Raw genomic sequence first — 41,535 nt, 5'->3', positions numbered from 1 at the left:
CCCGAAGCCGACGACGACGCCGTCGCGCTCTTCCGCAAGAAGAAGAACGTGCGCCTGCTGGTCACCGGCGGCCTGCCCGATCCGCGGGCCTTCGGGAAGACGTTCAAGTCGGTGACCGGCGGCTTCCTGGTGCAGAGCAAGGACACGGCGCACCTGACGCCGGCCGACCTGAGAGTGGTGACGAGGCGCGCGCCGACCGACGAGGAAGTCCGCGACATGCTCTTCGCCTTCACCGTCGCCAAGCATGTGAAGTCGAACGCGATCGTCTACGCCAGGGCCGGCCAGACGCTGGGGATCGGGGCGGGGCAGATGAACCGCAAGGACTCGGCGCGGATCGCCGCGCTCCGCGCCGCCGACTTCGGCCTGGACCTCAGGGGCTCGGCCTGCGCGTCGGAGGCGTTCTTCCCGTTCCCGGACGGCCTGCTCCAGGCGGCCGACGCAGGCTGCACGGCGGTGATCCAGCCCGGCGGCTCCATCGGCGACCAGGCGGTGATCGACGCCGCGGACGAGCGCGGCGTGGCGATGGTGTTCACCGGCGTGCGCGTGTTCCGGCACTAGGACCGGCGCGCGGGATCAGCCGCGGACGGCGAGCCGCCGCGGCGTTTCCGGGCGGTCCAGGTCGATGATGACCTCGTCGAGGGCGGCCATCTCGGCCGCCAGCTTCGCGCGCCGGGCCGTCAGCGTTTCGGCGGCCAGGGCGCGCGCCTCGGACTCGACCTCCGCTTCCAGCACGGCCTCGATCTCGGGCAGGCCGACGCCGGCGCGGCGCAGGCGCGAGATCCACTCCAGCCGACGCCGCGCCGCGGGGTCGTAGAAGCGCGCGTTCTGGCGGTCTCGGCGGGCCTCGATCAGGCCGCGCTCCTCGTAGAAGCGGAGCGCGCGGGCGGTCATGCCGTAGAGCCGCATGGCGCCGGCGATGCCCAGGCGCGGCAGGTGGCGGAGGTTGTCGTCCATCATGTCTCGCATCCCATGGCCACACCATTCCACAAGATCGGGGTAGTGGGCCGATACCCGTTGCGGGCTGTGCGGGCGCGAAGGTGCCGCTACGGACCGTTGGGTTTCAACCGAGATCGTGCGAAGAATTGGCCGTCCGCGCCACTCGATTTGTGAAATTGCGAAATGCGCTACAAGCTGTTCGTCGGTCCCAAGGTCCGTGCGCTGCGCGCCCAGCGCGGCTGGCGGCTCGAGGCCTGCGCCCAGCGGCTGGGCATCTCGGTCAGCTATCTCTCGCAGATCGAGGCGAACCAGCGGCCGGTGACAGACCGCGTGCTGGCCGGCCTGATGGAGACCTTCCGCGCGCCGGCCGAACTGTTCGAGGCCGACAACGACCAGCGGCTGATCGCCGACCTGCGCGAAGCGGTGGCCGAGAGCGGCGGCCTGGGCGACCCGATCCCGCTCAGCGAGCTGCGCCAGGTCGCGTTGCAGTCGCCGGGCCTGGCGCGGCGCTTTCTCGACCTGCACCGCGCCAACCATCGGCTGTCGGAGCGGCTGAAGCTGACGGAAGAGGCCGTGGCGCTGGACGAGGCGACGGCGGCCAGCTCGCTGCTCCCCTACGAGGAGGTGCGCGACTTCTTCCACTTCCGGGACAACTACGTCGACAGCCTCGACCGCGCCGCCGAGGACCTGGCGCGGGAAATCGGCCTCGACCAACCGGGGCCGGCCGACATGCTGCTCGAGATGTACGTGCGCGAGCGGATGGGCGTGGACGTGCGCTATGCGGCGATGGACGACGTGATGCGCCGCTACGACCCCACGGCGAACGTGCTGTGGCTGAACGTGGCCCAGCCGCTGGCGACGCGGGTGTTCCAGCTCGCCTATCACGTGGCCGTGGCGAACCTCGCGGGCGAGGTCGACGCCGAGCTGGCCGGGGCGCGGTTCCGCAGCCGCGAGGCCGTCGACGTCTGCCGGGTCGGCCTGGGCAACTACGCGGCCGGCGCGCTGATCATGCCCTACGGCCGCTTTGCGACCTTCGCCCGCGCGCGGCGCTACGACGTCGAGCAACTGGCCCTGCACTTCGGCGCCAGCCTGGAGCAGGTCTGCCACCGGCTCTCGACCCTGCAGCGCCCGGGACAGCGCGGGACGCCGATCTACTTCGTGCGGCTCGACTACGCCGGCAACATCACCAAGCGTCACAGCGCCACGCGGTTCCAGTTCGCGCGGTTCGGCGGCGCGTGTCCGCTGTGGAACGTCCACGACGCGGCGGCGGCGTCCGACCGCTTCCTGGTGCAGGTGGCCGCGATGCCGGACGGCACACGCTATCTCTGCGTGGCGCGGGCGGTCGTGAAGCGCTCTGAAGCCTACCTGAGGCCGGACCGTCGCTACGTCCTGGGCTTCGGCTGCGAGATCGACCACGCGCACGAGCTGGTCTACTCCGAGGGCGTGGACCTGAAGGGGCCGGTCGCGCCCATCGGCGTCAGTTGCCGGATCTGCGAGCGCGACGACTGCGCCCAGCGCGCCTTCCCGCCGGTGGACCGGCGGCTGAACGTGCCCGAGCACGAGCGCCGCACGGTCCCGTTCCGGCTGACCTAGCCTTTCCGACGCCGGCCCGCCGCCGCTTCCGCCGCCAGTTCGCGCAGGGCGGCGTTGGCGATGGTGAGCTTGGCGAAGGTCCAGGCCGAGCCGCCGGCCTCGATCTCCTCGACCGTGCGCGTCGCGGTGCTGGCGAGATCGCGGCGCAGGGCCGCCCAGGCGCGGACCGCGTCGCGGGCCGAGCCCTTGTCCTCGCCGGCCTGGGCGCTGCCGGTGAAGGCCATGATCGCGCGGGTGAGCTGCGCCTGTTCGCTCAGCAGGTCCTCGATCAGGCGGCGAAGCGCCGTCCGCTCGAAGATGTCGCCGGCCCGGAACGCGCCCGCCGCCGCGCGCACGCGGTCGAAGGCGAAGACCTCGTCCACGGCGTAGTAGAGCCGCGCGACGCTGGCGATCGGCCAGCTCGACGCCTCGGCCAGGTCGACGAGGTCGGCGGCGTTGGTGAGCGGGCCCAGGACGGCGGCCGCCATGGCCTGGTCGGCCGGCGCGCCCGCGTCGACGAGCTGGCGCTTGCGGGCCATCACGCCCTCGTGCTCCGCCGGCGACAGGATCTCGGGCATCAGGCCGTGCAGGCTCTTGAAGCCCGGCGCGTAGCGGCCCGTCAGCTCCGCCACGTTCAGGTCCTCGCGCCCCGCCCGGCGGGCCAGCCAGAAGGTCGCGCCGCGCAGGGCCGCGGTCAGGCGGCGGAACAGCGCCATCTGCCCGGACGACGGGATCTTCAGGTCCAGCGCCTCGACGTCCTGCCAGAGCGTCTCGAAGCCGAGGGCCTGCTTGGCCGCGGCGTAGGCGGCGGTGAACGCCGTCACGTCCACGCCTGCCGAGGTCATGATCCGCGACGGGAACGAGGGCCCGCAGCGATTGACCATGTCGTTGGCGATGACGGTCGCGATGATGTCGGGCCGCAGGCGGTGCTGCAGGATCGCGTCCTTGTACTTGCGCAGCAGCCTCGGGAAGTAGTCGATCAGGAGCCGCTCGAAGAACGGGTCGGCGGTCGCGTCGCCGGCGACCATCTCGCGCTTGAGCTCCAGCTTGCCGTAGGCCAGCAGCACGGCGAGCTCGGGCCGCGTGAGCCCCCTGCCGGCCTTCTTGCGTTCGGAGACCGCCAGGGCGTCGGGCAGGCCCTCGACCGTGCGGTCCAGGCGGCCCGCCTGCTCCAGTTCGGTCATGAACCGCGCGTGCGGCTCCAGCTCGCCGACGGTGTCCATCTCCAGCAGCGAGAGCGCCAGCGTCTGGTCGTAGTTGTGGACCAGGACGTGGGTCGCCACGTCGTCGGTCATCTTGGGCAGCAGCGTGTTGCGCGCCTTGCGCGTGAGCTTGCCCTGCCGCTCGAGGATGCCGGTGGTGATCTTGATGTTCACCTCGTGGTCGGACGAATCGACGCCGGCGGAGTTGTCGATGGCGTCGGTGTCCACGCGACCGCCGGCTTCCGCGAACTCGATGCGGCCGGCCTGGGTCAGGCCCAGGTTCGCGCCTTCGCCGACGACCTTCACCCTGAGGTCCGCGCCGTTGACGCGCACCGCGTCGTTGGCCTTGTCGCCGACCTCGGCGTTCGACTCGCCCTTGGCCTTCACGTAGGTCCCGATGCCGCCCAGGTAGAGCAGCTCGGCCGGCGCCTTCAGGATCAGGTTGATCACCTCGGCGGGCGACAGCGCCTCGGCCGTCGTCCCCAGGAGCGCGCGGATCTCGTTCGACAGCGGGATCGACTTCAGCGCGCGCGAGAAGACGCCGCCGCCCCGGCTGATCTTCTTCTTGTCGTAGTCCTGCCAGGACGAGCGCGGCAGCGCGAACATCCGCTCCCGCTCGGCATAGCTCCGGGCCGGGTCGGGGTCGGGGTCGAGGAAGATGTCGCGGTGGTCGAACGCCGCCTGCAGGCGGATCTGCGTGGAGAGCAGCATGCCGTTGCCGAACACGTCGCCCGACATGTCGCCGCAGCCGACCACGGTGAACGGCTCGGACTGGATGTCCTTGCCCATCTCGCGGAAGTGGCGCTTGACCGCCTCCCACGCGCCGCGGGCGGTGATGCCCATGGCCTTGTGGTCGTAGCCCACCGAGCCGCCGCTCGCGAAGGCGTCGCCCAGCCAGAAGCCGTAGTCCTCGGCCACGCCGTTGGCGATGTCGGAGAAGGTGGCCGTGCCCTTGTCGGCGGCCACGACGAGGTAGGGATCGTCGCCGTCGTGGACGACCACGCCCTGCGGCGGGATCACCCTGCCCCTGGCGTCGAGGTTGTCGGTGAGGTCCAGCAGGCCCGAGAGGAAGGTCTTGTAGGCCGCGATCGCCTCGGCGCGCACGGCGTCGGGCGGACCCTTCGGCAACTGCTTCGGATAGAAGCCGCCCTTGGAGCCCACGGGCACGATCACCGCGTTCTTCACCTGCTGGGCCTTCACCAGGCCGAGCACCTCGGTGCGGAAGTCGTCGCGGCGGTCCGACCAGCGCAGGCCGCCGCGGGCCACCGGGCCGAAGCGGCAGTGGACGCCCTCGACCTGCGTCGAGGACACGAAGATCTCGCGATAGGGCTTCGGCGCCGGCAGGTCGGCCAGCGCCCCCGAGGCGACCTTGAACGAGATGTAGGGCTTCACGGACCCGTCGCCCGCGGCCTGATAGAAGTTGGTCCGCTGGATCGCGCCGACCAGCAGCGCCAGGCGGCGCAGCACGCGGTCGTCGTCCAGGCTCTCGACGAGTTGCAGCGCCTCGACGATCTCGTCCATGACGGCGCCGGCCTGGTCCTTGCGGGCCTCGACGTCGGCGGCGATCGCCGGGTCGAACTTGATCCGCCAGAGGTCGAGGATCAGCCGCGCGACGCCCGGGTGGTTCGACAGCGCCTGCTCCTGCACCCGCTGCGAGGGGTCGAGCCCCGACTGCTGGCGGTAGCGCGCCAGCGCGCGGACCAGGGCCGCGTCGCGCCACGGGATCGAGAGCTCCATGACGAGGCGGTTGAAGCCGTCGTTCTCGGTCCTGCCGGTCCAGACGGCGACCACGGCGTCCTCGAAGGCGTCCTTGATCTCGGAGAAGATCAGGTTCGCCCCGCGCGGGTCCTCGATCTCGAAGTCATGCACCCAGACGGCGTCCTGGCCCTCGGGGGTGAGCGCGAAGCCGGCCTCGGCCAGGGCCTTCAGGCCCATGTTCTCCAGGATCGGCAGCACGTCGGCGAGCGCCGCGGGGACGATCCGGCGGTAGAGCTTGAAGCGGAAGTGCAGCGGGCCGTCGCCGGGCGCGCGATAGGCGCGCGCGCAGACCGCCTGGTCGGCGGCCATGCCGTCGATGACGGCCATGTCCTCCAGCGCCTCGGCGGCGTCGAAGCGGTCGCGGTAGCCGGCGGGGAAGGCGGTGCGGTAGCGCGCCATGCGGCCCGTCGCGTCCTCGGGATCGCCGCCGACGCCGCGGATCGCGGCGTCCAGGCGATCCTCCCAGGTGCGCGCCGCCTCCGTGATCGCCGCCTCGAGGGCGCGCAGGTCCGGCTCGTGATGCTGGCCCGGGGTGAACCCGATGATGAAGTGGACGCGCGCCAGCGGGCTGTCGTTGAAGCTGGGATAGTAGGCCGAGAGGCGGCCGCCATAGGCTTCGGTGAGCAGTTCCCCGGCCTTGCGGCGCAGGTCGGAGTCGTAGCGCTCGCGCGGCACGAACAGCAGCACGGAGGCGAAGCGGTCGAAGGGATCGCGCCGCTCGAACAGCCGCACGCGCGGCCGGTCCGCCAGGTGCAGGATGCCCTGCGCCATCTCCAGCAGTTCGTCTTCGCCGATCTGGAAGAGTTCGTCGCGCGGGTGGTTCTCGACGATGTTGCGCAGGCGCTTTTCGTTGTAGCTGCCGGGCGCGGCGCCGGCGCGCCGCAGGACGCGCGCGGCCTTTTCGCGGATCAGGGGCACGGTGGTCGCGGGCTGGTCGTAGGCCTCTGCCGTGAACAGCCCCACGAAGCGGACCTCGCCGGACGGGCGGCCATCGTCGCCGTAGCGCTTGATGCCGACGTAATCCATGTAGCCGCGGCGGTGGACGCGGCTTCTCACGTTCGACTTGGCGATGGTCAGCGCCGGGTCGCGGACGATGCGGTCCTTCATCGCCGCCATCAGCACGGCGGGCTCGTTCGCGCGGCGCAGCACGGTGCGCCCGGGATCGCGCAGCACCCCCAGGCCGTCCTTCGGCTGGTACAGCGGCTCTTCCGCGGCGTAGTCCCCGTTCTTCAGCCTCGGGTACTCGTAGATGCGGGCGCCCAGGAACACGAAGTGCTGCTCGTGCAGCCAGTTCAGGAAGTCGATCTCCTCGGGCCGCGCCTTGCCCGACGCCTGCAGCTCGGCCGTGGTCTGGGAGATCATCGCCAGCATCGCCGGGAAGTCCTCGACCGCGGCGCGGACGTCGGCGAGCGTCGCCTTCACGCCGTCGAGCAGGGCCCTCTCGCGGTCCTTGGCCACGTCCTCGATCATCACCTGGATCATCGACTCGCGCCGCGCGGTCCCGGTGTCGCCGCGCACGCCGGCCCGGTCGCGCTGGATCTCGACGATCGGGTGGACCATGGCGCGCACCGACAGGCCCTGGTCGGCGATCTCGCCCATGATGCTGTCGACCAGGAACGGTGCGTCGTCCTGCACGATGTCGAGGCGGTCGAAGCTGGCGCCCACCGCGTCGGTGATGCGCAGTTGCGGGCCGCGCCCGCGGCGGCTTTCGCCATAGCGCCAGAGGTCGGCGAGGTTCTTCGCGAGGTCCGCGGTCGAGAGCTCCGGGGTTTCGTCGGCGTGCGCGTCCTCCGCGGCCTGGGCCACGAACGACTTCACGGCCCTGGAGGCGTCGTCTCCCAGGTCCTCGGCGAGCGCCCTGGCGAGGGCGCGGGCGGTGCGGGGAGCGCGGCTCATCGGGCGCCTCCTTCGATGAGGGGGACGCCGGACGCGAGAACGCCGCCGGAGGAGAGAGTCCGGCGGCGCGTGGCTCCGCCGGGGGGGACAGGCGGAGCTCCGGGTGCTCGCTGCGTCCGCGGGGTTGGGGAGCGGACGCATCTGCTGGAGGAAAGTGCCGTCCAGCCAACAGTATCTAGGGAGGCAAGGGTCACGTTTTAAGTCCCGGGTCCGTCTTTTTTGGGGGGCGTCTTCGAACGGCGTCCGGCGTCCCGCCGCGACGGCGGGGTGTCGGGCGTGGCGTGGGTCGGGCGGTGGCGGAGCTCGCCCGGCTCGCCGTCCGCCGAGAGCAGCACGGCGATCCAGCGCGTGCCCTGGAACTGCACGAGGATGACCATCACCACCGTGGTCAGGGGGGTCGACAGGAACGCGCCGGGCAGGCCCCAGACCACGCTCCAGAAGGCCAGCGCCATCAGGAGCACGATGGGGTCCATGTTGAGGCTGCGGCCCTGCATCCGGGGCTGCACCACGTTGCCGACGAACATGCCGATGGCCTGCAGGACCACGAACAGCAGGACCGCCTGCCAGAGCGTGTCGAACTGCACCAGGGCGAACACCGGCGGCAGGACCACGGCGATGATCCCGCCGACCACCGGGATGTACGACGCGATGAAGATCAGGATCGACCAGAAGAGCGCGTTGTCGAGGCCGACCGAGACCATCGCGATCCACGACGCGACCGCGATCATCAGGCCGGTGACCGTCTGCACCCAGAGGTACTGCTCGACGCCGTTGCGGATGCGCAGGAAGGCGGCGACGGCTTCCTGCCGACGCTCGCGGTTCTCGAACAGGCCGACCGCCTTGCGCTCCCAGCCGCGGCGGCTGGCCAGGATGAAGCCCAGGTAGACCAGCACGAAGGCGGCGGTGGAGACGAAGGTCTGAAGCCCGCGCGCCACCTCGCCCAGGTGGCTGGCCGGATCGGCGCGCTGGATGAGCTGGGTGATCGTCGGCGGCACGTCCACGCCCACCATGCCGGCGACCCGCGCGATCAGGCCGTTGAGCTTCGGCGCGTAGCCGACGAGCTGGCCGGCGAACGAGGCGGCGTTGTCGGCGATGAAGAAGGCCGCGCCCCCGAAGATCACGATCGAGAGCACGACGGCGAGCGGCACCGCCACCCGGCCCGACACGCCCGGCAGCCGGTTCTGCAGCACCCGCGCGAACCCGTCGATCATCAGCGCCAGGAAGAGGGCCAGCGCCAGCGGCGTCAGGATGTCGGAGAGCGCGTACAGCACCAGGCCGCCGGCGATCGTCGCCAGGATGACCAGGGCGTTTCGCGAGACGGGGTCGGCGGCCGGGGGTTTCGGGGCGGGCATGCGCGCTTTCGGCAAGGCTCGGAGGACTGTCGGCGCGAAGGGCCTGCAACGTCAAATCGGGCGTTCTCTACCCCTCTTCGCGCTCAAGGGGGAGGCGATTTGCCCTGCCGGGCGCAATTTCCGGCACGGTTCGTCGCGATTCCGGCGCAAATCAGGCCACGAAGCGGCTCTTGCGCGAAGTCCGAAAAAGACGAAAGGACACGAAAAGGCCGTGGAAGCCGGGCCCGGCTCGGGTCTTTGGTGATGGCTGTGGTTTTGACGGTTCTGCGGGGGTCCTGGAAATGAGTGATGGCGTCCTGATCGGGTTCTCGGGCCAGCCCGAGCAATTGCTGCTGAGCCGCGCCAACCGGCACGGCCTGGTGGCCGGGGCGACGGGCACGGGCAAGACGGTGACGCTGCAGGTGCTGGCGCAGGGGCTGTCCGACGCCGGCGTGCCCGTCTTCGCCGCGGACGTGAAGGGCGACCTCTGCGGCGTGGGCGCGCCGGGGACGCCCAATGAGAAGATGCTGACGCGGGCCAGGGACATGGGCCTCACGCTGGAGTCGCGCGCCGCGCCGGTCGTGTTCTGGGACCTGTTCGGACAGTCCGGCCACCCGGTCCGCGCGACGGTGTCGGAGATGGGCCCGCTGCTGATCTCGCGGATGCTGGAGCTGAACGACGTGCAGGAAGGCGTCCTGATGGTCGTCTTCCGCGCGGCCGACGAGGCGGGCCTAGCGCTGCTGGACCTGAAGGACCTGCAGGCGATGCTCACCCACGCGTCCGAGAACGCCAAGGAGCTCAGCGCCAGGTACGGCAACATCTCGCCGGCCACCATCGCCACGATCCAGCGCAGCCTGCTCAGCCTGGAGACCCAGGGCGGGACCAACCTGTTCGGCGAACCGGCGCTGCGGCTCTCGGACCTGATGCGCACCGACGGGGCGGGCCGCGGCTACATCAACATCCTGGCGGCCGACAGGCTGATCGCCACGCCCCGGCTCTACGCCACCTTCCTCCTCTGGCTGCTGTCGGAGCTGTTCGAGGAGCTTCCCGAGGTCGGCGATCCGGAGAAGCCGAAGCTCGCGTTCTTCTTCGACGAGGCGCACCTGCTGTTCCGCGACGCGCCGAAGCCGCTGCTGGAGAAGGTCGAGCAGGTGGTGCGGCTGATCCGCTCCAAGGGCGTCGGCATCTACTTCGTCACCCAGAACCCGGCCGACATCCCCGAGACCGTGCTGGGCCAGTTGGGCAACCGCGTGCAGCATGCCCTGCGCGCCTACACGCCCGCCGAACAGAAGGGGCTTCGCGCCGCCGCCGAGAGCTTCCGGCCCAACCCCGCCTTCGACACCGCCACCACGATCCAGGCCCTGGGCGTCGGCGAGGCGCTGGTCTCGGTGCTGGACGAGAAGGGGGTGCCCACGGTGGTGCAGAAGACCATGATCCGGCCGCCGGTCTCGCGGCTGGGGCCGCTGACGCCGGCCGAGCGCGCGGCGCTGATCGGCCAGAGCCCGGTGCGCGGGGTCTACGACCAGGCGCTGGACCGCGAGAGCGCCTACGAGATGCTGCAGCAGAAGCGGGCCGAGCCCGAGCCGGACGCCGAGCCGCCGCAGCGCCGCGGCCGCGCGGGCGACGACGGCGACGAGGCCGCGCCGCGTCCGCGCGCCTCGAACCGCCAGGGCATGGGCGAAGCTTTCGCCAAGTCGATGCTGCGCACCCTCGGCAGCCAGTTGGGCCGCGAGCTGATCCGCGGCGTGCTGGGCGGGCTGGCCGCCTCCAGCCGGCCCACGCGCCGCCGTCGCTGACCGCGCTTTTGCGATTGACTCGCAACTAGCGCCCGCGCACTCCTGTTGCGAACCATTCGCAACAATGGAGCGCGGCGATGTCGATGCAGGGCGTGGCGAGGACCGGGCGCGAGCCGCAGGCGTGCGAGGCGCGGCTGTTCCCGGCGGAACGCCTGCTGTTCTACGCGCTCAAGGCCTGGTCTGCGGCGCGGCTGATGGGCGAGCGCCCGCACGGCCACGTCGGCGAGGTGCTGGCCGCCAGGGCCTCGCCCCGCGCGTCGAGCCTCTTCCTGGCCTGGATCCAGGCGGTGGAGGCCGCGAGCGCCCGGCCGCTGCGCCTCACCTGCAGCCACTGCGGCGGCATGTCGACCGACGCCCAGCGCCTGATCTTCGCCTGTGGCCTGGCCCCTGTCGACCGCCCGCTGGCCGAGGCGCTGCTGGAGCCGATCGTGCGCGAGCCCGGGATGGTGATCATGCTCAGCCGCCAGCTCAACAGCGCGCTCTGCGCCGCCGGCTGGCCGCTCCCCGCCCGCGGCCTCGAACCCGACGCGCGCACGACGCGGCACTAGAGCATCGTGCCCGAAGGTCGATGAACCGCGGAAGGCCGCGGAAGGCCGCGGAAGAAGCGGAAGAAGCGGAAGAAGCGGAAGAAGCGGAAGAAGCGGCGGGCGCTCTTGCGCGTCCTTCCGCGCTTTCCGCGGTTCCAAAAACGAAAAGAGCCCCCGCTTGCGCGAGGGCTCGATCCGTTCCGCGGTGACGCGATCGCTTACCGCGGCGCCATGCGGATGGCGCCGTCGAGGCGGACGTCTTCGCCGTTGAAGTAGCCGTTGGTGATCATCTCCAGCGCCAGCGAAGCGTAGTCCTCGGCGTTGCCCAGGCGCTTCGGGAACGGCACCGAGGCGGCCAGCGCCTCCTTCACCTGCGGCGGGGCGGCGTTCATCAGCGGGGTGTTGAAGATGCCCGGCAGGATGGTGTTCACGCGGATGCCGTCGCCGGCCAGGTCGCGCGCGATGGGCAGCGTCATGCCGACCACGCCGCCCTTGGACGCGGAGTAGGCCGCCTGGCCCATCTGGCCGTCCTCGGCCGCCACCGAGGCGGTGTTGACGATCGCGCCGCGCTCGCCGTCGACCGGCTCCAGGTCCAGCATGCCCTTCGCCGACTTGGCGATGCAGCGGAACGTGCCGACGAGGTTGATCTGGATGATCCAGTTGAAGGCGTCGAGCGGGAAGTGCTTCGTCTCGCCGGTCTGCTTGTCGCGGCCGGCGGTCTTGATGGCGTTGCCCGTGCCGGCGCAGTTCACCAGGATGCGCTCCTGGCCGTGCGCCGCGCGCGCCTTGGCGAAGGCCGCGTCGACCTCTTCCTCGGACGTCACGTTGCACTTGCAGAAGACGCCGCCGATCTCGCCGGCCACGGCCTCGCCCTTCTGCTCGTTCATGTCGAAGATCGCGACCTTCACGCCCTTGGCGGCCAGACGGCGCGCCGTCGCCTCGCCGAGGCCCGACGCGCCGCCGGTGACGACCGCCGCGACGGATGAATTGAGTTCCATGGAACGCCCGCTCCCATATGATGGCGTGAGTAAAACCGGCGAACCCTTACCCCCATGAGCCCCGGCAAAAAAGTCTCACCCGACGTCACCTTCGATGCGGCGGAAGTCATCGCGAAGGACCATGCCCTGGTCCCGTCGGTGATGAAGCTGAACGAACAGCGCGTCGAGCGCGGCTTCTGGCCGAAGATCGCCCGCGTCGTGGCGCGTATCCCGTTCGCCAAGGACGCGCTCAGCGTCTGGTATTGCGCCCGCGACGACGACACGCCGATCGCGGCCAAGGGCATGATGCTGGCGGCGCTCGCCTACTTCGTGCTTCCGGTCGACGCGATCCCCGACTTCATCGCCGGCCTGGGCTACACCGACGACGCGGCGGTGTTCGCCGCCCTGATGGCGGTGATCGGCCGCAACCTGAAGTCCAGCCACAAGGACGCCGCCCGGCGCGACATCGCCCGCCTGCGGGGCGAGTAGCGACACCCCCGATCGGGGGAGGGAGTCGTCCGCGCCGCGCCGCATGGTGCGGCTCCGGCCGTGCGGGCCGGATGTCGCGGGGATGACGCCATGTATCGCAAGCTGTTCTGGGCGACCGCGCTGTCGGCCGCGGCCTTGAGCGCCCAGGCGCAGGCCGCCACCGTCGTCTTCTCCGACGACTTCGACGCCGGGGTGGGGCCCGAGTGGGTCTTCAGCACCAACTACGGCGGCGCCGCGGGCATCGACGAGGGCGGCATCCTGGGCCCCTACATCAACGCCCCGCCCGGCGGCGGCCAGCTCACCGCGCGGGCCACCCGCACGCTGACCTTGCTCGCGGGCGACTACACGCTCGACCTCGACGCGTGGGCGCTGGTCTGCCAGGGCTGCACGATCAGCTACGACGTGCTGTTCGACGGGGTTTCGCTGACGCGGACGGCGGGCACGAACACGTTCCAGGCGCGCAGCTTCAATCTCGGCGCCCTCGGCGCCGGCGACCACACCATCACCCTGGGCATGCACACCACCAACGCCTCCAGCGGCCATTTCCTCGCCAAGTTCGACAACGTGGTCCTGAGCGGGGACAACCTCGTCAGCGGCGGCGTGCCCGAGCCGGCCGCCTGGGGCCTGATGATCCTGGGCTTCGCGGGCGCGGGCGCGGCGATCCGCCGGCGCCGGGCGGCGCTGGCCTAGGGTCTTTGCCCCCGCGACAACGGGGCGACAGCGAAAACCTGGAGCGCGCGGCCCGGGTCCCGGATCGCGCGGCGCGCTCTAGCGTTCGCCCTCGGGCTCGGCGCTCAGCCGCGCCGAGCGCGCGAGCTGCTGCTCGCGCAGCGTGATGAAGAGCGTGGCGGCCACCACGATGGCGGCGCCGGCGACGGTCCAGACGGTCGGGATCTCGTTGAACGCCAGGAAGCCGATGCCCGCGGCGAAGACGAGCCGCGTGTAGTCGATGGGCGCCATGGCGGCCGCGTCGCCCAGTTGCATGCCCTTGATGTAGCAGGCCTGGTTGACGGTCGCGATCACGCCCATGGCGCAGAGCAGCGCGAAGTCGACCGGCGTCGGCCAGCGCCAGGCCACGATGCCACCGGGGATCGCCAGCAAGAGGCCCAGCGCCGCCGACCAGCACAGGATCACCATCGGCGAGTGGTCGCGGGTCAGCACCTTCATGCCGGTGACGGTGAAGGCGAACAGGAACGACGACGCCAGCATGGCCAGGGCCGGCAGCCCGACCGCGAAGTGCCCGTCGGCGCCCGGCCGGATCATCACCAGCACCCCGGCGAACCCAACGAGCGCCGCGACGACCCGCAGCGGGCCCACCTGTTCCTTCACGACGAAGGCGGCCAGCGGCACGAGCCACAGCGTGCGGGTGAACGAGAGCGCGTTGGCGTCGGCCAGCGGCATCTCCTGGAAGGCCCAGAACGACAGGATCAGGCCAAGGGTGCCGGCGAGCGAGCGGAAGACCATGATCCCGGGCCGGCTGCTGGCGAACGCCGCCCCGCGGTGGCGCAGGATGAAGGGCAGCAGGACCACGAAGCCCGCGGCCTGGCGGTAGAAGGTCTGCAGCGCGGCGGGGTAGTCGTCGCCCAGGAACTTCACGAGCGTGGTCATCGCCGAGAAGGTGACCGCCGAGAGCAGCATCCAGAGCGCGCCCTGCAGGTTCGAGCTCTCGGATCTCTCGCTCACGCCGCAGCCGTCCCCCAGGTCGCGCGATCCCTACGGAGGCGCGCCGCGCGGCGCAACCTCGGCCGGCGGCCGGCCGCGCCCCCGCGCCGGCCGGCGTTCGTCAGTCGACGGTGACGACGACCTTGCCCAGCGCCTTGCGGCTCGCGAGGTGGGTGATCGCCTCGGCGGCGCGCTCCAGCGGGAAGCGTTGCGAAACGAACGGCTTGATCTTGCCCCTGGCGTACATCTCCAGGAGGTCGGCCACGTTCTTCTGGTGCTTCTCGGGGTTCTTGGCGACCCAGCCGCCCCAGAAGACGCCGACGATCTGGCAGCCCTTCAGCAGCGCGAGGTTGAGCGGGACCTTGGGGATCTCGCCGGCGGCGAAGCCCACGACCAGATAGGTGCCTTCCCAGGCGATGGAGCGCAGAGCCGGCTCGGCATAGGCGTCGCCGATCGGGTCGTAGATCACGTCGGCGCCGTTCGGGCCGCAGGCGTCCTTGAAGAGGGCCGCCAGCGCCTTCTGGCCTTCGCGGTCGAACGGCCCCTTCGGATAGACCACGCCCGCGGCGGCCCCGTGCTTCAGGCAGAGGTCGACCTTCTCCTGGCTCGAGCACGCGGCGATCACGCGTGCGCCCATCGCGGCGCCCAGCTCCACGGCCGCCAGGCCCACGCCGCCGGCCGCGCCGAGGACCAGCAGGGTCTGGCCCGGCTGGAGGTTCGCGCGGGCCTCCAGGGCGTGCCAGCTCGTGCCGTAGGTCATGATGAAGGCGGCGGCCTCGTCGAAGGGCATGGCGTCGGGGATCTTCACCAGCCGGTGCGCTTCCAGCGCCAGTTCCTCGGCCATGCCGCCCCAGCCGGTGTTGCCCAGCACCCGGTCGCCCGGCTTGATGTGGGTCACGCCCTCGCCCACCGCCTTCACGATGCCGCTGACCTCGCCGCCGGGCGCGAACGGGCGGGCCGGCTTGAACTGGTACTTGTCCTCGATGATCAGCACGTCGGGGAAGTTGACGCCCACGGCCTTGACGCTGACCACGGCCTGGCCCGGCTTGGCCTCGGGCGAGGGCATCTCGTCGAGCACCAGGGTCTCGGGCCCGCCGACGGCCTTGCTGAGCAGCGCTTTCATGGACGTTCTCCCGGTTCTCGATTGCGTGGGCGGACCCTAGCGGTCTCGAACGGATGTTTGAAGTCCTCCCCTGGGGCAGGCCGCGGCGCGGGCGCGCGGGCGTGCGGCGGCGTCGGGATTTGGCGACCGAGGCGCGCTCCCCTATATTCGCCGCGCTCCAGAAGGACCCAGCCTTGGGCGTGACCCTCGATCTCAGCCGCGCGCCGGCGACCCCGCTCGCGCCGAAGGCGCCGAACCTGACGGGCCTCAGCCGCCAGGAACTGGCGGCTGCGCTGGTCGACGCCGGGGCGGTCCCGCCCGAGAAGGCCAAGATGCGCGCCGCGCAGGTCTGGCGCTGGCTGCACCACTACGGCGTCACCGACTTCGACCGGATGACCGACATCGCCAAGGAGCAGCGCGCGAAGCTCGCCCCGGCCTTCAGCCTGGAGCGCCCCGAGGTGGTCGAGCGCCAGGTCTCCAGGGACGGCACGCGCAAGTGGCTGATCCGGATGGGCCCGGGCATCGAGGTCGAGACCGTCTACATCCCCGACGTCGGCCGCGCCGGCGCGCTCTGCGTCAGTTCGCAGGTGGGCTGTACCCTGAACTGTACCTTTTGCCATACAGGTACACAGTCTCTGGTGCGCAACCTGACCGCCGCCGAGATCGTGGCCCAGGTGCAGGTGGCCCGCGACGACCTCGGCGAATGGCCCTCGCCCAAGGAGGACCGCCGCCTCTCGAACATCGTGTTCATGGGCATGGGCGAGCCGCTCTATAATCTCGACAACGTGGCCCAGGCGATCGACATCATCGCCGACCACGAAGGCATCGCGATCTCGCGCCGCCGGATCACCGTCTCGACGTCGGGCGTGGTCCCGCAACTTCAGGCGCTGGGCGAGAAGACCCAGGCGATGCTGGCCATCTCGCTGCACGCCACCAACGACGAGCTCCGCGAGAAGCTCGTGCCGCTGAACAAGAAGTATCCGCTGAAGGAGTTGATGGCCGGCATCCGCGCCTATCCGGGCCTGGGCAACGCCAGGCGCGTGACCTTCGAGTACGTGATGCTGAAGGGCGTCAACGACAGCCCGGCAGAGGCCAAGGCGCTGGTGCAGTTGCTGAAGGGCATCCCGGCCAAGATCAACCTGATCCCGTTCAACCCGTGGCCGGGGACCGAGTACGAGTGCTCGTCCTGGTCCACGATCGAGCGGTTCGCCGCGATCCTGAACCGCGGCGGCTACGCCTCGCCGATCCGCACGCCCCGCGGCCGCGACATCCTCGCCGCCTGCGGCCAGCTCAAGAGCGAAAGCGAGAAGCTGCGGGCCAGCGCGCGGCGAAAGATCGAGCAGGCCGATTAGAGCCCGAACGTCACGTGGCCCTCGGCGTCGATGGGCCAGGCGGGGTTGAAGGCGATCTCCCAGGCGTGGTCGTCGGGGTCGGCGACATAGCCCCGGAAGCCGCCGTGCGGCGGGGCGTCGCCCGGACGCAGCACCTTGCCGCCGAAGCCGGCGAGGCGGTTGATCACCGACCGCACTTCCGCCTCGGAGCCGACGTTGTGGGCGAGCGCGAACGCGCCGCCCCGCGCGAGCCCGCTGCGCTGCATGTCGGCCTCGAGGCCGGCCTGGAGCCATGTGCCCAGCACGAAGCCGTTCATCTGGTAGAACACGATCTCCTCGTTCTCGAACACCGGCGTCCAGCCGAAGCCCTCGACATAAAAGCGCTTCGAGCGCACCAGGCCGGCGACGCCCAGGGTGATGACCGCGACCTGTTGCTGCATGGCGCGTCCTCCGTTCGAGCACCCTAACGCACGCATGGGCGATGGCGTTCTGATTGGGCAGGCGGCGTGGTAACGGTTCGACCGCCTGCTTCGGGGACGCTTTTCGATGCCTACGCCTTCGCCTGAGATCCAGGCCTTTGCCGCCGGGTTCCCGGTCTTCCTGCTGCACGTCTCCGTCACGATGACGATCCTGATCGCGGCGGCGGCGGCCTACGTGCTGCTGACGCCGCACAAGGAGATCACCCTCATCCGCGACGGCAACACCGCCGCGGCGCTGTCGCTGGGCGGCGTGCTGGTGGGGCTCGCCATCCCGCTCTCGGCGTCGCTGAAGGCGTCGACCAACGTCATCGAGATCGGCCTGTGGGGCGCGGTCACCGTGGTGGTGCAACTGCTGATCTTCCGGCTGGTCGACATGATCCTGCGCGGCCTGCCCAAGCGCATCCAGGAGGGCGAGCTCTCCGCCGCGGCGCTGCTGGTCGGCGCCAAGCTCGCCACCGCCGTCATTCTCGCGGCGGCCCGCTCGTAGTCATGAAGTTCCCGCGGCTGCCGGACTGGGTGGTCTACGCCGCGATCCTCGTGGTGCTGCTGTTCGCTGCGCTGGGACGGGACGAGCGCACCGACGCGCCGCCGCCGCCGCCGAAGAGCGCCGACCCGCTGGGCGAGGCGCTGGGCCCGGCCTCGCCGTTCGATCCGTCGATCGTCGTGGACGTGCCGGACAAGCCCGGCCCGGCCGCCGGCACCGCTTTCTCCATTGCCCGCTCGGGCGTGTGGCTGACCGCGCGCCACGTCGTCGACGGCTGCGCGCGGGCGGCCATCGTGGTCGGTCCCGGCGCCGGCGTGGCCGTGAGCGTGAAGATCGACCCGAAGGGCGAGGCGGCGCTGCTCTACACCGAGGGCGGCGCCGCGCCGCTCCCGCTCGCGCTGGCCGAACCGCTGCACAGGGGCCAGCGGGCCTTCCATCCCGGCTTCCCGCAGGGGCAGCCCGGCGAGGCGTCGTCGCGCCTGCTGGGCCGCGAGAACCTGGTCGTGCGCGGCCACGGCGCGCGGACCGAGCCGGTCCTGGTCTGGGCCGAGACCGGCCGGACCGAGGGTCTGAACGGCACGCTGGGGGGCCTCTCCGGCGCGCCGGCGCTGGACGCCCAGGGCCGCGTGCTGGGCGTGACCATCGCCGAGAGCCCGCGGCGGGGCCGCATCTACACGACCGCGCCCGAGGTGGTGCGCGCGACCCTGATCGCCAGCGGCCGCCGCGCGGACGCCACCGCGACCGGCGAGCAGATCACGCCGCAGAACTACTTCTACGTCGCCGACGACCTGCGCCGGGAGCTGCAGGTGGCGCAGGTGGTCTGCCTGGGCGGCTAGGCGGCCTTCGTCTGCCGGGCGTGGATGCGCGCCAGCCACAGGAACAGCAGGATCGGCGGGATGGCCGTCAGCCCCGTGCCGATGAAGGCGGTGGCGTAGGCGCCGAGCAGGCCGTGGGTCGGCGTCATGCCCTCCACGACCGCGCCTGAGAAGCCCTTCAGGAACTTGCCCAGGAAGGCGTAGGTCGAGGACAGCAGCGCGTATTGCGTGGCGGTGTAGCCGAGGCCCGTCAGGCTCGACATGTAGGCCACCAGCGCCACGCCGGCGAACGCCTGGGCGAAATTGTCGAGCGCCATGACGGCGGTGAAGAGCGCAGGGTCGTTGTCGTAGGCCAACAGCGCGAAGGCGGCCGTGCCGAAGCCCTGCAGGACCGAGCCGACCAGCAGCGTCGGGAACAGGCCGAACCGCACCGCGAAGAGCCCCGCCACGGCGATGCCGGCGAAGGCCCCGGGCAGGCCTGTGGCCGCGCGCACGACCGCCACCGTGTCCTTCGTGATCCCGAGGTCGTGGTAGTAGGGGTTGTACATCGGCCCCATGAGGAAGTCGGGGAGCCGGTAGGCGGCGATGGCCGCCAGCATCAGCAGGCCGACGGCCTTGTGCTTGCCGAAGAAGTCGATGAAGGGCCCGACGACGGCGTCGAAGAAGCCGCGCGGCGTCCACAGCGGCGCCTTGGCGTGCATCACCTCGTCGGCGCGCGCGGGCTCGAACGCGAAGAGGCTTGCCGCGACCCCGACGCCCATCAGGATCGCCATCCAGACGTAGCTGATCGGCCAGCCGAAGTGCTCGGCCGCCGCGATGATCGCCGCATCGGCGACCAGCAGGGCGACGCGGTAGCCGAGCTGGGCCGCCGACGAGAGCAGGCCCATCTCGTCGGAGTCGGACGAGGCCTCGATGCGCCAGGCGTCGATGACGATGTCCTGCGTCGCCGAGGCGAACGCGACCAGGAGCGCGCAGGCGCCGATGGCCGTGAGGCCCCCTTCGGGCCCGGTGATCACCATGCCGATCAGGCCCAGGGCGATCAGGACCTGCGACAGCAGCATCCAGCCGCGGCGGCGGCCCAGGCGGCCCAGCAGGGGTACGTCGACGCGGTCGACGATCGGCGCCCAGAACGGCTTCAGCACATAGGCCATGCCGACCCAGGAGATGAACCCGATGGCCTTCAGGCTGGTGCCTTCGTCGCGCAGCCAGTAGCCGAAGGTGTTGCCGGTGAGCAGGAACGGCAGGCCCGAGGAGAAGCCCAGCGCGAGCGTGACCGCGACCTTCGGCTGGCGCAGGGACCGGACCACCTCCATGGCGGTGCGCTTGCGCCGCGGGGTTTGCGCCCCTTCAGCCTTGTCGGTCATGCCGGCCTCTCAGCGGCGCTCCTCAGGACGCTTCCTGGGCCGCCCGCAACTAGCCGACCTTGAAGCGCTTGGCGGGCTTCGTCCAGTTGGCCCGGCTCGTGGGCGCGGCCCAGCGCGTCAGCGCGGTGCGCAGGGCGTCGGGCGACAGCGGCTTCACCAGGAAGTCGTCCATCCCGGCGGCGAGGCAGGCCCGGCGGTCGTCCTCGAAGGCGTTGGCGGTCAGCGCCACGATCGGCGTCGCGATGCCGGCCTCGCGCAGGCGGCCCGCGGTCTCCTCGCCCGACAGGCCGGGCATCCGCATGTCCATCAGGATCACGTCGAAGGCGCCCATGTCGGCGGCCTTCAGCGCCTCGGCGCCGCTGGTCACATGCTCGACCTCGCAGCCCTCGCGGGTCAGCAGGGTGCGCGCCAGGAGCGCGTTGATCGGGTTGTCCTCCACGAGCAGGATGCGCGCGCCCGGCGCCGCGGCCGTCACGATGCGCTCGTCCTCGCGCGGCGGCGCGGCGGTGGGCGCCTCGCCCGCGGCGATCAGCACGCGCTCGGCCAGCGATGCGCGGCGGAGCGGCTTGATGAGGTAGCCCGTGAAGCCCGCCCGGCGATAGCGCGCCACGCGGTCGCGCTCGTCGGGCGCCAGCAGCACGATGCCCTTGCGCTGGGCCGGCGGCCTGAGCGCGCCCGTCGGTCCGGCCAGGCCGGCGTCGACCAGGATGACGTCGCCGGTCCGCGTGGCGGCGACGACCTCGGCGACGGTCTCGCCGCAGACCGCGGTCCCGCCGCAGGCTTCGACCTGCGCGGCCGCCGCGGCGCGCACGATGCGGCTCGGCGAGGCGACGCCCACGCGCCGGCGCGAGAGGGGCAGGCCGCGCGGCGCCGCGGGAACGATCGGAAGTTCGGCCTCGAACCAGAACGCGGCGCCGCCTTCGCGGGCCGTCTCGACGCCCACCTCGCCGCCCATGGCGCGGGCGATGCGCCGGGCGATGGCGAGGCCGAGGCCCGAGCCGCCGAGGTCGGCGTGCGCGGTCTCGGCCTGGGCGAAGGCCTCGAAGATGCGGTCGCGGTCGGAGTCCGACACGCCGGGCCCGGTGTCCTCGACCGTGAAGCGCAGCACGCCGGGTTCCGGCGCCGCCGCGGTGATCAGGACGCCGCCGGTCTCGGTGAACTTCACGGCGTTGCCGGCGAAGTTGAGCAGGATCTGGCGCAGGCGGCTTTCGTCGGCGTGGATCGTGAGCGGCGCGGCCCGCGCGGCCCAGGCGATCTCCAGGTCCTTCTCGCGGGCCCGCGGCGACAGCAGCTCGGCCACGCTCTGCAGCAGCGCCTCGATGTCGGTGCGCGCCGGATGCAGCTCCAGGCGCCCGGCGCCCAGCTTGGCGAAATCGAGGACGTCGTTGACCAGGGTGAGCAGGTGCTGGCCCGAGTCGCGGAGCGCCGCGACATAGGTCTTCTGCTCTTCCGTGAGCTTGGTGCCCTCGAGGAGTCGGGCCATGCCCAGCACGCCGTTCAGGGGCGTGCGGAACTCGTGGCTGAGCGACGCGAGTTGTTCGGCGCTGATCTGCACTCGGGCCGGGCGCCGTTCGGAGAGGGACCGTGTCGGTTTACGCATGCGGCGGTCGAATTAGCCGCAGAGGGCTTAACGGGCCGTCAAGCGCGACGAATGACTTGCTGCAAAACAACGCGAGCCCCTGTAAACCACGCGGCAAAGTAGACGCGGGGCAAAACCCGTCGTTTACTGCGCAAGACGGAGTGCGCTTTGGGGGGCGTCATGAACCCTGTCGAGATCCTGACCCAGCGCGAGAGGGATTGTCTGCGGCTGGTCGATCAGCATCTCAGCTCCAAGCAGATCGCCCGCGAACTCGGGATGTCCAAGACGTCCGTCGACACCTACTGCGACCGCGCGCGCCGGAAGCTGGGCGTGGACGACCGCTTCCAGGCGGCCAGGCTGCTGCGCGAACTCGACCGCGGCGCTGTCCTGATCGCGTCAGGACACGACACGATCAGGACAGACACGGTTAACCGAAGCTGGCCGGATGCCCTCGCAACCGAGGAGACATCCGATGGGCGAGTGGCCGAGCTTCGAGAACAGGGCGGTGATTGGCAGGGCGCTCCGCCTTCGCCGGGAGATCGACGACTTCGAGGAGCGTTGGCCGGCCTTGGCGAGGCGGGAGGAGCTTCTTCCCGGCTTCTCATGGACGCAGCTCGAGCGGCAGCTCGTCGATCTCTCGGCGACGCCGGCGCAGGCGGACATGGCGCGGCATCTGGTTTCCGCGACCCGGAAGCTGGCGCCGTTCAAGCCGCCGGAAATGGTGCTGCGGGAAATCCTCTGCCTCACCTGGGTTCTCCTGGACGAGAACTTCAAGGGCGAAGCGGAGACTGGACCCGCCGAAATGAACTGAGCCCCGCCGTCCGGGTCGTCGCGATCGTCGGGATCGCCGTCGTCACCGTCCTCGCCTTCGGGGGGATGCTGGCGGGCCTCCACGCCCTCAACGATCTGGCGGCGAATTTACTAAAAGCCTGAACGGCTACGAAACCCTGATCGCTGAATGTAACGGCGCGCCGTGTTGACGGACGCGCATGGAGAGAACTCATGCTCAAAGAACGCCGCATGGCCGCCCAAGAGGTCGCCGCCGCCCTGTTCGACGCTGAAGCCGCCATCGACGCGGCGCTCAGCAAGACTGCCGCCCTGACGGGCGCGATGCCTGCCCTCCGCAAGGTCGCCGGCGCCTCGGCGCTGATCGGGCAGGACGCGGTCGAGCGCGCCAGCCAGGCCATCATGGCCCTGGCCGAAGCCCGCCGCGCCATCGTCGAGACCCACAGGGAGCTCAGTGTCGTCCAGGGCCAGATCGGCCTCGGCGCCGTGACGCTCAGCGGCGACCCCGGTGAGAAGCCGCCGCCGGAAGGCCTGGAAGTCGAGCGGGTCCGCATGCGCACCCTGCGGGTCGCCTCGTAGTCGGCGGTTCAAACCGCTCACACCATCTGGCAGAGTGCGGCCCTCGGGTTCAACCGAGGGCCGTTCTTTGTCCGCCTTCCAGCTTCCTCTGTGGACCTATCCGACCGTCGTGATCGGCGCCGGCCTCGCCGCGCTGTGGCGCGGTCGCGAGGAAGAGCGCCTCGGCGCCTTCACGATGCTGGCCGCCTGGGCGGTCACCATGGTCGTCTATCGGACCGGGAGCCGCGACACACAGTGGGGCATCTTCGCGGTCGATACGGTGCAGTTCGTCGTCTTCGTCTGGCTGTCGATGAAGACGCGACGCTACTGGCCCCTGTTCGCGGCCGGATTCGGTCTCCTCCAGGTCGTCACCCACGGCGCCAAGACGCTCGACACGGGCATCAGCGCCTGGGCCTACATCACCGCCCAGATCATCTGGAGCTACCTGATCCTTTTCACGATCATCTACGCCTCGCTGTCGGCGCCGCGGCGCTACGCCGAGATCGAGGCGATGCCGGCCATCGATCCGCCCGGCGCAACGCGACGGTAGATCAGCGCCTCGGCGACGTGAACGCGGCGCACCGGGCCCGCGCCTTCCAGGTCGGCGATGGTGCGCGCGAGCCGCAGCGTCCGGGTCCAGCCGCGGGCCGACAGACCGCCGGCCTCGGCGGCGCGGGCCAGCAGCGCACGGGCCGGCGGGTCGAGGTCGCAGATGGTCTCCAGGAAGTCGCCCTCGGCCTGTGCGTTCAGGCGTGGCGTGTCGGACGTCGTGCCGGCCCGGTCGGCCATCTGCGCCCGTGCGGCCAGCACGCGGGCCGCCGCCTCGGCCGTCCCCTCGGCCGGCGCGGGCAGCGCCAGGTCAGCGGCGGTGACCGGCGGGACCTCCACCTGCAGATCGATGCGGTCCATCAGTGGGCCCGAGATGCGGCCCTGATAGTCGCTCTGGCAGCGCGGCGCGCGCCCGCAGGCGCCGCGGCCGGCGCCGCCCAGACCGCAGCGGCAGGGGTTCATCGCCGCCACCAACTGGAAGCGCGCCGGATAGCGGACGTGGGCGTTGGCGCGCGCCACGACGACTTCGCCGGTCTCCAGCGGCTGGCGCAGCGAATCCAGCGCCTGCGCGCTGAACTCCGGCAGTTCGTCGAGGAAGAGCACGCCGTTGTGCGCCAGGCTCACCTCGCCCGGCTTGGCCTTCAGCCCGCCGCCGGTCAGCGCCGCCATGCTGGCGGAGTGGTGCGGATTGCGGAACGGGCGGTTGCGCGACAGTTGCCCTCGCGCGATCAGCCCCGCGATCGAGTGGATCATCGAGGTCTCGAGCAGTTCGCCGGGCGTCAGCGGCGGGAGCAGACCCGGCAGGCGCGCGGCCATCATCGACTTGCCGGACCCGGGCGGGCCGATGAAGCTGAGATTGTGGCCGCCGGCCGCGGCGATCTCCAGCGCGCGCTTGGCGTTCTCCTGGCCCTTCACGTCGCGCAGGTCGGGCGCGCGCTCCGCGTCCAGCATGTCGCCGGGTTTTGGCGGCGACAGCACCTGCGTGCCGCGGAAGTGGTTCACGAGCGCGATCAGCGACGGCGCCGCCACGATCCGCGTCCCGCCCGCCCAGGCCGCCTCGGGCCCGCACGCGTCGGGGCAGATCAGACCCAGCCCCAGGCTGCCGGCCGCGACCGCCGCCGGCAGGGCGCCGGCCACAGGCAGGATCCGGCCGTCGAGCGCCAGTTCGCCGATGGCCGCCCAGCCCTCCAGCGTGTCGGGCGGGATGATCCCCATGCCCGCCATGATCGCCAGCGCGATCGGCAGGTCGTAGTGGCTGCCCACCTTGGGCAGGTCGGCGGGCGCGAGGTTGGCGATGATCCGCCGCGACGGCAGGGCCAGGCCCATGCCGATGAAGGCGCCGCGAACACGCTCGCGGCTCTCCTGCACGGCCTTGTCGCCCATCCCGACGATGAAGAACTTGGCCTCGCCGCCGGTGAACTGGACCTGGACGTCCACGCGCACCGCATCCACGCCGTTGAACGCCAACGTCACGACGCTTGCGGCCATCGTGCTCACCCCCCGATCAACCCATTGTGGTCGGCCAAAAGTTATCCACAACCAAGCATGTCGCCTGGCTCAGATCAAGAACAAATTGGGAACTTAGAGGGAAAGTGAGACGATTCCGTAACTTCCGGACGTCTCCTGTGAGACGGAACTAAGACACCGCCCGTATCGCCTCGACACGCTCCCACATCGCCTCGGTCGCGTCGATTCCGCTGAACTGCTTCAGCGCCACGGCGCCGGTCGGCGAGGTCACGTTGATCTCGGTCAGGTGGTCGCCGATCACGTCGATGCCGACGAAGATGAGGCCGCGCGCCCTCAGCTCGGGCCCGATGGCGGCGCAGATCTCCTTGTCGCGCGCGGACAGCTCGACCGGCTCGGCCTTGCCGCCGACCGCGAGGTTCGAGCGGATCTGCCCCTTGGCCGGCACGCGGTTGATCGCGCCCACGGGCTCACCGTCGACCAGCAGGATGCGCTTGTCGCCCTTGGTCACCGAGGGCAGGAACTTCTGCACGATCACCGGCTCGCGACCGAGCTCCGCGTGGATCTCCAGCAGCGCCGACAGGTTCGGGTCGTCCTTGAGGTGCCGCGTCACGCCCGAGCCGCCCTTGCCGTTCAGCGGCTTCAGGACGATGTCGCCGTGCTTCTCGCGGAACGCGCGGATCGCCTCGCGGTCGTTGGTGATCAGCGTCGGCGGCTGCAACTGCGGGAACTTGGTGACGAACAGCTTCTCGGGCGCGCTGCGCACCTCGCGCGGGTTGTTGACCACCAGCACCCTGGGATGCACCGCCTCCAGGAAGAAGGTCGCGTCGATGTAGTGCATGTCGAACGGCGGATCCTGGCGCATCAGCGCGACGTCGAACTCGGTCAGCTCCACGCGCCGCACCGGCCCGGCCCTGAAGTGGTCGCCTTTCACCCGGTCGACGCTGACGTCGCGCCCGCGGGCGAAGACGCGACCCTCCTCCAGCGCGAGGGAGTCGGTGAGGTAGACGAACAGCGAGTGCCCCCGCGCCTGCGCCGTCTCCATCATCAGGAAGGTGGTGTCGCCCTCGATGTTGATCCCCTCGATGGGGTCCATCTGCACGGCGACCTTGAGCGGCATACGGGCGTCCTTCCGACCTGAAGCTCAGCCGATGTAGGGCCTCGCCGCCGCTACCGCCAGCGTTCACGCGCGGCGTTGAGGCGGTCCCTCACGCTCACGATGCTTCCGACCCACTGGTTCGGCAGCGTCTGGCGCCCGGCGCTGCTCCAGCCGAAGACCGTGGTCCATCCGACCGGCGGGGCGTCGAAGAAGATCATCCGCATGACCTCGTTGGTGGAGGCCTCGCTCAATTGAGCCGCAGCCTCACCCGCTCGCGCGCCGCCCGGGCCGCAAGCGCCGCGCCGCCGTCCAGCGCGGTGGCCTTCTGCAACGCCTCAAGGGCTCCGGCCAGCGCGCCCTGCCCTTCGCGGGCCGCCGCGACGTCGAGCCAGGGGCGGTGGTCCGGTGGGTCGAGGAGCGCACGCCGGAGCGCGGCGCGCTCGGCGCGCGCGTAGTCGCCGGCGTTGCTGGCGGTGGCGTAGCAGACGTTCTGCAGGCGCAGCAGCACGGCGCGGTCGCTGACCGGCGCCATCAGGCGGTCGAGCCGGTCGGCGACGTTGGGCGTGAGGCCCGCGTGCAGCGCGCGGCGCGTCAGTTCGGACGGCAGCACGACGCGCCCCTCGGAGAAGGGATCCAGGGCCAGCGGTCCTTCCTCCGTCTCGATCCGCAGCAGGAAGTGGCCCGGGAAGTCGACGCCCTGCACCGTCAGGCCGCACTTCCTCGCCGCGTGCAGGTAGAAGAGCCCGATGGTCACCGCCAGGCCGCGCCGCCGGGTCGCCACCGACAGGATGTCGGCGTTGTCGGGGTCGTCCAGGGTGAACAGGTCGCCGCCGAGGCCCAGGTCGCCGGCCATGGTCTCGGCGATGGCCTCCTCCGGACTCTCGCGCTTCAGCCGCTCGCTCAGGCGCTCCACGCCGCGGCGGGCGAGTTCGCGCGCGGCGGCGGGATCGCGCGCGGGGTCCTCGTGGACCGCGCACGCGATCGCCGCCTCCAGCAGCGGAAACTCCGTGTCCGCGGCGCCCCCCGCCTCGGACAGGATGGTCTCGGCCTCTTCGCGGTCCATCTCCCGTAGCGGCTGCGACGTCAGCCGCCCTTCCACGCGTCGGGTATATGCCTAGGAAGTCGCCCGGGCGCCAAGGCCACGAGGTCCAGGCGCACGCCGCACCCCTTCAGGCCCGGCCGGTTCGCGGCCAGGTGGCTCCCGGCGCGCCGCAGCCGGTCGCGCTGGTCGAAGGTCACCGTCTCGAGCGCAGCCTCGAGACTGGTGCGGCTCTTGACCTCGACGACGGCCAGCGTGTCGCCGCGGTGCGCCAGGAGGTCGATCTCGGCGATCGGGGTCTTCAGGCGGAAACCCAGGATGCGATACCCCTTCGCCATCAGCCACGCCGCCGCCCAGACCTCGGCGCGCCGTCCCGAAAGCCGGGCCGCCGCCCCGCGCGCGGCGCGGTCGTTCACCGCTTCAGCTCCATGGCCCGGCGGTAGAGTTCGCGGCGAGGGAGGCCGAGCGCCTTGGCCACCTCGGCGGCGGCATCGGCAGGCTTGAGGCGGGTAAGCGCGTCGGCCAGGGCGGCGTCCGCATCGGCGGCGGTGGCCTCCACCTCGCGGCCCGGCGCCACCAGGATCACGATCTCGCCCCTGGGGGCGTCCAGCTTCGGGTCGGCCGCCAGTTCGGGCAGCGGGCCGCGGTAGAAGGTCTCGTAGAGCTTGGTGATCTCGCGCGCGACGACGGCCTCGCGGTCGCCGAGGACCGCGGCCATGTCGGCCAGGCTCTCCGCCAGCCGCGAACCGCCCTCGAAGAACACGAGCGTGGCGCGCACGCCGGCGAACTCCGCCAGGAAGGTGCGGCGGGCCGCCGATTTCGGCGGCGGAAAGCCCACGAACAGGAAGCGGTCGGTCGGTAGCCCAGCCGCCGACAGGCCCGCCAGCAGCGCCGAGGCGCCGGGGATCGGGTGGACCGCATGGCCGGCGGCGGCGGCCTCGCGCACCAGCCGGTAGCCGGGATCCGAGATCAGCGGCGTGCCCGCGTCGCTCACGAGCGCCACCCGGCCGCCGTCGGCCAGCAGCGCCATGGCCTTGGGCCGCGCCCGTTCGGCGGCGTGCTCGTCGTGGCGCTCGAGCTTCGCCGAAAGGCCGAACGCCTGCAGCAGCCTGGCCGTCACCCGCGTGTCCTCGGCCAGCACCAGGTCGGCCTGGCCGAGCACGTCGAGCGCGCGCAGCGTGATGTCGCGCAGGTTCCCGATCGGCGTCGCCACGACGTAGAGCCCCGGCGCCAGCGGCGCATCGTCGAGCTGCGGAGGCGGAAGGGCGCGGGCCATGGCCGAGGGTTCGCCGCTCCGGCCCACAAAGGCAAGAGAGCCCAGGGTGGAAGAGCGCCGGACTCCTTCCGCGTCCTTCCGCCTCCTTCATGGCCCACCCAAAGGATGGCGCCGCTGCGCGGGCGCCGGCCGTGACGCTCAGCCGTTCGCCAGCGCCAGTTCCGCCGTCACGCGGTCGAGGACGCGCCGCCCGTCCGGCGTCGCCTGCAGGCGCCCGGCGTCGGCGGTGACGAGGCCTAGTTCGACGAGATGCTGCACAGTGGCATGGCCGGGCTCCAGCCCGAGCGCGGCGAGGTCGGCGAACGGCACGCCGTCGGCGATGCGCAGGCCGCTCAGCAGGCGCTCCGCCGCGGCCTCGGCGGGCGTGAGGGTCTCGCGGCTGGCGAAGCCCACGCCGGTCTCGCCGACCCGGCGGATATAGTCTGCCGGCCGGTCCGCCGCTTCCGTCGCCTCGCGGGCGCCGCCGAGAGTGACGCGGCCGTGCGCGCCGGGGCCGACACCGACGTAGTCCCAGCCCCGCCAGTAGACGAGGTTGTGCCGCGACCGCGCCCCCTCGCCCCTCGCATGGTTCGAGACCTCGTAGGCGTGGAAGCCGTGCTGCTCCAGCACGGCCTGGGTGGTGTCGTACAGGTCGGCGCCCGCCTCGTCGTCCGGCGGCGCGAAGCGGCCCCGGCGCACCGCGCGGGCGAACGCGGTGCCCTCCTCGATGGTGAGCTGATAGGGCGAGACGTGCTCCGCGCCGAGCGCGACGGCGGCCTCCAGCTCGGCGCGCCAAGCGCCCGGCGTCTGGTCGGGCAGGGCGTAGATCAGGTCGACCGACAGGCGCGGGAACGCTTTCGCCGCCGCCTCTGCCGCGCGCAGACCCTCGGCCGCGTCGTGATTACGGCCCAGGAACCGCAGCGCCGCGTCGTCCAGCGACTGGAGGCCCAGCGACAGGCGGTTCACGCCCGCGTCGGCCAGCGCCGCGAACCGGTCGGCTTCGGCGTCGGTCGGGTTGGCCTCCAGGCTGACCTCCAGGTCGTCGCGCGGGGTCCACAGGCGCCGCGCCGCGGCGACGATCTCGCCGACCGCCGCCGGCTCCATCAGCGAGGGCGTGCCGCCGCCGAAGAACACCGAGACCAGTTCGCGCGCCCCGCTGAGTTCACGCTGCGCCGAGAGGTCGGCGACGATGGCGCGCGCCAGCCCGGTTGCCTCGCCTTCGCGGCCCTTCGCCCTGAAGACGTTGAAGTCGCAGTAGGGACAGATGCGCGCGCAATAGGGCCAGTGGACGTAGACCCCCAGCGGCGAGGGTTCGGTCAAAGCAGCGCGGCTTTCAGCTTCCCGAAGGCCCGCGCCCGGTGGCTCATGGCGTCCTTCGCCGCGGGCTCCATCTCGCCGAAGGTCAGGTCGAAGCCCTGGGGAATGAAGATGGGGTCGTAGCCGAAGCCCTTGTCGCCGCGCGGCGGGAAGGTGAGCGTCCCGTCGACGCGGCCCTCCACGACCACCGCCGGACCGTTCGGCCAGGCCACTGCCAGCGCCGAGGTGAACCACGCCGAGGCGTCGTCGCCGCCCACTTCCTCCAGCCGCTCCTCGACCTTCCGCATCGCCAGGGCGAAGTCCTTCGAAGGCCCCGCCCAGCGCGCCGAATAGATGCCCGGCGCGCCGTCCAGCGCCCTCACCGACAGCCCCGAGTCGTCGGCGAGCGCGATCAGGCCCGACGCGTCGGCCGCGGCGCGCGCCTTCAGCAGCGCGTTGCCCACGAAGGTCTGCTCGGTCTCGTCGGGTTCGGGGAGGCCCAGCTCGCCCGCAGCCACCAGCTCGAAGCGGTCCTCCAGGATCTCAGCCAGCTCGCGCGCCTTGCCCGGATTATGCGTGGCGACGACCAGCCGCGTCCCGGGCTCCAGCTTCAGCGGCATGGCGAACTCCCTATTCGATCTCGTCTTACTCGATCTCGGGCGGCCGGACGCCCACGACCTTGCGCTCCGCGATCCGCACCTCGGGCACGGCCTCGCGCGTGAAGGGGAGATACCACGTGGCCCCGCCCTCGGGCGGGACGATCTCCAGCAGGTCGCCGGCGCCGAAGTCCTGCACCGCTTTCACGGTCCCGAGCGCTGCGCCGTCGGCGGTCTCGACCGAAAGGCCGATCAGGTCGGTGACGTAGAATTCGTCCTCGTCGGGCTCGGGCAACGCCGCGCGGTCGATGAAGAGCTTGAGGCCGCGGAGCGCCTCGGCCTGCTCGCGCGTCTCGATCTCGCGGGCGCGCGCGACGACGCCGCCCTTGGCGGGGCGGCCGGACAGGAGCGTGAGGCCGACCGAGCCGTCCTCACGCTTCAGATCCTTGTACTCCAGCAGGGCCGCAGGCTCGGCCGTGAAGCTGGTGATGCGGACCTCGCCGCGGACCCCGAAGGCGCCCGCGACGCGACCCACCTGGATGAGATCAGATCCCATCCGGCAGGCTTAGGCCTGCTCTTCGCCTTCGGCGGCCGGAGCTTCCTCAGCAGCCGGGGCCTCTTCAGCAGCAGCTTCGGCGGCCGGGGCTTCCTCGGCCGCGGCTTCAACGGCCGGGGCTTCTTCGGCAGCGGCTTCGACCGGAGCGGCTTCTTCAGCGGCGGGCTCTTCCACCGGCGGCGGGTTGTTCTTGGCTTCCTCGGCGGCCGCGGCGCGGTCGGCTTCGCGCTGGGCGCGCTCTTCCGCACGTTCCTTGGCCTTCGTGCCCGGCTGGCCCTTGTTCGGGTTGTTGCCGGCTTCCCACTTCACGACGCCGAGCTTGCCCAGTTCACGGGCCACGCGGTCGGTCGGCTGGGCGCCCTTCGCGAGCCATTCGCCGATGCGCTCCTGGTTCAGGACGACGCGGTTCGGGTCGTCCTTCTTCAGCAGCGGGTTGTAGCTGCCCACCTTCTCGATGAAACGGCCGTCGCGGGGCGAGTGGCTGTCGGCGACGACGATCGAGTAGTAGGGGCGCTTCTTGGCGCCGCCACGGGCGAGACGGATCTTCAGCATTGGTCTTAGTCCTTGGTCTGAAAGCTATTTCTTGAAGGGGTTGAAACCGGGAGGGAGGCCGCCGCCGCCCAATCCGGGAAGTTTCGGCAGGCCGCCCGGCATGTTCTTGAGCTGGGCCTGCATCTGTTCGAGCTGTTCGGGGGTGGGCGCGGGCTGCCCCGTCATCTGGGCGATCTTGCCCATGTCGAGATTCCCGCCGCCCAGCATCCTGGCCATCTGGCCGAAGCCCTTGCCGCCGTTCTTGCTCAGCGCCTTGAAGGCGTCGGCCATCTGGCGGTGCTGCTTCAGGAGCCGGTTCACCTCGGCCACGTCGACGCCCGAGCCCGCGGCGATGCGGCGCTTGCGCGAGGCGGCCAGGATGTCGGGCTTCTTCCGTTCCTGCTTCGTCATCGACGAGATGATCGCCATCTGGCGGTCGAAGCTCTTGTCGTTCAGGCCGCTCTCGGCGATCTGCTTCTTCATCTTCGCCACGCCGGGCAGCAGGCCCATCATGCCCTCCATGCCGCCCATGCGCTTCATCTGGGCGAGCTGGTCGGCCATCATGTCGAGGTCGAACTGGCCCTTGGCGAGCTTCTTGGCCGTGGCTTCCGCCTTGGCGATGTCGAGCTCCTGGGCGGCCTTCTCGACAAGCGCCACGACGTCGCCGCGTCCCAGAATGCGGCCGGCCACGCGGTCGGCGTCGAAGGCGTCCAGGCCGTCGATCTTCTCCGAAACGCCGAGGAACTTGATCGGCAGGCCGGTGACGGCGCGCATCGAGAGCGCCGCGCCCCCGCGGCCGTCGCCGTCGGCGCGGGTCAGCACCAGTCCGGTCAGCGGCAGGCGCTCGTGGAAGGCCTTGGCGGTGCGCACGGCGTCCTGGCCGGTCAGCGCATCGGCGACCAGCAGGGTCTCGGACGGCGTCGAGATCTTCGCGATCTCGGCCGCCTCGGCCATCATCGCCTCGTCGATCGTCGTGCGGCCGGCGGTGTCGAGGATCAGGATGTCGAAGCCCTGCAGCTTCGCCGCCTGCATGGCGCGGCGCGCGATGTCGGCGGCGGCCTGGCCCTGGACGATCGGCAGGAAGTTGGCGCCCGCCTGCTCGGCCAGCATGCCGAGCTGCTCCATGGCGGCCGGGCGGCGGGTGTCGAGCGAGGCCAGCAGGACCTTCTTGCGCTCCTTGACGAGGCGCAGCGCCAGCTTGCCGGCAGTGGTGGTCTTACCCGAGCCCTGGAGGCCCGCCATCATGATGACCGTCGGCGGGTTCAGCGAGATGTTCAGGCTCTGCGGCTCGCCCGAGCCGCCCAGCATCTCGACCAGGCCGTCGTAGGTGATCTTCACCACCTGGTCGGCGGGCCGCACCGAGCGGATCACCGCCTCGCCCGTGGCGGCCTCGGTCGCCTTGGCGATGAAGTCGCGGACGACCGGCAGCGCGACGTCGGCCTCGAGCAGGGCGACGCGGATTTCGCGCATCACCTCGGTGACGTCCTTCTCGGACAGCACGCCCTTGCCGGAAAGCCGGTCGAAGACCCCTGTCAGCCGATCTGTCAGCGCGTCGAACAAATGCCGCTCCTAAGGCCCAAACGCAGTCGACCCCCGTGCACGATTGCGTGGACGGGGGGCCTCGCCGCTCTCGTCCCAGAGGACCCTTTGAATTGGGGCCATGGGGGTCGTAGCGGTAGAGGGCGCTGACCGAGGTTGGCGCCGGAAGGGCGCGCTTATGGGCGAAAGACGCTGTCAGGTCAAGAAAAGGCCCTGCCAACGCGATCCATGTCCGAAAGCCGCCAGCGACTTTCGGCGAACGGCCTTATCTTGGCGTTATGACCCAATACGCCTTGTTCGAGACCGCAATCGGGTTCGCCGGCATCGCCTGGAACGACGCGGGCCTCGTCGCCTGCCATCTGCCCGAGCGCGATACCGACAACTCGCGCCGCAGTTTCCTGCGCCGGTTCCCCGACGCGACCGAGGCCGCGATCCCCGATCGTCTGGCGTCCACCGTCGAGGGCATCCGCGCGCTGATGCGCGGCGAGAAGGTCGATCTCAGTGACGCGCCGCTCGACCTGTCGCAGACGCCGGAGTTCCACGCGCGCGTCTACGAGATCGCCCGCGCCATCCCGCCCGGCGAGACGCTGACCTACGGCGAGATCGCGGTGAAGCTGGGCGACCGGCTGCTGGCGCGCGACGTCGGTCAGGCGCTGGGCAAGAACCCGTGGCCCATCGTGGTGCCGTGCCACCGTGTCACCGCGGCCGGCGGCAAGCCGGGCGGCTTCTCGGCCCGCGGCGGCGTGAACACCAAGCTGAAGCTGCTCGGCATCGAGGGCGCGAGGGCCGCGGCGCAGGCGGACCTCTTCGCTTCCTGAGCCCTGCGGTTCTGCGCGCGCGAATTGGGCGCCGGTTCGCCTAGGGATCGGGCGGTCCGGCGCCGTCTGCGCAATTGTGTTCGGGATGGCCCGGAAGTTGCGAACGAACCGGCCAGACCCGCGTTGAGACCCGAGATGATCCTGCGATCCATCACCACCGCGACCCTCCTGTCCCTCGCCCTCGCTTTTGGCGTCGGGGGCGGCGTGGCCCAGGCGGCGACGTGCGGCGGCGCACCGCCTGCCGACGCGGACGAGTTCCGCGGCCCCGTCCTCGAGGTGCTCGACGGCGAGCGACTGTGCGTGGCGCTGGGCGCCGATCCGTCGGCCTGGGTGCCGGTGCGTCTCGCGGATGCGCCGATGAAGGTCTCGACCGCGCCCGCCTCCCGCGGCGCGCTGATGGCCGCCAGCTTCGGCCAGGACGTCACCTGTCGCATCACCGGCCAGGACGAGCAGGGCCTGGTCGCCCAGTGCATCAGCGACCGCGGCTCGGTGGGCCGCCTCTCGCAGGGCCGCGACATCATCAAGGCCGGCCAGGCCTGGCGCTGAGCTACCCGCCCGCGGGGCGGCCCGGTGTCGGCGGCTGAGGGTTCGCCGGATCGATAGGCTCCAGGTCGGTGTGCGTGCCGCGCTCGTGGGGAATGCAGAGCATGTTCGTGGACACGTAGTTCCGGTCGAAGATCGCCCGCTGCACGCCGTTGAAGTTCTGCGGGCTGGCCAGCGCCGGCCTGTGCCAGAAGAGCCGGTAGCCGAGCGAATGGATCAGCCGGATCAGCGTGTCGCGATGCTCGCGCCGGTCGTTCTCGACGTAGAGCAGCGGCCGGCAGCGGGCGATGGTCTCGCGGGCCCCCTCGATCACCTCGACCTCGAATCCCTCGACGTCCGCCTTGACGAGGCCGCAGGCCGGCAGGGCAAGCTCGTCGAGAGGCGTGATGCGGACGCTTTGTCCCGGGCGATCCGCCGCCGACAGCGAGACGCCGCCGAAGTTGTTCTGCGCCGCGTAGTCCAGCGGCGGGATCGTCGCGCGGCCGGGCGCGCGGCCGCAGGCGTCGGGCGAAGCGACCACGTTCTCGATCCCGTTCATCGCCAGGTTGGCGCAGAGGATCTGGAACACGCGCTGCTGCGGCTCGAAGGCGTAGAGCGGGCCCGGGTGGCAGGCCCGCGCCATCGCCAGGGTGAAGGCGCCGACGTTGGCGCCCGCCTCGACCACCGTCATGCCGGGCCTGATCATCTGCACCAGGATGGCGCGCTCGGCCGGGCTGAGCTCGCCGTAGGTCTCCAGGCAGGGGGTGATGAAGCGGTCGCCGGCCAGCGCCAGCATCCGGCCGTCGCGGGTGGTCAGGAGCTTGGTGGCCGCGGTCATCGCGGCGCATACGTGCTGAAACGCAGGCGCGAGGCAAGGTCGCGGGCCGGCGCGCGTCTTAACCCATTCGCCCAACGCGACCTTAAGGCCCCGGCGCGAGCCTGTGGGCGACGTCAGCCGGGGGACTGCGCCATGTTCGCGGCCTACAGCAACTACTGGGACTTCCGGGGCCGGGCGTCGCGGGCCGAGTACTGGCTGTTCTTCCTCTTCAACGTCCTGGTCGGCGTGGCGGCGGGGCTGGTCGACGCCTTCGCCTTTCCCGGCGAGGGCGTGCCGGGGCTGCTCGGCCCGACGTCGCTGCTCTTCGTCTTCGCCAACCTGATCCCGAACCTGTCGCTGACGTTCCGGCGGCTGCACGACACCGACCGGACGGCCTGGTGGATCCTGATCGGGGCGATCCCGCTGATCGGCGGCCTCGTGCTCTTCGTCTTCAGCATGCTCCCCGGCACGCGCGGCGAGAACCGCTTCGGCCCGGCGCCGGGCGACCGATCGTATGCGGAGCTCGCGACCACCTTCGCCTAGGCTGGCCGCCCCGTTGCCGTCGGGCCCGGCGTCGACACGCCCCGCGACCCTCGCTAACACCGGCGCATGAGCATCGGCGTGTTCGATTCCGGCGTCGGCGGGCTGACCGTGCATCACCGGCTGGTGGAGCGGTTTCCGCAGGCCGACTTCATCTACCTGGCCGACCAGGCCAACGCGCCCTACGGCGGCCGCTCGGGCGAGGAGATCGTCGAGCTGACCAGGGCCGGGGCCAGGCGCCTGTTCGACGAGGGCTGCGATCTGGTGGTGCTGGCCTGCAACACCGCCGCCAGCGTGGCCCTGCGCCGCCTGCAGCAGACGTGGCTGCCCGGCTATCGCAAGGAGCTGGGCCGGCCGATCAACGTGCTGGGCATCGTGGTGCCGACCATCGAGGCGGCGACCGGCCTGCCCTGGGAGCACGAGGCGCAGTGGCGCGAGGAGAAGGCCGAGAAGCTGGAGATCCTGGGCGTCTTCTCGACCCCGGCGACCGCGAAGAGCCGCGTCTACGAGATCGAGATCGACAAGCGCCGGCAGGACGTCGCCGTCTTCTCCGAACCCTGCCCCGAGCTGGCGCGGATGATCGAGGCCAACGCGCCGCGCGACGAGCTGGCCAGGGTCGTCGAGGGCCACGTCAAGGCGCTCACCACCCGCATCGGCCGCGCACCCGACCGCGCGATCCTGGGCTGCACGCACTATGAGATCGTCGCGGATCTCTTCCAGGCGGCCCTGCCGCCCGGCACACCGCTGATCCGCCAGCCCGACGCCACCGCGGACGCGCTCGCACGCTATTTCGAGCGGCACCCGGAGTTCGCGACCGGAACCGGCGCCGTTCGTCGCTTCCTGACGACCGGTGAGCCCGGCGCCCAGAACAGCCTGGTTGCGACGTTCTGGGGCGCGCCGCTAAGCTTCGAGCCGGCCTGAACGGGGGTTTGGCATGAAGGCTTGGATCGCGGGCGCGCTGAGCGCCCTGTCGCTCGCGGGCGCGGCGCGCGCCGAGGTCGTCGGCGCCAACGCCAATGGCTTCCGGCTGAAATCGGTCGTGCAGATCAGCGCCTCGCCCGAGCGGGTCTACCGGGCCATCGGCGAGATCGGCCGGTGGTGGGATCCGGCGCACACCTATTCTGGCGATGCCAGGAACCTTTCGATCGCGCTGCAAGCCGGCGGCTGCTGGTGCGAAACCGTGCCGCCGAACGGCAGCGTGCAACACGGCGTCGTCGTGCTGGCGTCACCGGGCCTGGGGATGATCCGCGCCAGCGCGCCGCTCGGGCCGCTGCAGGACGAAGGCGTCTCGACGGCGCTGCTCTTCCAGACGAAGCCGAAGGACGGCGGGACGGAGCTCACCGTCACCTACAACGTCGGCGGCGCCCGCGACGCCATCCTGAAGGCCGCACCGGGCGTCGACGGCGTGCTGACGGGCGCCTGGGCGCGCCTCAAGCGCTACGTCGAGACCGGCAAGCCGTAGACCAAAGCTCGTCGTACCCGGCTTATCCGGGCCATGGCGTCCGGACATCAGGGTGTGACGGACGCCGCCCGCGCAGCCGCCGCGAGCGCCTCGTCCAGCGGCGCGCCCTAGGCGTAGGGCGCGAGGTCGGCGGTCGGCGGCCCGCCCGCGCCCATCCCGGGCTCGGGCAAGGGCGCGCCGATACGGGTCTCGACCGGCAAGACGCCCGCCCAGGCCGTCCAGCCGGCGTCGGCGGGCAGGTCGGCGACGCCGGTCGCCCGCACCTTCGCCGAGGCCTCTTCGATCTCCATCTCGACCATGGCGGTGGCGGCCACCTCCTCGTCGGTGGTCGGCCGCAGCTTCACGGGCCGGCCCGCGTAGAGGCGGTCGATGAAGTTGTCGAGCGCGGCCCGCCGCGCCGCGATCCCCTCCACCGGCTTCGCGCGGCCGAAGGCCATCACCGAGCGGTAGTTGAGCGAATGCACCATGCCCGAGCGCCCGACGATGAAGCCGTCGAGGAAGCTGACCGTCACGCAGACGGGCACGCCTTCGCCCACCGCGCCCAGCATCCGGTTCATCGCCGAGCCGTGCCAGTAGAGCCTCCGGCCCTCGCGCCAGTAGGCGGTGGGCGTGACGTAGGGCCGGCCGTTGATCGTGTAGCCGACGTGGGCCATCACGCCGGCGTCGAGGATCCGGTAGACGGCGGCCTCGTCGTAGGCGGCCCGCTGCGGTCTGCGCCGCACCCGCGACCGGTCGGTGGGGCGGAACGCGGGGGCCCCGTTCGTCACGTCGTGCGCTGTGCTCATGCGGCCGTCCTTCTTCCGGCTTGGCGGACTAAGCCGCATGTGGTCTGCTAAACAGGTCCAGTTGCTGCAGTTGCGGCAGACCATTGGGGGGCGGATGAGCTGGGCGGACATCTACCCCTGGCGGGCGCCCGAGGCCGGCGGGCCGGTGATCCGGCAGGTCTACGACCAGGTCCGAGAGGCGATCCACCAGGGCGCGCTGAAGCCCGGCGGCCGCCTGCCGTCTAGCCGCGACCTCGCCGCGCGCCTGGGTGTCGCCCGCGCCTCGGTGGTGGCGGCCTACGACCGGCTGCTGGCGGAAGGCTACGCCGAAGGCCGCCAGGGTTCGGGAACCTATGTCTCGGGCGACCTTTCCGGCGTGGTCGACCTGAAGCCTGCGCGCGCCGGCGAGGGCGGGGCGATCGCGGCCGAGGCCGAGCAGGCGGCCATGGGCTTCGCGCCGCTGGCGATGGCGTCGCAGACCTTCTCGAACGGTCGCACCCTGATGGACGCCCGCGCGCTGGACGAATGGTCGAAGTCCACGCGTCGGGCCCTGCGCGTCCTGGACCCGATCCACTTCGGCTATTCCGGGCCGGCCGGCGATCTGAAGCTGCGCGCCGCCGTCGCCGACTACCTTCGCGCCGCCCGCGGCGTGGTCTGCACGCCCGACCAGATCCTGATGACCTCCGGCGCGCAACATGCCACCGACCTGTCGCTGCGCGTGCTGCTCCCACCGGGAGACGAGGTCTGGCTGGAGGATCCCGGCTACCAGCCCACCTGGCACGCAGCCCGCGCCGCCGGCGCGAGGGGCGTGGCCGTGCCGGTCGACCGGCATGGGCTGATCGTGCAGGCCGGCGTCGCCCGGGCGGCGCGGGCCAGGGCCGCGTTCGTCACGCCCTCGCACCAGTTCCCGCTCGGCGTGGCGATGTCGATGGCGCGGCGGCTGGAGCTGGTCGCCTGGGCGCGAGAGGCGAAGGCCTGGATCGTCGAGGACGACTACGCCGCCGAGTTCCGCTACGAGGGCGCGCCCTTGCCGGCGCTGCAGGGTCTCGATGGCGGCGAGCGCGTCGTCTACGTCGGGACCTTCAACAAGTCGCTCTTCCCGGGGATCCGGCTGGGCTACCTCGTGGCGCCGCGCGAGCTGGCGGCGAAGTTCTCGGCCCTGCGGCGCCTCACCGACCGCCAGCCGCCGACGCTGACCCAGGCGGTCACGCTCGACTTCATGGAAAGCGGCCAGTTCGCCGCCCATATCCGCCGCCGCCGCCTCGCCTACAGGGCCCAGCGCGACGCCCTGGCCGAGGCGCTGGACCGGCGGCTGGGCCACGTCCTGGACGTCGACGTCCCCGACCAGGGCATGCACCTGATCGCCTACCTGAAGGACGGCCGCCCGGACGTCGACGTCGAGGCGAAGGCCGCGGCCCGCGGCATTACCGCCCGAGGCATCAGCGCCCTCTTCCATGACGAAAAGCCGAGGAGCGGGCTGCTCCTCGGCTTCACGGGCTTTCCGGCCCAGGCGATGGCCGGCGGCGTGGCGAAGCTCGCGGCCGCGCTGGAGGGATGACGCCTCTGGGGCCGCGGCCCGCTACGCCGCCAGGGCGGTCTCGGCCGCGATGACGCGGCTGGCGGCGTTGACCACGGCAGCGATGCGGAGCGCCGCCTGGATCTGCTGCGCGGGAACGCCGTGCTTCTTGAGTTCGGCCTCGTGGGCGTCGAGGCACATGCCGCATCCGTTCACCGCCGAGACCGCCGTCGACCACAGCTCGAAGTCGGCCTTCTCGACGCCCGGATTCGCCAGCACGTTCATGCGCAGGCGGGCCGGCAGCGTCCTGTACTCGCCGTTCGAGAGCAGGTGGAGCGAGCGGTAGTAGACGTTGTTCATGCCCATGATGGCCGCGGCCGACCTGGCGGCGGTCCGGGCTTCGGGCGACAGGCCGGCGTCGCTGGCGGCCGCTTCGACCGCGCGGATCACCGAGGGTTCGCCCACCGCGTGGCCCGAGGCGACGAACGCGCCCCACTTCTGCTGGTCGCTGAGCACGGTCTCGGCGGCCAGGCTGCCCAGGTTCAGGCTGATGTCCTTGGCGTAGGCGGGCAGCGCGTCGCGCAGAGTTTCGAGCGACATCGGGTCGTCTCCAGCAAGATCGAAGGGGAAAGATCCGGAGGCGCTCCTGGGAGAGAAGGAGCGAGCGCCCCCGGACAGTCTCTGAAGGTGGCGGGTGTGTGCTACGCCGCCTTCAGGGTCTCGCCGCCAACCGAACGGTTGCACGGGCAGAGTTCGTCGGTCTGGAGCGCGTCCAGAACCCGCAGGGTGTCCTGCGGATTGCGCCCCACGTTGAGGTTTGTGACGTAGACGTGCTGCACCACGTTGTCGGGGTCGACGATGAAGGTGGCGCGCTGGGCGACGCCCTCTTCGACGTTCAGGACGCCGAGGTCGCGGGCGAAGCGGCCGCCGTTGTCGGCGAAGTTCCAGATCGCCAGTTCGTTCAGGTCCGGATGCTCGCGGCGCCAGCCGAGCTTGGCGTGCTCGTTGTCGGTCGAACCGCCCAGGACGACGGCGTCACGGTCGGCGAATTCGCGGTTCAGGCGGGCGAACTCGGCGATCTCCGTGGGGCAGACGAAGGTGAAGTCCTTCGGATAGAAGAAGATGACCTTCCACTGGCCCGGGAAGCTGTCCTTGGTCAGGATCTCGAAGGCGCTTTCGCCCTTCTCTTCGTGGCGCATGAACTTCGGCTTCACGCCGACGAGCTTGAAGTCGGGAAGGGTCTGGCCAACGCTCAGCAAGTGACAACTCCTTGAAATCATTTCCGACGCCGGGGAGGAGCGTCGCGCTGACCGGGAGATAGGGAGGCCGGCTCCACAGCGCCAATCGATAGTTTTTGAGATTGATATAGGGCCGGTCTATGGTGTCCGGATGCTGCTGCCCACCATCCGCCAACTCCAGTACCTGAAGCTGCTCGCCGAGAACGGCGCGTTCGGTCGGGCGGCCGAGGCGGCCCACGTCACCCAGCCCACGCTGTCGGCCGGCATCCAGGAACTGGAACGCACGCTGGGCGCGCCGGTGGTCGACCGGGCGCGGACGGGGGTGATCCTGACGCCGGTAGGCGAGGAGGCGCTGCGCCGCGCCACCGTCATCCTCAACGAGGCGGAGGAGCTGGTGGAGGCGGCGAAGAACGCCGGCCAGCCGCTGACGGGGCGCTTCCGCCTGGGTGTCATCCCCACGATCGCGCCGTTCCTGCTGCCCGGCGCGCTGCCCCTGCTGCGCCAGCGCTTCCCGAAGCTGCGGCTCTTCCTGCGCGAGGACCTGACCCAGCGGCTGATCGCCCAGTTGAAGGCGGGTCGCCTCGACGCCGCCCTGATCGCGCTGCCGTTCGACACGGCCGGGCTGGAGTGGGCCCACGTCAGCGACGACGAGCTCCTGGCCGCTGTGCCCGCCGACCACCCGCTGGCGCGCGAGGCCACGGCCAGCCCGGAGGCGCTGGAGCGCGAGAACCTGATCCTGCTCGAGGACGGCCACTGCCTGCGTGAGCATGCGCTCTCGGCCTGCAAGCTCGGGCCGCCGCGCGCCGGCGCCGGCGAGGAGCCGTTCGCCGCCACCTCGCTGCCGACGCTGGTCCAGATGGTGGGTTCGGGCCTGGGCGTCACCTTCCTGCCGCAGATGGCCGTGAGCGCCGGCCTGGCCGATGCCGCTCATGTCGCGGTGAAGCCGCTCGCCGCCGACCACGCCGCCCGCGAAATCGTCGTCGCCTGGCGCGCGGGCTCCAACCGCCGCGCCGAGGGCCGCCTTCTCGCCGAGGTGCTGAAGGACGCATAGCGCCCCCGCGCTTTTAGATCGTATTTCGACTGTATCGAAAAAGCGCTTGCAGCCCGATGCGATTTCGATGTATCTGAATTTCAGACATATCGAAACTAGGTCTAAATCAAATGCACAGACACTTTCACGAACACCGTTTCCACCGCAGCCGCCATGGCTGGGGCGGCCACATGGGCTCCGCCGGCGGCCGGCACGACCGTCATGAGCGTGGCGAGCGCCGCGGCCGCCGGTCCGGCCGC

General features: G+C 71.2%; 42 protein-coding genes and 2 pseudogenes. 20 read left to right on the top strand and 24 right to left on the bottom strand.

Annotation, left to right across the window (positions count from 1 at the left end; all coding sequences use genetic code 11):
* Window positions 1-558, top strand: a pseudogene (gene purH / locus JNL41_RS02700) (bifunctional phosphoribosylaminoimidazolecarboxamide formyltransferase/IMP cyclohydrolase); the annotation flags it as partial.
* Between the two features lie 15 nt (window positions 559-573).
* Here purH and JNL41_RS02695 read toward each other — a convergent pair.
* Complete coding sequence (locus tag JNL41_RS02695) at window positions 574-957, bottom strand: MerR family transcriptional regulator (protein ID WP_293472730.1); 384 nt, start codon at window positions 955-957, stop codon at window positions 574-576.
* Window positions 958-1,119: 162 nt separating this feature from the next.
* Here JNL41_RS02695 and JNL41_RS02690 point away from each other — a divergent pair, with 162 nt between their 5' ends.
* Window positions 1,120-2,529: a helix-turn-helix domain-containing protein gene (locus tag JNL41_RS02690; RefSeq protein ID WP_293472729.1), complete on the top strand. Its 1,410-nt coding sequence runs from the start codon at window positions 1,120-1,122 to the stop codon at window positions 2,527-2,529.
* Here the strand turns inward: JNL41_RS02690 and JNL41_RS02685 are convergent.
* Both JNL41_RS02685 and JNL41_RS02680 read right to left on the bottom strand, forming a co-directional pair.
* Complete coding sequence (locus JNL41_RS02685) at window positions 2,526-7,364, bottom strand: NAD-glutamate dehydrogenase (protein WP_293472728.1); 4,839 nt, start codon at window positions 7,362-7,364, stop codon at window positions 2,526-2,528. The genes JNL41_RS02690 and JNL41_RS02685 overlap by 4 nt on opposite strands.
* A gap of 197 nt (window positions 7,365-7,561) precedes the next feature.
* Window positions 7,562-8,716 (bottom strand): AI-2E family transporter, encoded by a 1,155-nt coding sequence (locus JNL41_RS02680; RefSeq protein WP_293472727.1) that lies wholly within the window; start codon window positions 8,714-8,716, stop codon window positions 7,562-7,564.
* A gap of 281 nt (window positions 8,717-8,997) precedes the next feature.
* Here JNL41_RS02680 and JNL41_RS02675 point away from each other — a divergent pair, with 281 nt between their 5' ends.
* Together JNL41_RS02675 and JNL41_RS02670 are read left to right on the top strand one after the other, a co-directional pair.
* Complete coding sequence (locus JNL41_RS02675; RefSeq protein WP_293472726.1) at window positions 8,998-10,491, top strand: helicase HerA-like C-terminal domain-containing protein; 1,494 nt, start codon at window positions 8,998-9,000, stop codon at window positions 10,489-10,491.
* A gap of 77 nt (window positions 10,492-10,568) precedes the next feature.
* Window positions 10,569-11,039, top strand: coding sequence for a hypothetical protein (locus JNL41_RS02670; RefSeq protein WP_293472725.1), 471 nt, complete (start codon window positions 10,569-10,571; stop codon window positions 11,037-11,039).
* A gap of 197 nt (window positions 11,040-11,236) precedes the next feature.
* Here the strand turns inward: JNL41_RS02670 and JNL41_RS02665 are convergent, their stop codons facing one another.
* Window positions 11,237-12,016 (bottom strand): SDR family NAD(P)-dependent oxidoreductase, encoded by a 780-nt coding sequence (locus JNL41_RS02665; protein WP_293472724.1) that lies wholly within the window; start codon window positions 12,014-12,016, stop codon window positions 11,237-11,239.
* A gap of 54 nt (window positions 12,017-12,070) precedes the next feature.
* On the opposite strand from JNL41_RS02665, the gene JNL41_RS02660 reads away from it, so the two are divergent.
* Window positions 12,071-12,484 carry a YkvA family protein gene (locus tag JNL41_RS02660; RefSeq protein WP_293472723.1) on the top strand — a complete coding sequence of 138 codons (414 nt, stop codon included), beginning with the start codon at window positions 12,071-12,073 and terminating at the stop codon, window positions 12,482-12,484.
* Between the two features lie 90 nt (window positions 12,485-12,574).
* A complete protein-coding gene (locus tag JNL41_RS02655; protein ID WP_293472722.1) occupies window positions 12,575-13,174 on the top strand; it encodes a PEPxxWA-CTERM sorting domain-containing protein in 600 nt (199 codons plus the stop codon).
* Between the two features lie 78 nt (window positions 13,175-13,252).
* Here the strand turns inward: JNL41_RS02655 and JNL41_RS02650 are convergent, their stop codons facing one another.
* Window positions 13,253-14,167 (bottom strand): DMT family transporter, encoded by a 915-nt coding sequence (locus tag JNL41_RS02650; protein WP_365697765.1) that lies wholly within the window; start codon window positions 14,165-14,167, stop codon window positions 13,253-13,255.
* Window positions 14,168-14,267: 100 nt separating this feature from the next.
* Window positions 14,268-15,269, bottom strand: coding sequence for an NADPH:quinone oxidoreductase family protein (locus tag JNL41_RS02645; protein WP_293472721.1), 1,002 nt, complete (start codon window positions 15,267-15,269; stop codon window positions 14,268-14,270).
* A 173-nt stretch (window positions 15,270-15,442) separates the two neighbouring features.
* On the opposite strand from JNL41_RS02645, the gene rlmN reads away from it, so the two are divergent.
* Window positions 15,443-16,600 (top strand): 23S rRNA (adenine(2503)-C(2))-methyltransferase RlmN, encoded by a 1,158-nt coding sequence (gene rlmN / locus JNL41_RS02640; protein WP_293472720.1) that lies wholly within the window; start codon window positions 15,443-15,445, stop codon window positions 16,598-16,600.
* Here rlmN and JNL41_RS02635 read toward each other — a convergent pair.
* On the bottom strand, window positions 16,597-17,019 hold the full coding sequence (locus JNL41_RS02635) for a VOC family protein (protein WP_293472719.1): 423 nt from the start codon (window positions 17,017-17,019) through the stop codon (window positions 16,597-16,599). The genes rlmN and JNL41_RS02635 overlap by 4 nt on opposite strands.
* Window positions 17,020-17,125: 106 nt before the next feature.
* Between JNL41_RS02635 and JNL41_RS02630 the strand changes: the two genes are divergently transcribed.
* Entirely contained in the window at window positions 17,126-17,545 is a 420-nt protein-coding gene (locus tag JNL41_RS02630; protein ID WP_293472718.1) for a DUF350 domain-containing protein, read from the top strand.
* Window positions 17,546-17,547: 2 nt separating this feature from the next.
* Entirely contained in the window at window positions 17,548-18,378 is an 831-nt protein-coding gene (locus tag JNL41_RS02625; protein ID WP_293472717.1) for a serine protease, read from the top strand.
* On the opposite strand, the gene JNL41_RS02620 is transcribed toward JNL41_RS02625, so the two are convergent.
* Together JNL41_RS02620 and JNL41_RS02615 are read right to left on the bottom strand one after the other, a co-directional pair.
* Complete coding sequence (locus tag JNL41_RS02620; RefSeq protein WP_293472716.1) at window positions 18,375-19,721, bottom strand: MFS transporter; 1,347 nt, start codon at window positions 19,719-19,721, stop codon at window positions 18,375-18,377. The genes JNL41_RS02625 and JNL41_RS02620 overlap by 4 nt on opposite strands.
* Before the next feature lie 49 nt (window positions 19,722-19,770).
* Window positions 19,771-21,276 (bottom strand): response regulator, encoded by a 1,506-nt coding sequence (locus JNL41_RS02615; protein ID WP_293472715.1) that lies wholly within the window; start codon window positions 21,274-21,276, stop codon window positions 19,771-19,773.
* Between the two features lie 204 nt (window positions 21,277-21,480).
* On the opposite strand from JNL41_RS02615, the pseudogene JNL41_RS22530 reads away from it, so the two are divergent.
* From JNL41_RS22530 to JNL41_RS02600, 4 genes and pseudogenes are all read left to right on the top strand, one after another.
* Window positions 21,481-21,648, top strand: a pseudogene (locus JNL41_RS22530) (helix-turn-helix transcriptional regulator); the annotation flags it as partial.
* Between the two features lie 124 nt (window positions 21,649-21,772).
* Window positions 21,773-22,111, top strand: a complete 339-nt coding sequence (locus JNL41_RS02610) for a hypothetical protein (RefSeq protein WP_293472714.1) — start codon at window positions 21,773-21,775, stop codon at window positions 22,109-22,111.
* A gap of 209 nt (window positions 22,112-22,320) precedes the next feature.
* The gene (locus JNL41_RS02605; protein WP_293472713.1) at window positions 22,321-22,665 is read left to right on the top strand and encodes a hypothetical protein; all 345 of its coding nucleotides are present in this window, start codon (window positions 22,321-22,323) and stop codon (window positions 22,663-22,665) included.
* A gap of 67 nt (window positions 22,666-22,732) precedes the next feature.
* Window positions 22,733-23,194: a hypothetical protein gene (locus tag JNL41_RS02600; RefSeq protein ID WP_293472712.1), complete on the top strand. Its 462-nt coding sequence runs from the start codon at window positions 22,733-22,735 to the stop codon at window positions 23,192-23,194.
* Here JNL41_RS02600 and JNL41_RS02595 read toward each other — a convergent pair.
* The 11 genes from JNL41_RS02595 to ffh form a co-directional block, all read right to left on the bottom strand.
* Window positions 23,137-24,681 carry a YifB family Mg chelatase-like AAA ATPase gene (locus tag JNL41_RS02595; protein WP_293472711.1) on the bottom strand — a complete coding sequence of 515 codons (1,545 nt, stop codon included), beginning with the start codon at window positions 24,679-24,681 and terminating at the stop codon, window positions 23,137-23,139. The two genes, JNL41_RS02600 and JNL41_RS02595, sit on opposite strands and share 58 nt — an antisense overlap.
* A 148-nt stretch (window positions 24,682-24,829) precedes the next feature.
* Entirely contained in the window at window positions 24,830-25,777 is a 948-nt protein-coding gene (gene gshB, locus JNL41_RS02590; RefSeq protein ID WP_293472710.1) for a glutathione synthase, read from the bottom strand.
* A gap of 50 nt (window positions 25,778-25,827) precedes the next feature.
* Window positions 25,828-26,007, bottom strand: coding sequence for a hypothetical protein (locus JNL41_RS02585; protein WP_293472709.1), 180 nt, complete (start codon window positions 26,005-26,007; stop codon window positions 25,828-25,830).
* On the bottom strand, window positions 26,004-26,819 hold the full coding sequence (locus tag JNL41_RS02580) for a transglutaminase family protein (RefSeq protein WP_293472708.1): 816 nt from the start codon (window positions 26,817-26,819) through the stop codon (window positions 26,004-26,006). Before JNL41_RS02580 ends, JNL41_RS02585 begins: the two co-directional genes overlap by 4 nt.
* Window positions 26,820-26,839: 20 nt before the next feature.
* Entirely contained in the window at window positions 26,840-27,211 is a 372-nt protein-coding gene (locus JNL41_RS02575) for a YraN family protein (protein ID WP_293472707.1), read from the bottom strand.
* Window positions 27,208-28,071 (bottom strand): 16S rRNA (cytidine(1402)-2'-O)-methyltransferase, encoded by an 864-nt coding sequence (gene rsmI, locus JNL41_RS02570; RefSeq protein ID WP_293472706.1) that lies wholly within the window; start codon window positions 28,069-28,071, stop codon window positions 27,208-27,210. The genes JNL41_RS02575 and rsmI overlap by 4 nt, the downstream gene beginning before the upstream one ends.
* A 138-nt stretch (window positions 28,072-28,209) precedes the next feature.
* Complete coding sequence (gene hemW, locus JNL41_RS02565) at window positions 28,210-29,370, bottom strand: radical SAM family heme chaperone HemW (RefSeq protein ID WP_293472705.1); 1,161 nt, start codon at window positions 29,368-29,370, stop codon at window positions 28,210-28,212.
* Complete coding sequence (gene rdgB / locus JNL41_RS02560; RefSeq protein WP_293472704.1) at window positions 29,367-29,966, bottom strand: RdgB/HAM1 family non-canonical purine NTP pyrophosphatase; 600 nt, start codon at window positions 29,964-29,966, stop codon at window positions 29,367-29,369. The genes hemW and rdgB overlap by 4 nt, the downstream gene beginning before the upstream one ends.
* Window positions 29,967-29,991: 25 nt before the next feature.
* Window positions 29,992-30,498, bottom strand: coding sequence for a ribosome maturation factor RimM (gene rimM / locus JNL41_RS02555; protein ID WP_293472703.1), 507 nt, complete (start codon window positions 30,496-30,498; stop codon window positions 29,992-29,994).
* A gap of 9 nt (window positions 30,499-30,507) precedes the next feature.
* Entirely contained in the window at window positions 30,508-31,050 is a 543-nt protein-coding gene (rpsP, locus tag JNL41_RS02550) for a 30S ribosomal protein S16 (RefSeq protein ID WP_293472702.1), read from the bottom strand.
* A gap of 24 nt (window positions 31,051-31,074) precedes the next feature.
* Window positions 31,075-32,589, bottom strand: coding sequence for a signal recognition particle protein (ffh, locus tag JNL41_RS02545; protein WP_293472701.1), 1,515 nt, complete (start codon window positions 32,587-32,589; stop codon window positions 31,075-31,077).
* A gap of 272 nt (window positions 32,590-32,861) precedes the next feature.
* On the opposite strand from ffh, the gene JNL41_RS02540 reads away from it, so the two are divergent.
* Window positions 32,862-33,386 (top strand): methylated-DNA--[protein]-cysteine S-methyltransferase, encoded by a 525-nt coding sequence (locus JNL41_RS02540; protein WP_365697763.1) that lies wholly within the window; start codon window positions 32,862-32,864, stop codon window positions 33,384-33,386.
* Between the two features lie 135 nt (window positions 33,387-33,521).
* Entirely contained in the window at window positions 33,522-33,932 is a 411-nt protein-coding gene (locus tag JNL41_RS02535) for a hypothetical protein (protein WP_293472699.1), read from the top strand.
* Window position 33,933: 1 nt separating this feature from the next.
* Here JNL41_RS02535 and JNL41_RS02530 read toward each other — a convergent pair whose 3' ends face one another.
* Window positions 33,934-34,746, bottom strand: a complete 813-nt coding sequence (locus JNL41_RS02530) for an FkbM family methyltransferase (RefSeq protein ID WP_293472698.1) — start codon at window positions 34,744-34,746, stop codon at window positions 33,934-33,936.
* Between the two features lie 132 nt (window positions 34,747-34,878).
* Here JNL41_RS02530 and JNL41_RS02525 point away from each other — a divergent pair, with 132 nt between their 5' ends.
* The 3 genes from JNL41_RS02525 (at window position 34,879) to JNL41_RS02515 (ending at window position 36,727) form a co-directional block, all read left to right on the top strand.
* Window positions 34,879-35,268: a DUF805 domain-containing protein gene (locus tag JNL41_RS02525; RefSeq protein ID WP_293472697.1), complete on the top strand. Its 390-nt coding sequence runs from the start codon at window positions 34,879-34,881 to the stop codon at window positions 35,266-35,268.
* Window positions 35,269-35,334: 66 nt separating this feature from the next.
* On the top strand, window positions 35,335-36,186 hold the full coding sequence (locus tag JNL41_RS02520; protein ID WP_293472696.1) for an aspartate/glutamate racemase family protein: 852 nt from the start codon (window positions 35,335-35,337) through the stop codon (window positions 36,184-36,186).
* A gap of 13 nt (window positions 36,187-36,199) precedes the next feature.
* Complete coding sequence (locus JNL41_RS02515) at window positions 36,200-36,727, top strand: SRPBCC domain-containing protein (RefSeq protein WP_293472695.1); 528 nt, start codon at window positions 36,200-36,202, stop codon at window positions 36,725-36,727.
* A 107-nt stretch (window positions 36,728-36,834) separates the two neighbouring features.
* Here the strand turns inward: JNL41_RS02515 and JNL41_RS02510 are convergent, their stop codons facing one another.
* Entirely contained in the window at window positions 36,835-37,512 is a 678-nt protein-coding gene (locus tag JNL41_RS02510) for a pyridoxamine 5'-phosphate oxidase family protein (RefSeq protein WP_293472694.1), read from the bottom strand.
* Window positions 37,513-37,549: 37 nt separating this feature from the next.
* On the opposite strand from JNL41_RS02510, the gene JNL41_RS02505 reads away from it, so the two are divergent.
* Window positions 37,550-39,049 (top strand): PLP-dependent aminotransferase family protein, encoded by a 1,500-nt coding sequence (locus JNL41_RS02505; RefSeq protein WP_293472693.1) that lies wholly within the window; start codon window positions 37,550-37,552, stop codon window positions 39,047-39,049.
* Between the two features lie 21 nt (window positions 39,050-39,070).
* On the opposite strand, the gene JNL41_RS02500 is transcribed toward JNL41_RS02505, so the two are convergent.
* On the bottom strand, window positions 39,071-39,607 hold the full coding sequence (locus tag JNL41_RS02500; RefSeq protein ID WP_293472692.1) for a carboxymuconolactone decarboxylase family protein: 537 nt from the start codon (window positions 39,605-39,607) through the stop codon (window positions 39,071-39,073).
* A gap of 101 nt (window positions 39,608-39,708) precedes the next feature.
* Window positions 39,709-40,266: a peroxiredoxin gene (locus tag JNL41_RS02495; RefSeq protein ID WP_293472691.1), complete on the bottom strand. Its 558-nt coding sequence runs from the start codon at window positions 40,264-40,266 to the stop codon at window positions 39,709-39,711.
* Window positions 40,267-40,396: 130 nt separating this feature from the next.
* On the opposite strand from JNL41_RS02495, the gene JNL41_RS02490 reads away from it, so the two are divergent.
* Entirely contained in the window at window positions 40,397-41,296 is a 900-nt protein-coding gene (locus tag JNL41_RS02490) for a hydrogen peroxide-inducible genes activator (protein ID WP_293472690.1), read from the top strand.
* Window positions 41,297-41,535: the final 239 nt, after the last annotated feature.

Origin of the sequence: Phenylobacterium sp. (genome assembly GCF_016793285.1) — a bacterium.
GTDB lineage: Bacteria > Pseudomonadota > Alphaproteobacteria > Caulobacterales > Caulobacteraceae > Phenylobacterium.
This window is presented reverse-complemented; position numbering and strand designations above follow the sequence as displayed.

What these genes read in the sequence shown, in the direction of transcription:
- JNL41_RS02695 (WP_293472730.1), bottom strand. Translation starts at nt 957, where the DNA reads ATGATGGACGACAACCTCCGCCACCTGCCGCGCCTGGGCATCGCCGGC.
- JNL41_RS02690 (WP_293472729.1), top strand. Translation starts at nt 1,120, where the DNA reads ATGCGCTACAAGCTGTTCGTCGGTCCCAAGGTCCGTGCGCTGCGCGCC.
- JNL41_RS02685 (WP_293472728.1), bottom strand. Translation starts at nt 7,364, where the DNA reads ATGAGCCGCGCTCCCCGCACCGCCCGCGCCCTCGCCAGGGCGCTCGCC.
- JNL41_RS02680 (WP_293472727.1), bottom strand. Translation starts at nt 8,716, where the DNA reads ATGCCCGCCCCGAAACCCCCGGCCGCCGACCCCGTCTCGCGAAACGCC.
- JNL41_RS02675 (WP_293472726.1), top strand. Translation starts at nt 8,998, where the DNA reads ATGAGTGATGGCGTCCTGATCGGGTTCTCGGGCCAGCCCGAGCAATTG.
- JNL41_RS02670 (WP_293472725.1), top strand. Translation starts at nt 10,569, where the DNA reads ATGTCGATGCAGGGCGTGGCGAGGACCGGGCGCGAGCCGCAGGCGTGC.
- JNL41_RS02665 (WP_293472724.1), bottom strand. Translation starts at nt 12,016, where the DNA reads ATGGAACTCAATTCATCCGTCGCGGCGGTCGTCACCGGCGGCGCGTCG.
- JNL41_RS02660 (WP_293472723.1), top strand. Translation starts at nt 12,071, where the DNA reads ATGAGCCCCGGCAAAAAAGTCTCACCCGACGTCACCTTCGATGCGGCG.
- JNL41_RS02655 (WP_293472722.1), top strand. Translation starts at nt 12,575, where the DNA reads ATGTATCGCAAGCTGTTCTGGGCGACCGCGCTGTCGGCCGCGGCCTTG.
- JNL41_RS02645 (WP_293472721.1), bottom strand. Translation starts at nt 15,269, where the DNA reads ATGAAAGCGCTGCTCAGCAAGGCCGTCGGCGGGCCCGAGACCCTGGTG.
- JNL41_RS02635 (WP_293472719.1), bottom strand. Translation starts at nt 17,019, where the DNA reads ATGCAGCAACAGGTCGCGGTCATCACCCTGGGCGTCGCCGGCCTGGTG.
- JNL41_RS02630 (WP_293472718.1), top strand. Translation starts at nt 17,126, where the DNA reads ATGCCTACGCCTTCGCCTGAGATCCAGGCCTTTGCCGCCGGGTTCCCG.
- JNL41_RS02625 (WP_293472717.1), top strand. Translation starts at nt 17,548, where the DNA reads ATGAAGTTCCCGCGGCTGCCGGACTGGGTGGTCTACGCCGCGATCCTC.
- JNL41_RS02620 (WP_293472716.1), bottom strand. Translation starts at nt 19,721, where the DNA reads ATGACCGACAAGGCTGAAGGGGCGCAAACCCCGCGGCGCAAGCGCACC.
- JNL41_RS02610 (WP_293472714.1), top strand. Translation starts at nt 21,773, where the DNA reads ATGGGCGAGTGGCCGAGCTTCGAGAACAGGGCGGTGATTGGCAGGGCG.
- JNL41_RS02605 (WP_293472713.1), top strand. Translation starts at nt 22,321, where the DNA reads ATGGCCGCCCAAGAGGTCGCCGCCGCCCTGTTCGACGCTGAAGCCGCC.
- JNL41_RS02595 (WP_293472711.1), bottom strand. Translation starts at nt 24,681, where the DNA reads ATGGCCGCAAGCGTCGTGACGTTGGCGTTCAACGGCGTGGATGCGGTG.
- gshB (WP_293472710.1), bottom strand. Translation starts at nt 25,777, where the DNA reads ATGCCGCTCAAGGTCGCCGTGCAGATGGACCCCATCGAGGGGATCAAC.
- JNL41_RS02580 (WP_293472708.1), bottom strand. Translation starts at nt 26,819, where the DNA reads ATGGACCGCGAAGAGGCCGAGACCATCCTGTCCGAGGCGGGGGGCGCC.
- rsmI (WP_293472706.1), bottom strand. Translation starts at nt 28,071, where the DNA reads ATGGCCCGCGCCCTTCCGCCTCCGCAGCTCGACGATGCGCCGCTGGCG.
- rdgB (WP_293472704.1), bottom strand. Translation starts at nt 29,966, where the DNA reads ATGCCGCTGAAGCTGGAGCCCGGGACGCGGCTGGTCGTCGCCACGCAT.
- rimM (WP_293472703.1), bottom strand. Translation starts at nt 30,498, where the DNA reads ATGGGATCTGATCTCATCCAGGTGGGTCGCGTCGCGGGCGCCTTCGGG.
- rpsP (WP_293472702.1), bottom strand. Translation starts at nt 31,050, where the DNA reads ATGCTGAAGATCCGTCTCGCCCGTGGCGGCGCCAAGAAGCGCCCCTAC.
- JNL41_RS02535 (WP_293472699.1), top strand. Translation starts at nt 33,522, where the DNA reads ATGATCCTGCGATCCATCACCACCGCGACCCTCCTGTCCCTCGCCCTC.
- JNL41_RS02530 (WP_293472698.1), bottom strand. Translation starts at nt 34,746, where the DNA reads ATGACCGCGGCCACCAAGCTCCTGACCACCCGCGACGGCCGGATGCTG.
- JNL41_RS02525 (WP_293472697.1), top strand. Translation starts at nt 34,879, where the DNA reads ATGTTCGCGGCCTACAGCAACTACTGGGACTTCCGGGGCCGGGCGTCG.
- JNL41_RS02520 (WP_293472696.1), top strand. Translation starts at nt 35,335, where the DNA reads ATGAGCATCGGCGTGTTCGATTCCGGCGTCGGCGGGCTGACCGTGCAT.
- JNL41_RS02515 (WP_293472695.1), top strand. Translation starts at nt 36,200, where the DNA reads ATGAAGGCTTGGATCGCGGGCGCGCTGAGCGCCCTGTCGCTCGCGGGC.
- JNL41_RS02510 (WP_293472694.1), bottom strand. Translation starts at nt 37,512, where the DNA reads ATGAGCACAGCGCACGACGTGACGAACGGGGCCCCCGCGTTCCGCCCC.
- JNL41_RS02505 (WP_293472693.1), top strand. Translation starts at nt 37,550, where the DNA reads ATGTGGTCTGCTAAACAGGTCCAGTTGCTGCAGTTGCGGCAGACCATT.
- JNL41_RS02500 (WP_293472692.1), bottom strand. Translation starts at nt 39,607, where the DNA reads ATGTCGCTCGAAACTCTGCGCGACGCGCTGCCCGCCTACGCCAAGGAC.
- JNL41_RS02490 (WP_293472690.1), top strand. Translation starts at nt 40,397, where the DNA reads ATGCTGCTGCCCACCATCCGCCAACTCCAGTACCTGAAGCTGCTCGCC.